Genomic DNA, 57307 nt, shown 5'->3' with positions numbered 1-57307 from the left:
CTATCCGCGCATTCGCGTCGATATTTACAGCCAGAAAGAGCGGGTGGATATCGTGGCCGACGGCTTCGATGCCGGCATTCGGCTGGCAGAGGACGTGCCGGGCGATATGATTGCCGTCAGGCTGACGCCGGAAATGCGCATGATTGTGGTGGCCGCGCCAGCCTACCTCGCACACGCGGGCACACCGCAGACGCCAGAGGCGCTCGATCAGCATCAAACCCTGTGTATGCGCATGGCGGACGGCAGCGTTTACCGCTGGGAGCTGAGCCAGCAGCAGCAGCGTTATCGGTTGCAGGGCGAGCCGCGTATGGCGGCCAGCGACATGAGCGCTATCCACCAGGCGGCGCTGGCGGGTCTGGGCATTGCCTGCATGACGGAACAGCAGGTTGCGGCGGATGTGCAGGCGGGCCGACTGGTGCACCTGTTGCCCGGCTGGCAGGTGCCCCTCGGTGCGCTGTGCCTCTACTATCCGGGACACCGGCTGGTGCCGCCGGCACTGCGGGCGCTCACCGAATTTGTGCGTGCGCAGCGTGATGCTTCTGCCTCATCTGAAGCCGGATGACGTCCTTGATCAGGCGTTCAGTAACTTCAGCACCTGCTGCGGCAGCTGATTAGCCTGCGCCAGCAGGGCGCTGCTGGCCTGCTGCAGAATTTGCTGACGCGACAGGCTCGAAACTTCCGTGGCGTAATCTGCATCTTCAATACGGGAGCGCGATGCCGCAATCGCGGCGGTCGCGTTACCCTGCAGCGTTTGCGCCGAGAGCAGCCGGTTAGCAACGGCGCCCAGACGGGTGCGCTGACTGTCGATTTGCCCGATGGCGCTATCCAGCGTGGCGAGCGGATCGTCCGGATGCTTCAGGCGGATCTCTGAACCGGTCTCGGCCACGCGCAGCGTCGTAAAGTTGGTGGAGGCATCGGTCACTGACGACAAAGCCGCCTGGAAGTAAATCTGCACGTCACCCACGCCCTGCAGGGTTTTCAGCATCAGGTTGCCGCTATTGTCACTGCGGACGAAGGTGGCGGTTTTATCCAGATTGCCGTTCGGCACATCCATGTAGTAATTGCCGTCGGCGTCGAGTTTCAGCACATCATTACTGCTGTTGCCATCGACATCGGTATAGCGCACATCCACATTGGCCGGATCGAGCGTGATGTAAGAGGTGCCGGTCACGCTGTTTACCGCACTGAAGCTGTTAATGCTGCTGGCGCTGGTCGCGACGATGCTCAGGGCATTACTGGTGCCATCCGAGGTCGCGCTGACGGCGGCGTTATAATACTGGTAGTTACCACCGCCGTTATCCACTTCCATTACATACTGCCCGCCGCTGGTGCGCAGCAGACGGCCATTGCTCACCGCGTTGCCGCTGGCATCGCTGAAGCTAAGGCTGGCGGTGCTGGTGTCGATCGCCGGCGTGTCGGTCACCGTGGTCGGCAGGGTGGCGAAATCGCTGTCGGATTTGGCGGCACCGCCGGTCATGCGTGCCGTTACCGCGCCGCTGCTGCCAAAGCTGAGCGTGGCTGGATACCAGCTGTTGTTCTGCTCAATATAATACTGGCCATTATCCTGCGTTAACGTGGCTGCGGGCGTGGTGCTCAGCGCGCTGCCGCTGCTGTCCTGAAAATTAACCGCCGGGATGGTGCGCGACGCAATGCTGCTGACGTTGCTGTACAGCGGCGCCGGATTGCTGCGGCTAATCGAGACGTTACCGGCAGCCGTGGCGGTGTCCCAGCGCGCACTGACGGCGGCCAGATAATAGACCGGCTTGCCGTCGGCGTCGCTGCTCTGCACGTACTGGCGGTTATCACCACTGCTGCGCACCAGCTGCGGTGAGCCGCTGGCGGGCACATAGTTCACGGTAATTGCCGGGTTGCTGAACGCCATATTGGTGGCGAGGCCGGTGAGGGTAGTGACATTGGTCACTTTGCCGCTGATGCCGCTGATCACCAAATCCTTAAGTCCCAGCGCCTCCACGCTGAAGCCGGGCGCCGACAGGTCGAGACTGATTTTCTCGTTGTCATTAGCGCCAACCTGGAATCCCAGCTTACCGGCGCTGCCATCCAGCAGCCTGATGCCGTTAAAGCTGCTGCTGGTGTTGAGCCGGTCAATCTCTTTCAGATTGAGGTTAATCTCCGCCTGAATGGCGTCTGAGTCGCTCTGCGAATTGGTACTGTTTAATCCCTGAACCGCCAGCTGGCGAATCCGCTGCAGGCGGTTATTGATCTCATCCAGCGCGCTTTCCGCGGTTTCGACCAGTGACAGGCCGTCACCGGTATTACGCTGCGCCACCGCCAGGCCGTTCTGCTGGCTGCTAAAACGGTTACCAATCGCCTGACCTGCCGCATCGTCACGCGCGCTGGTGATGCGCATACCCGACGATAAATGGCGGATCGCATCGCCCAGCGCCGCGCCACTTCTGGCAGATTGCTTGCTGGCGTTGAGGGCAGACAGATTGGTTTGCAGGCTGATCATTTCCGGGCTCACTGATAAATACACTGATAGCGTTATCGGCATTTACCGGCTTTCTTTAAAAAAATATTTGGCCTAAGTCACGTCAGCGAAGCGCTGATTGTTAAAATAAGCAGCATGAAATCGCGCTAAGTTGAGTTTGTGATGCAGTAAGGATCTGTATTTTTCTGCACGGCGCTAATTTATAGAGGCAGGGCTTGACGACTACTAAAAATAGCAGGTCAGCAGAATGAATAAAGATTATTACTGCTTAAGCGGGACGGCGAGGGCGTAACCCATCGCGATAACAACCGCTTAGGACGCTACTGGACTTATACGCCGGTTTCCCTGCTCTTATTCCTGGTCAGCAGCGCGCGCCGCCCTTATCAATCGCCGCGGTTGCGCTTTATCCATGCTAATCATTCAGCGCGAAATATTGTGGCGGGGCGGGTGAGTAAATTCCGTTTTGGTCTGGAAGGCATTGACCTTATAACTGCGCCTGGTAAGAATGCGGTAAAAGTTTTGAATCAGATCGCAATTTTGGGCCTTGTGCCATTTGCAGTCCGTCTGCGATAGCCGGACTGAATTAACGCCACTTGCACCTCGCGCCGCGCAACACACATCGCGGCGTAATAAAAGTGCAGGGCATACAGCAAATATCGTTAATGTCGTGACGCTCGTTGCGAAGGCCCGTCGAAAGATGCACCTTTTCAACCGCGGTCGGCAGTTCCCGTTCTCCTGATGCGGCAAAAAATAGCTGGAGAGGTAGCGCCGTTCAGGATAACGAATAAACCTCTATCTGATTAATGTTTTACCCGGCAGCAACGCAATAAATACGTTGCTGTGCAGGAAGCGTTGGGGCTAACTGGCTGATAAATCACTGAACTCTGCGGAGTGCAGCGCCCCCTCTTTACGCCTGAAAATGCACCAAAAAGAATGTCAGCACGCTGGGCGCTGTAAGCCAGGGGCGGTAGCCTGCGGTTTTTATCCTTTAAATCGCCAGATAAACCTGACCTGAATATATAGCGAAATTCTTATCTGCCGCCAGCAAAAAATAGACGTGTTCCGGCGGTCATATTTTGCTGAGGAAACTCTGAAAACAGCGGCGTATTAATGTTAAGCCGGATGAAAGCATGGGCCGTTAAACGTGAAGCATTAACGGTTCAGTATCGATTTTTATTTTGACACGGCGGGTTCAACCCCCAATAAATTATGTTTTGAGGTCATATGCAAACTCCCGTTAACGACGTGCTGATTAGCGTCATTGTGCCGGTGTATAACGCCGCAGCTTATCTGGAAAGATGCATCGACAGCCTGCTGCAGCAGGATGAGGTTCGCTTTGAGGCCATTTTTATTAATGACGGCTCCAGCGATGACTCGCTGGCGATCCTGCAGCGTTACGCCGGTTATCCGCAGTTCCACCTTATCAGCCAGGCCAACGCGGGCGTCTCGGCGGCGCGCAATCGGGGCATTCGCGCCTCGCGCGGCCGGCTGCTGTGTTTTTTAGACGCCGATGACTTTCTGCCGCCCCAGGCCTTCTCGACATATGTGCGGCTGATGAGTGATGAAACGGCGATGGTGGTGGGCGAATCACAACACTTCAACCCGGACGGCGCACCGCTGGATTTTCCCGCCAACCGTGAACAGGCGCACGCGCTGTCGGTATCGGCGGCGATTAACGATCTGCTCTATTACCATCCGCGCCACGGTATCTGCGACAAGGTGTTTCGCGGCGATGTCATTCGTCAGCACCGGCTGCGGTTCAACGAAGAGATCGCCAATTTCGAAGACCTGCTGTTTGTCATGAACTACCTGCATCTGCAGCAGGATCGCCAGGTAGTGATGACGCAGCGGGTGGTTTATCACTACGTCAAATCCACGCACTCCGCCACGCGTTCGGCGCTGCGGGAAAAACATTTCTCTTTTGCCCGCTCGTTCAGCGGCATGAAGGCGTTTTTATCGAGCCAGCATTATCGCTGCTATTACCACCTCTATTTAAAAGTCACGGCGTCTTACATCTACAAAGGGCTGCACAGCGACAGCCTGAGCCGCGCCTTCATTGATGAATACATCACGCTCTATCGCCGCAGTTTCCGCAGCTGGTGCTCTGCCGGACCGCTACTTAATCCGTGGAGCCTGTATTTTGCGCTGTTTTTCATTAGCCCGCGCCTGGTTTCACGGCTGCGCCGGCTGGCAGAGAAATAATCGCACCGGAGGCGTTGTGAAAGACAAATTAAAAAACTCCATGTGGATGATTGCCGAAAAGCTGATTGCGGTATTCGGCCTGATCTTTGTCACCTCCTACGTGGCGAAATACGTCGGGCCCACCACCTTCGGCATTATCTCCATCGCCATGCTGGTATTTCAGTTTATTCAGACCATCGCACTGATGGGCAGCGATGTGATTTTGCTGAAACGCATCGCGCAGAATCATCACTCCGGCCTGCGCCTGATGATGGCGACCTTCCTGCTGGTGCTGGTGCTGTATTGCGTGCTGTCGATTGTCGGCATGGCGATTATGGAAGAGGAGTGGAGCGCCGACGCGCTGGTCTTTATCTGCGCGGCAGCCATTGCCTGCCTGTTCTCATCCATTGACCTGGTCAATATTTACAACGAAGCGAGGCTCAACGCGCGTCTCAATGTGATTGCCAACGTCATTGGCCTGGCGATCAGCCTGACGGTGCGCTTTCTGATCTCCTATTACCAGCTCGAACCGGCCTGGCTGGCGATCCCGATTGTGCTCGCCACCTTTATTCCTTTCACCATCAAGTTAACGCTGTTTCTGCTGTATGAGCGGCGTGCACCGCTTCCGGCGCTGCGCCACGTGAAAAAGTATTCGCGTTACATGCTGGTGTCCGGCATGTCGCTGATCTTCTCTGCGATTGCCGTTGCGCTCTATACCCGCGTGAATCAAATCAGCGTCTCTTATTTTCTCGGCGTGAAAGAGGCGGGCATTTTTTCCGTGGCGCTGACGTTGTCGACCGCCTGGGTATTTTTACCCAGTGCGCTGCTGGCGTCGTTTTATCCGGCGTTTTTTGCTGAGCGTAATGACCAGCAGGCGATCGTCAAAGCGCAGAAACTGCATCTGCTGGTAATTGGCGTTTCCGCTGCGGTAATTGTGGCGATCTGGCTGCTGTCGGGCTGGTTTATTCGTGACTTCTACGGTGAGCAATATCTTGATGCGGTCGCGCCGACGTTATTACTCAGCCTCGGTGCGATGTGCGCGGTGCTGAGCAGCGTCATGGATCGCTTCATCATTAAATATAACGGCTATCGCTATCTGGTGAAGAAAACCTTCGCGGTATTAGTGATTTGCGTGCTGTCGTCGCTGCTGCTGGTGCCGCATTTCGGCTTAACCGGTGCCGCCATGAGCGTGGTATTAACCGAGTTTTTATCGTTCTCCCTGCTGAATTACTTTTTCCCGGCACAGCCGGTCATGCGTATTCATCTGATCTTTTTCAACCCCAGGAAACTATGGCAGCTCTTTAGCACTATCAAAACCTCAGACAGTAAAGAGAGTTTATCATGAATGAAAAAACGCTATTTAGTATTATCATTCCCGTCTATGACGCGCAAAACACTATCCGGCGTACGCTGCAAAGCGTATTAAATCAAACCTTCAGTAGCTATGAAATAATTGTTGTCAACGATGGCAGTCGCGATAACAGTGCCAGAATTTTGCAGGAATTTGCTCACTATCCGCAGGTTACGGTGCTTAATCAAATTAACGCAGGCGTCAGTGCGGCACGCAATAGCGGGCTGCAGCAGGCCTGCGGGGAATATGTCCTGTTTCTCGATGCGGATGACTGGGTTGACGATAACTTCCTGATGAGTTTCAAACTCAATCTCAATGCCTGGCCGGCCGAAGCGGTGGACTTAATGGTCGGCAATCTCAACGACAACCGTATCGGCAAAGTCTCGCAGGCGGGATTCTTCAGCCAGCAGGATATTCCTTACGTGCTGGGCGAGCTGGAGATGAGCGACAACATTGGCTATCTGCATAATAAATGTTATCGCCGCCAGATTATTGACGATCTTCATCTGCGCTTCATGGAAGGCGTCTCGATGAGTGAGGACCTGCTGTTTAACCTGAAGTTTTTCAGCTGCGTCAGTAATTTTCTGATCACCCCAGGCGCGGCTTATCACTATGAGGATGTGGCGGGATCGCTGTCGAAACGTAAAGTGCAGTACAGCGAACTGAAAGTGCGTAAACAGTCGCTTACCGATTTGTACGATTCGATTGTGGAAAAGTACGCGTCGGGTAATCTCGACCATTTTTTAAAAGCGATCTCGAAACGCGTGCTGGCACTGGATATGCAGATTGTCACCGCTATGTATCACGCCTCGTTTTCACCTGCCGATATTGCGCAGGAAATTAATCAAATCAAGCGCGGAAAATATTCTAAAGGTATTTTTACGCTGCTGAATAAAAATGAAAAACTGAAGTACATGATTATGAATTTGAATACTATCACAGCGTACTATTTCCTTTATGCCCTCTACAGAATGCGGGCGTTCTGATTTTCAATTCTCCCGGCGTTATCCTCTGGCGACGTGCTGCATTGCCCGAGGCTAGCTGCCGGGGGAGTTTCCTCCTCAACACTCTGCTGCAGGCAACACCCCCGCACTTCATTCTCCCGCTCACGTCCACTTCGCGCTGTGTCTTGCACTCCTGACGCTTCTCAGGTCAAATAGCGCCCCAGGCAATCGATTGCGTGCGTGTTTCGTGCGTTATTGTTGCTTTTATCGCCATCTCGCGCATTTTTACCGCCTTTGTGATGCATGTCTTGCGTTGCGGCAATCCACGCCGGGCAAAAACGGGTAGCATAGGCGCGTTTTGTGAAGCGACCGCACGCTGCAGGCCGCCGCGAATTTTTAGCCGTCGTTCCGGCTGCATTTGAGACAATTTTGGAGAGACAGATGGATAACTCACAAACCGGTACCCTCGGTACGGTGGAGGCGGCAGCAACCGGCTGGCGCAAGAGTGATACGGTGTGGATGCTGGGCCTGTACGGCACCGCAATTGGCGCAGGGGTGCTGTTTCTGCCGATTAACGCCGGCGCGGGTGGGCTGATTCCGTTACTCATCATGGCGATTCTCGCCTTCCCGATGACCTTCTTTGCGCACCGTGCGCTGACGCGCTTTGTGCTCTCCGGTAAAAATCCCGGTGCGGATATCACGGACGTAGTCGAAGAGCATTTCGGTGTCGGCGCCGGTAAGATCATCACGCTGCTCTACTTCTTTGCCATCTACCCGATCCTGCTGATGTACAGCGTGGCGATCACCAATACCGTGGACAGCTTTATTGTGCACCAGCTCGGGCTGGTATCGCCGCCTCGTGCGTTGCTGTCGCTGATTTTGATCGCTGGCATGATGACGGTGGTGCGCTTCGGCGAGCAGATGATTGTCAAAGCGATGAGCGTGCTGGTGTTTCCGTTTGTGGCAGTGCTGATGTTGCTGGCTGCGTATCTGGTGCCGCACTGGCACGGCGCGGCGCTGGAGACCTTATCGTTTGCGCAAAGCGGCAGCGACAGCAGTATCTGGATGACGCTGTGGCTGGCGATTCCGGTGATGGTGTTCTCCTTTAACCATTCGCCGATTATCTCGTCTTTTGCCGTGGCGAAACGCGCCGAGTACGGCGCCGGCGCGGAGAAGAAGTGTTCACGCATTCTCGCCAGCGCCCATCTGATGATGGTAGTGACCGTAATGTTCTTTGTGTTCAGCTGCGTGCTGAGCCTGTCGCCCGCCGATTTACAGGCAGCAAAGGCGCAGAACATCACCATTCTGTCCTATCTGGCGAACCACTTTAACGTGCCGATGATTGCCTGGATGGGGCCGATTGTCGCCATCGTGGCGATCACCAAATCGTTCCTCGGCCACTATCTGGGCGCGCGTGAAGGCTTCAACGGCATGGTGGCGAAGTCGCTGCGCAGCCGCGGCAAAACCATCACGCCGCAGAAAATGAATCGCCTGACCACGCTGTTTATGCTGCTGACCACCTGGCTGGTTGCCACTTTGAACCCGAGCATTCTCGGCATGATTGAGACGCTGGGCGGGCCGGTGATCGCGATGATTCTGTTCCTGATGCCGATGTACGCTATTCATAAAGTCCCGGCGATGCGCCAGTACAGCGGCAAAATCAGTAATCTGTTTGTGGTGCTGGTGGGGATTCTGGCGATTTCATCCATCGCTTATTCGCTGATGAATTAACAGCAGGACGCGGTGCGCCGGACCCGATGCGCACCGCCATGACGACGCCAGCGACACTAAACGGCCCCGTCTGACGCATGCAGAACGGGGCTGTCTGTTTTAAACCGCAGCGGTTTTAAACACGCTCATCGACTGCGCCAGACGATCGGCCTGCTCCTGCAGCGCCTGAGACGCAGCGGACGCTTCCTGTACCAGCGCGGCGTTCTGCTGCGTCACCGCTTCCATCTGCGTAATGGCCTGATTGATTTCACTGATGCCGCTGCTCTGTTCGCTGCTGGCGATGGTGATTTCGCTCATGATCTCCGCCACGCTGCTTACGCTATTGACCACCTCACCAATGGTTGAACCGGCGTGCGTCACCAGACGGCTGCCTTCATCCACCTTCGCCACTGAGTCTTCAATCAGCACTTTGATCTCTTTCGCCGCGGAGGCAGAACGCTGCGCCAGGTTACGCACTTCAGTGGCGACGACGGCAAATCCGCGACCCTGTTCACCGGCGCGCGCCGCTTCGACCGCCGCGTTGAGCGACAGGATGTTGGTCTGGAAGGCGATAGAGTCAATCACGCTGATGATATCGACAATCTTCTTCGAGGAGAGGGCAATCGCCTCCATCTTCACAATCACCTGCTCCATCACTTCACCGCCTTCTTTGGCGACGCCGGAGGTTTTCGCCACCAGCGAGTTGGCTTCGCGCGCATTGTCGGCGTTGTGCTTCACGGTAGCGGTCATCTGCTCCATCGCGGACGCCGTCTCTTCCAGCGAGCTGGCCTGCTGTTCAGTGCGCGAAGAGAGATCGATGTTGCCGCTGGAGATCTGGCTGGACGCCACGGCGATGGTGTCGGATCCGGCGCGTACGTCGGAAACAATGGTCAGCAGGTTATCGTTCATCGCCTGCAGAGCCTGCATCAGCGCGCCCGTTTCATCTTTGCTGCGTATTTCAATGCGCGAGCTGAGATCGCCGGCAGCCACTTTGCTGGCGATGGTCACCGCTTCATTCAGTGGATGCACAATCGAACGGGTCAGCAGCCAGCCCATCACCACGGCTGCGAGAATGGCGAGCGCGGAGAACACCAGCGTAACTTCAATCGCCGTGGTGCCATCGTCGATAATGCCGGCGCCTTCCTGCTGGAGCTGCGAGGACTGGGAATCCGCAAACGCCACCGCCAGGTCGAGGTAGGCATTCTGCACGGCGGTAATTTTTTTCAGCACGTAGTAGCTGGCGTCATCGGCTTTACCGGCCCGCACCAGATCCAGCACTTCATTTTTCTGCTGTTCAAACTGCTGACTGGCAGCCAGCAGGCTGGCAATTTTCTTCTTGCCCACGGCGGTAATCTGAATCGCTTCGATCTTCTTCATCGCCGCGTTGGTACGGGCGGTGGCGTCTGCCAGCTGCTGAAAGCGCTGCACGTTGAACTGCGGTCGGGTGGTATCGATGACGATGCCGCGCAGGTATTTGATCTGATCGTTGACGCCATCGCGCACGTCAAAGCCGAGCCGCACTTTTACATAGCGATCTTCCACAATCGAGGTAATGCCGCTCTTGATGTTGTTGATCTTCATGATTGAGGTAATACCAATCACCACCAGTAGTGCCACCACTAAACCAAAGGCGATGCCCAGGCGGACGCCGACCTTCATATTCTTTAAGCTCAACATTGGATCTCCCCGCAATGCCAGAATGCTGTTGTGTTAAAACGGAAACGCAGACGATGGGCCTGCAATATGTCGATGATGTGTAAAGGAAAGATTTTTTGCCATTGCGACGAGACGGGTCTGGCGCCACCAGCGCAGGCGCTAAAGTTATCGGTTGCTAATGTTTTAACTTTAATTTTTTAGGGATTTGTCACAAAACGGTTAAGAGGGCTTAAGGTTGATTAATCACTGGTCGTAATTAGCTGGCGTCACGGCCTATGCCGGTGCGCAAAATTGCGCACCCGACAAAAACGCGCAGAGACTGCAGGCTCACCTTTCATGGTGACCTGAGACGCGCAATTGAAAGGCATCGCGCAATAAATTGCGCCGCTACTCCCCGTGCGGTTATCAGCGGCATCACATGGAAGGAATATCTGCATTATCCTGTCGCACAAACCGTAGCGGCGCGATTCATCGCGCATTTCATTTCCCGCACCGTGGCGGAATGCGCAATAAATTGCGCCGCTACCACCCGTGCGGTTATCAGCGGCATCGCATGGAAGGAATATCAGTTACCCGTGCGCTTATCAGCGGCATTACATGGAAAGGATATCTGCACGATACGTTGCGCCATCATGATTCATTGCGAATGCGATATCTGCATTATCCCGTCGCACAAACCGTAGCGGCGCGATTCATCGCGCATGTCATTTCCCGCACCATGGCGGAATGCGCAATAAATTGCGCCGCTACTACCCGTGCGGTTATCAGCGGCATCACATGGAAGGAATATCAGTCAACCGTGCGGTTATCAGCGGCATCACATGGCAGGAATATCAGTCAACCGTGCGGTTATCAGCGGCATCACATGAAAGGAATATCTGCACGATACGTTGGGCCATCATGATTCATTGCGAATGCGATATCCGCATTATCCCGTCGCACAAACCGTAGCTGCGCGATTCATCGCGCATGTCAATTCCCGCACCGTGGCGGAATGCGCAATAAACTGCCCCTGCAAAAAACACGCAGAGGCCCTGTAGGGTCACCATTCATGGTGACCTCAGACGATTAATAGATCAGTAAGACAGGATAAATACGCCGTTACGCTAATGCAGCGAATGACAGGCGAGCGGGCACAAAAAAGGCGCGAACATCGCGCCTGAAGGGATAATCGGGGTAAGCGCTTAGCGCTTCTTCTCCAGCACGCGATAAATCACGCTGGAAAGCTCGTTGATTTCAAACTTAGCGACGTAACCGTCAGCGCCCACTTTGCGCACGTGATCTTCGTTGGCGCTGCCGGACAGCGAAGAGTGAATCACCACCGGAATCTGCCGCAGCGCGTCGTCGCGCTTGATGTTGCGCGTCAGGGTAAAGCCGTCCATCTCCGGCATTTCGAGGTCGGTCAGCACCAGCGCGATTTTGTCGTGAATCGACTCGCCGTTAGCCTGTGCTTCTTTCTGCATCTCGCTGATTTTTATCCACGCTTCAAGCCCGGTATTGTGCATGATGGCCGGAATGCCCATGCTTTTCAGCCCCTGTTCCAGCAGCTGACGCGCCACTTTGGAGTCTTCAGCAACAATCGCTACCTGGCCGGGTTTAAGGTTGAAATTCTTCGCCGTCTCTTCGCTCGGCTCAACACCACGCACCGACGGAATGATGTCATACAGAATCTGCTCGACGTCGAGCACCAATGCCAGATTGTTGCTCTGACCGTCGGTGTCCAGACAGGCGATGCTGGTGATGTTACGGCTGCCGATGCCCGCTTCCGCCGTGTGCACCTGATTCCAGTCGAGACGCACAATGTTCTCCACCGATTCCACAGCAAATGCCTGGGTGCTGCGCGCGTATTCGGTCACCAGCAGCAGGTTGAGGCCGGTTTCCGGTTTGCAGCCAGTTACTGCCGGCAGGTCGATCACCGGAATAAACTGGCCGCGAATACTGGCCATGCCGAGCAGCGGTGAATTCATGCCGGCGGCGCGGGTAATCGTCGGCATCGGCACAATTTCACGCAGTTTAAATACGTTGATGCCGTACAGCTCAGACTTGCCTTTCAGCCGATCGGAACCCAGCCGGAACAGCAGCAGTTCGAACTTGTTAGAAAGCGCAAGGTTAGCGCGTTCATCGATCTCTTTCTGAAAATTATCCATTGTGGCCTCGGGGCAGAATCTGGGCGGAGTAAAGGGCAGGGCAATAGCGCCATGATTAACTTATCGGCAGCGGGGGAAAAAAATGAAGGGAAGGGCGATGAAAATTTAGCGTAAGGGCGATAGCCCTCACGCTCACGACAGTTACTTCAGCAGAATCGCGCGCACGCTTTTGCCTTTGATCTTGCCCTCTTTCAACTTGATCAGCGCTTTTTTCGCCTGCGCGGCGTCGATGGCGACATACGCATGGGTCGGGGTGAGATCGATTTTACCGATCTGATCGCCGCTGAAACCGGCTTCACCGGTCAGGGCACCCAGAATATCGCCGGGACGCATCTTGGCTTTGCGCCCACCGTCAATGCACAGCGTCATCATCGCCGCCGGCAGCGGCTGTGCGCCTTTGCCTTTCAGCGTGCTGGCCGGCTGCCAGTTGAGCTTCTGCTGCAGGTAATCTTCCAGCGCATGGGCGCGCACCATTTCGTCGGCCGCCACAAAGCTGACCGCCAGCCCCTGTTCGCCGGCGCGGCCGGTACGGCCAATGCGGTGAATGTGCACTTCCGGATCCCACGCCAGCTGGAAGTTAACCACCAGCGCCAGCGATTTAATGTCGAGGCCGCGCGCGGCGACGTCGGTGGCGATCAGCACGCGGATGCTGCCGTTGGCAAAGCGAATCAGCACGCGTTCGCGATCGCGCTGTTCCAGATCGCCGTGCAGCGCCAGCGCGCTGATCTGGCGATCGTTGAGCGCGGCCGCAATCTCATCGCATTCCCGTTTGGTGTTACAGAACACCACGCAGGAAGCCGGTTGCTGCTGGCTGAGCAGGGCGCTGAGCAGGTTGATACGCTCGCTGGCGCTGGCTTCAATAAACTGCTGCTCAATCGCCGGCAGTTCCGACTGCGCTTCGGTCGCTACTGCCAGCGCATCGCGCTGAAAGCGCTGACTCAGGCTGGCAATGGTATCGGGCCAGGTGGCCGAGAACAGCAGCGTCTGACGCGAATCCGGCGTAAAGCCAATGATGGCTTCCATGTCGTCGCGGAAACCCATCTCCAGCATGCGATCGGCTTCGTCCAGTACCAGGCTCTGCAACTGACTTAAATCGAGATTGTCACGCTTGAGGTGATCGAGGATGCGCCCCGGCGTGCCGACCACAATATGTGGCGCGTGCACCAGCGAGTCGCGCTGCGCGCTCATTGGCTGGCCGCCGCACAGCGTCAGGATCTTGATATTGCGGGTGAAGCGCGCCAGCTGACGCAGCACGTTGCTGACCTGGTCGGCCAGTTCACGCGTCGGGCACAGCACCAGCGCCTGGGTATGAAAACGCCCGCTGTCGATGCGGTTCAGCACGCCAATACCGAAGGCGGCGGTTTTGCCGCTGCCGGTTTGCGCCTGCGCCCGCACATCGCGTCCGCTAAGGATGGCCGGCAGGGAAGCGGCCTGAATCGGCGTCATGGCGTCGAAGCCCATCTCGCGCAGGTTGTCGAACTGGCTGGCAGGCAGTTGCGTCAGGGTAGAAAAAGCAGTCACAGGAGCATCTCAGGTAGTAGCAGGAATAGCGGCGGCCAGTCTGGCAGAAAGGCGGGCTATCGGCAACGGCAATTGCGGCAATAATCACGCGATGAAATTAGTCAGCCGTTGCGCTTTGTCAGGTCAATGATGAGGTGCAACTATCGCAAAGTTTTAATGAATGTTCCGAATTTCACACCAGGCAGCACGAACGGTAAAAACGCTTTTTCGAGGGAAAAAATGATATTAGCGGCAGGTAAGCGGCAATATCGCCGCATGTTACGGCTATTTTCAGTAAGATTTCGCTTATATGTTACCTGTTACGCGGAAAATCTGAGTAAAAATCCTAACCGCTTTGCTTTATATTTAGCGCGCCATTTGGCAATTAATAATTACTTCAGAGGTCACCTCATTGAGTCACTATGTCCAGGGACAAAACGAAGACGTTCTGAAAATCGTCGGCCGCGCCGTGCTAACGCTGCATCTGCATGGAGAGACGTTATCCTCCGATAAAGTCAGCTCCATGATTGCCTGTTATGCGGAAGAAGAGCCTGTTAATGACGATGAGCACCAGCGCCTGTATGCGCTGGCGATTCAGATGTTGTCTTAAATCCAGCATTATCATCGGGCTTGCCGCGCCGGTGTCACCTTCCAAAGCCTCCTGCGGGAGGCTTTTTTGTGGCCGGGCCTGGCCTGCTGGTGCTGGCTGCGATGCGCCTTCAGGCGCTGAATACCGGCGTGCCGCGCTGGAACGTAGCGCGCACCGGCGCAATGCGCGCCACGGCTTCCGCCGAGCAGCAGGCGTCGACCAGCATCATACTGGCTTCATCCTGCAGCTGCGGCCACTGGCGCTCACCGCTATTGGCGAGCGGCAGAATGCCGCCGGTGGCGATATGCAGCGCGCGGCTCAGGCCAAACTCATCCGATCCGCGATACAGCTGGGCATACAGATTGGCTTTCTCCAGCATGCTGCCGGTACCGAACGGCGACCAGTGATCGATCACGCTGTCGGTGCCGGTCATCACCGTCACGCCCGCTGCCTGCAACTGCGGCAATGGCATCGTCAGCTTGCCAATCGGAATCGTTGACGCCACGCTCATCTGCTGTTCGGCCATGCCGGCGATAATCTCATCCAGCGCCTTACCTTCCAGCGTGGCGAGCGCGAAACCGTGGCTCAGTGTCACTTTGCCTTTCAGCTGCGGATTACGGGCGATGGTGGCGATCATGTACTGAATGGCTGCCACGCCGGCGGCGCTGGTCTCATGCAGATGAATGTCCACGCCGCGATCGTAGTCGAGCGCGATGCGGAACATCGCATCAAGCGAAGCCTGCATGGCACCATCCACGTTGGTGGGATCCAGCCCACCGACATACTGCACGCCGAGCTGCATCGCCTCACGCATCAGACCATCGACCTGCGAATGCAGCAAACCATGCTGCGGAAAGGCGACGATCTCACAGCGAAACGCCGGATGGTTGGCCAGCGCCATTTGCAGATGTTCGAGACTTTTCAGGCCACTGACTGGATCGATGTTGCAGTGGCTGCGCGCTTCGGTGCTGCCTTTGCTTTGCAGCAGGCCAATCAGCGCTTCGGCGCGCGCCTGCGAGGTTGGCAGCAGCTGGGGAATCAGCACCTGCTCGCGCGCAATCATATCCATGATGGTCTTGCCCTGCCGCGGACGCGGTGCCTGCCACGGTCCGCCGTAGAAAGTTTTATCCAGATGGATATGCATGTCCCGCGTGCGCGGTAACAGCAGCGCACCGCCGGCATCCCACTGCGGCAGGGCAGGCTGGCGCGCCTGGCCAGCGGCGCTAATGGCGCTGAACTTGCCTTCTTTAATGGTGATGTCGTACAGCGCGGTGCGGGTGGCGACTATCTCCGCGCCGTCGCGCTCAAATCCCTCTTCGAGGCGCACATTCAGCAGCTGATAGTGCGCCACGGCAGGCGGCGGTGTGGACGAGACCGGCGGTGTGTCGGGGCGGGCGGCGCTGCTCATGCCAGCCATCATCAGGCTGCCTGCGGCAGTAAGGCGCACGCCGTGGCTGAGGAAATCACGTCGGCTGGAAGCGGTCAGAGGCATCGGAAACTCCAGGCAAAAGGAAAAAACCTAATCTGGCAAAACCGACGCCGCCGCGCTGCGATATTTCCCACTGCCTGGCAGTGGAAAAATCACTGCCACTGTAGCTGGCAGAATTGCACCAGCGCAGCGGCCAGTGCCTGCTGCAGCGCATCCTGCGGCTTACGGCAGAACAGCGCCAGCTCGAAATGGCTGATTACTGGTAAACCCTCAGCGCTGCCCAGCACGCGGTGACCGGGCAGGCGGCAGCTGGCGGGCAGCAGCGTCAGGCCGAGACCGGCGGCGCTGGCGCTGGCGAGGGCCACCAGGCTGGCGCTGCTGTAGCTGATGCGCCAGCTACGGCCGAGCGCATCCAGCGTCTGACACATCTCTTCGCGATACAGCCCCTGCTGCGGAAATACCACCAGCGGCAGCGGCGTCTGGTCAAAGCAGGGATGTTCGGCACTGTCCAGCCACAGCAGCGGCTCGGGCCGGGCGGCCAGCGGGCGATCGCCGCCCGGCTGCTTGATCAGCATCAGATCCAGCTCTTCACGCTGCCATGCGCGATGCAAATCGACGTACATGCCGCTCATCACGTCAAGACGCAGCTGCGGATGCTGTCGGCTGAATCCGGCCAGCAGGCTGGCGGTCGGGGCGGCAAAATCCTCCGGCACACCAATGCGCACAATGCCGTCGCGCCACTTATCGCTCAGCACATCGTGCGCTTCGCCGTTAAGGGCGATGATGCGCCGCGCGTAGCCGAGCAATTTTTCTCCCTCTTCGGTCAGCGCCACCTGATGTGAGGTGCGCTGTAACAGCGCTTTACCCACCATCTCTTCCAGTCGCCGTACCTGCTGACTGACCGTCGACTGCGACAGGTGCACACGCTCGGCGGCGCGGGTAAAGCTGGCGGTCTCGCACACCGCCACAAAGCTCAATAGCTGCTGCGGCGTAAACATTGGCTGACGATTCATTTATCCACTGCCCATCATGGTGTTATTTCATTTCCAAATAGTACTGTCTGCTGCGATGCTGACAACCTTTTCACTGCAGGATGGGTTATGAACCGACATGCCAATACGTTAACGCTGGCTGCGCTGGTGCTGGCCGGGCTGAACATGCGCCCGCTGCTGACCTCGGTCAGTCCACTGCTGGGCCAGCTGCGCCACAGCCTGCATTTGTCAGGGCTGGCCGCCTCGCTGCTGCCGGCGGTGCCGATGGTGATGATGGGCGCGGTAGCGCTGTTCAGCGCCAGGCTGATGCAGCGCGTGGCCTTAAAGCCCTTGCTGCTGGCCGGGCTGACGCTATTGCTGCTGGCGCTGGCAGCGCGCGGCGTGATCGACAGTGGCAGCGGGCTGGTGCTCAGCGCGCTGTTCGCCGGCATCGGCGTCGGCGTGGTGCAGATGGCGATGCCGGGACTGATTCGACAGCGTTTTAGCCGGCGCAGCGCGGCGGTCACCGGGCTGTGGGCGGGCGCGCTGATGGGCGGCGGCGGACTGGGCGCGGCGCTGTCGCCGTGGCTCAGCGCGCAGCTTGGCGTACCGCTGGCGCTCAGCGGCTGGGCGCTGCCGGTGCTGCTGGCTATCCTGCTGTGGCTACTGGTGCGCGTGCCTGCCGCGCCGGATGCCGCACAGGTAACGCTGCCGCCGCTGTGGCGTAAGCCGCGCGCCTGGTCGCTGGCGCTGAGCTTTGGCCTGGTCAACGGCGGCTATGCCACCTGCGTTGCCTGGCTGCCGGATGCGTATCACCGGCTGGGCTGGTCGGCGCAGGCCGGCGGCTCGCTGCTGGGCGTGATGATTCTGAGCCAGGTTGCCGGCGCGCTGCTGATGCCGCTGCTGGCGCGCGGTGCCGATCGCCGTCCGCAGCTGATTGTCAGTCTGCTGTGTCAGCTGGCCGGGATGAGCGGGTTTCTTTTTGCGCCACTGCTGGCGCCGTGGCTGTGGGCCGCTATCGCCGGCTTCGGTCTCGGTGCCGCGTTCCCGCTGGCGATGGTGCTGGCGCTCGATCATCTGCCGCAGCCGCAGGCAGGCGCGCGGCTGGTGGCCTTCATGCAGGGCGCAGGATTCATCATCGCCGGCTGCATGCCGTTTATTGCTGGTCAGTTGCAGGTGCTCACCCACAGCTTTGCCAGCGTCTGGCTGATGCAGGGCATCGTGACGCTGGGGTTGATCGGACTCAATCTGCGTTTTCATCCGCGCAGCTATGCGCGCGCCTTTGGTGCGGCAGCGCGCTGATTGGTCCTACCAATGTTATATAAATGTAGCCACATGGTCACATAACACGAAAAATCACGCCTGCCGCGTTGCTTTGGGTTAACAATGCATTAACTATCTGGAGCCAGAAAGCCCGTCAGCCGCAATGTGGTCCTACCAATTGTGGTGCGGAACCGGGCAACAATCTGCGGCGCACGCCTGCTTTTGCCGATGCGCCGCATCCCTCTGGTGACCTCTGGAGAAACGGCATGCAGGTGTGGCAACAAAACTACGATCCGCTCAACAATTTGTGGCTATCCAGCCTGGTGGCGGTGATCCCGATTGTTTTTTTCTTCTTCGCGCTGATTAAGCTCAAGCTGAAGGGCTATCAGGCCGGTACGATCACCGTGGTGCTGGCGCTGCTGGTGGCGCTGCTGCTGTACGGCATGCCGGTGCCCCAGGCGCTGGCGTCGGTGGCGTATGGTTTTTTATACGGCCTGTGGCCGATTGCCTGGATCATCGTGGCGGCGGTGTTTGTCTACAAGATCTCGGTGAAAACCGGCCAGTTCGATATCATTCGCGCCTCGATTCTCTCCATCACGCCAGACCAGCGTTTGCAGATGCTGATCGTCGGCTTCTCGTTTGGCGCGTTTTTAGAGGGCGCGGCAGGCTTTGGGGCACCGGTGGCGATCACCGCCGCACTGCTGGTCGGGCTGGGCTTTAATCCGCTCTATGCCGCCGGCCTGTGCCTGATCGTCAATACCGCGCCGGTGGCATTCGGCGCGATGGGGATTCCGATCATCGTCGCCGGTCAGGTCACCGGGCTGGACAGCTTCCAGATTGGCCAGATGGCGGGACGCCAGCTGCCGTTTCTCACCCTCATCGTGCTGTTCTGGATCATGGCGATCATGGATGGCTGGCGCGGCATCAAAGAGACCTGGCCGGCGGTGATGGTGGCCGGCGGCTCGTTTGCCATCGCCCAGTACCTCAGCTCTAACTTCCTTGGCCCGGAGCTGCCGGACATCATTTCGTCGCTGGCTTCGCTGATCTGCCTGACGCTGTTTCTGCGCCGCTGGCAGCCGGTGCGCATCTTCCGCTTTAAAGAGCCCGCGCCAGAGGCTGCGCCCTCAGGGACGCAACGCTACACGCTGGGGCAGATTGTGCGTGCCTGGATGCCGTTCCTGTTCCTTACCGCGACCGTAACGCTGTGGAGTATTCCGCCGTTTAAAGCGCTGTTCGCTAAAGGCGGCGCGCTGTATGACTGGGTGTTTAGCGTGCCAGTGCCGCTGCTGCACGAGCTGGTGGCACGCATGCCGCCGGTAGTGAGCGCAGCAACGCCGTATGCGGCGCTGTTCAAATTTGACGTGGTCTCCGCCACCGGCACTGCGATTCTGCTGGCGGCGGTGATTTCGGTGATTTTCCTGCGTATGAAGCCGGCGGCGGCGCTGCGCACCTTTGGCGAAACCCTGAAGGAACTGGCGCTGCCGATCTATTCCATCGGCATGGTGCTGGCCTTTGCGTTCATCTCAAACTACTCCGGGCTGTCGGCCACGCTGGCCCTGGCGCTGGCGCACACCGGCCAGGCCTTCACCTTCTTCTCGCCGTTCCTCGGCTGGCTGGGCGTCTTTCTGACCGGCTCCGATACCTCTTCCAACGCGCTGTTCGCCGCGCTGCAGGCGACCACCGCACAGCAGATTGGAGTGTCGGATGTGCTGCTGGTGGCCGCCAATACCACCGGTGGCGTCACCGGTAAAATGATTTCGCCGCAGTCGATCGCCATCGCCTGCGCCGCCGTGGGGCTGGTGGGGCGCGAGTCCGATCTGTTCCGGTTTACCGTTAAACACAGCCTGATTTTTACCTGTATGGTCGGCGTGATCACCACGCTGCAGGCGTATGTCTTTACCTGGATGATTCCATGACTGAACCCACACCGCGGCTGGCGGATACGCTGCGCGCGCGTCTTGGCGCCTGGATTGAAGAGCATCAGCTGAAACCCGGCATGCGTTTACCTTCGGAGCGTGCGCTGGCCGCCCGCTTCGGCGTGTCGCGCTCGTCGGTGCGTGAGGCCATCCAGCAGCTGATCAGCAGTGGCGTGCTGATCAGTAAACGCGGCGGCGGTACCTGGCTGTGCGAGCCGCAGGAGCCGTGGTCAGAACAGCGCATCGTCGAGCCGATTCGTCAGTTGCTGGCCGCCGATCCTGACTACCGCTGGGATATTCTTGAGGCGCGCCACGCGATTGAGGCCAGCACCGCCTGGCACGCCGCGCAGCGCGCCACCGAGGCGGATAAAGAGCGGCTGCGCTATGCCTTTGACGCGCTGATACAAATGAACGACTGCGACGATCCCGAACTGGCCGCGCAGGCGGATCTGCGCTTCCACCTCGCCATTGCCGAAGCCTCGCATAATCTGGTGCTGCTGCAGACCATGCGCGGATTTTTCGATCTGTTGCAATCCTCCGTGCTGCACAGCCGCCAGCGTATGTACACCCAGCCGGTGATTTTCAACCAGCTCAACGCCCAGCATCAGGCGATGTTCGATGCGGTGATGGCGGGCGACGCCGACGCGGCGCGCCAGGCGGCGATGGATCACCTCGGCTTTGTTCACACCACCATGAAAACGCTGCATGAAGACGAAGCGCGCCAGGCCCGCATCACGCGGCTACCGGGCGCCACGCAGGTTACCCGTAAGGAAGACAACTGATGATTATTTCTGCTGCCAGTGACTATCGCGCCGCGGCGCAACGTATCCTGCCGCCATTCCTGTTTCACTATCTGGACGGCGGGGCCTACGCAGAACATACCCTGAAGCGCAACGTGGCCGATCTCTCTGACGTGGCGCTGCGTCAGCGCGTGCTGAAAAACATGGCTGAGCTGAGCCTGGAAACGCGGCTGTTCAATGAAACGCTGTCGATGCCGGTGGCGCTGGCGCCGGTCGGCCTGTGCGGCATGTACGCGCGACGCGGTGAAGTGCAGGCGGCGCGCGCAGCAGCGAATCGCGGTATTCCATTTACCCTGTCGACGGTGTCGCTGTGCCCGATAGAAGAGGTGGCACCGGCGATTAACCGTCCGATGTGGTTTCAGCTGTATGTGCTGCGCGATCGCGGCTTTATGCGCAACGCGCTGGAGCGGGCCAAAGCGGCAGGCTGCTCGACGCTGGTGTTCACCGTCGATATGCCGACGCCGGGCGCGCGCTACCGCGATGCGCACTCCGGCATGAGCGGCCCGCATGCCTCGCTGCGCCGTTACTGGCAGGCGGTCACCCATCCGCAGTGGGCATGGGACGTCGGGCTGCACGGGCGTCCGCACGATCTCGGCAATATCTCAACGTACCTCGGTAATCCTACCGGACTGGAAGATTATATCGGCTGGCTGGCCAACAATTTCGACCCGTCGATCTCGTGGCAGGATCTGGAGTGGATTCGCGAATTCTGGGAAGGGCCGATGGTGATCAAAGGCATTCTCGACCCGGAAGATGCGCGCGATGCGGTGCGATTTGGCGCCGATGGCATCGTAGTCTCCAACCACGGCGGACGTCAGCTGGATGGCGTGCTGTCGTCGGCGCGCGCGCTGCCGGCCATCGCCGACGCGGTAAAGGGCGACATCACCATTCTGGCCGACAGCGGTATTCGTAACGGGCTGGATGTGGTGCGCATGATCGCGCTGGGGGCTGACAGCGTGCTGCTGGGACGCGCGTTCATCTATGCGCTGGCGACGCACGGCCAGCGCGGCGTGGAGAATCTGCTGAGTCTGGTTGAGAAAGAGATGAGGGTGGCGATGATGCTGACCGGCGCGAAAACCATTGCGGACATCACCCAGGATTCGCTGGTGCAGGCGAATGCGCTGCTGAGCGAAGCCGGACTCAGCCCGGCGCGCCCGCACGCGGTGCGCTAAGCCAGGCAAAGCGCCGGCTCTTGTCTATACTGAATAGCTGTCTGACTAACAGGAGGAATGACATGACCATTCATAAGAAAGGATCGGCCCATTGGGAAGGCGACATCAAAGGCAAAGGTACGGTTAGCACTGAAAGCGGCGTGCTCAGCAACCAGCCATACGGTTTTAATACCCGTTTTGAAGGCGAGAAGGGCACCAATCCGGAAGAGCTGATTGGCGCGGCACACGCCGCCTGCTTCTCCATGGCGCTGTCGCTGATGCTGGGCCAGGCCGGTCATCCACCGAAAAGCATCGACACCACCGCCGATGTTTCACTGGACAAAAAGGGCGACGGCTTCGCCATCACCAAAATTGCCCTCAACAGCACCATTGCGCTGCCGGGCATCGATGATGCCAAATTTGATGAAATCATTCAGAAAGCCAAAGCCGGCTGCCCGGTGTCTCAGGTGCTGAATGCCGAAATCACCCTCGACTATACGCTGAATAATTAATCGCCCTCACGGGTGACCAGCGGTAGACTATGCGATGCGCCTGCGGGCGCATCGTTGCTTTCTGCTGTCTGGAGGAAACGTGGCAAAAAAACTGGCTGCGACAAAACACTGGAAGATGATTGTGGTGTTGCTGTGCATCTGCGGCGCGCTGATGCTGATTCGCTGGGCGGCGATGATATGGGGCTAAAGGATTGGGTATGCCGCCACAAGCTCGGGGTGCTGGTGATGATTATTCTGGTGCTGGAACTGGTGCACTACCTGCTGACAGCCTCGTGGCTGCCGTGGCAGTTCTGACGCCTCAGGCATATTCGCCGTCATGCTCATGCTGGCGCAGATTGCGCACGCTGCTGCGCGCAATGCGGTAGGCCTTGCGCGGATCGCCCGCGACAAATTCAAAGGTGGGCGAATAGTAAAACGGCAGCCAGCCGCCGAAGCCGCTCTCCCACTCCCAGCGCACCGGACAGGGCCAGAGAATGCCGTCATACAAAATGTAATAAACCCAGCGTCCGTTGGGACGACGGGGGCGAGTTTTTTTCATGGGATTCACAACTGTAATAGTGTAAAGCAGCTTATATTTTGAACGCTGCGGGCCCAGGTTGCAATGCCGTCTGGCTGTTTTTTATGCAATTGATGACGCACTGGCACCGAATTAACGGTGCACTTCCCCACAAAGCAGCACCACGTTCGGCCGGACTTTATGGATGCGATCGGCCATCTGTTCGCAGGCCACTTTCGTGGGGTAAATCCGCTCCGACACCGGCAGGGCATCACAGGCATCGTGGCCGCAGGCGCTCACTAACAAGACAAAACCAATCAACATAACCGCCTCCTTCTGCACCATTCCCGTGGTACGGAATGCGTGGCTGTGTGTTCCTTTTTTTGATCCAGTATAGCTAAACGCCTCAGGCGTCAATGAACAGCCTGAGCGGCTTTTTTGTCCGAACAGAATGATGATAACCAGCGCCGCGCCCATTAGCAGCACAATCTGGGCTAAACTGTGCGGCACTGACAACAATAAGGAGTGATATCTGATGTCTCATGAAATTGCCCATCCGGCCAGCAGCCCAAAACAGGCCGCCCTGCAACTGGTCATCGAACTGGTGCGCGCCGGTAAACTGAGCCCGCTGCACGGCGATGCCTCCAATATGATCTCCATCTACGAACAGTTCAAGGCACACTTCGAAGCCGACAAGCAAAAAGATTCCGCCATCTCCTGACGTTCTGCCCCGGTGGCGCGCTGTGTCTGGCCGCGCCACCGTTCCCCGACTTTCACATAATCTCTTCCGTTTATTATTGCATCCCGATTAAATTTGCAGCGCGCTTTTTGATATTTCTCACAGATCCGTAACGCAAATCTGAAACCGGTTGCAGAAAATCTTTAGCGCGGGTATTCGTTAATTAAACCCCACACTGAGGATTGAATGATGCCAAAGATTCTACTCTGCTGCGCCGCCGGGATGTCCACCAGCATGGTGGTGCAGAAAATGGAGAAGGCCGCCAAAGAGAAGGGCGTCGAGGTTGAGATAAAAGCCGTTGGCATTGAAGAGTTTAACGATCAGATCGCGAACTTTGACTGTTGCCTGCTCGGGCCGCAGATTAAATACAAACTGGCGGACTTCCAGCCGCTGGCGCAGCAGCTAAATAAGCCTATCACTGTGATTAATAGCATGGATTACGGCATGATGAATGGCGCGAAAATATTAGATGATTCGCTAAAGCTGATTCACGCCTGACGATTGTTCCGAAAATAAAATAATTGTTTACGCCTGTGCGCCAATGCACAGGCTTATTCTGTTGTTGCCTGATGCAAGGAGCTCGCCGATGAGCAGCATAAGCGAATCGTTATTTGGTGTGATTGAAAACCGCATCAGCCCGCTGGCCGGACGCCTCTCCAGCCAGCGCCATGTGATCGCCATCCGCGATGGATTTATCGCCTCGATGCCGTTTCTGATTGTGGGCTCATTTATGCTGCTGTTTGCCCATCCGCCGTTCTCAGCTGACAGCTCATGGGCGTTTGCCCAGTGGTGGCTCGGTATGGTGCGCGCGCATGAAGCGCAAATCATGATGCCGTATAACATGACCATGGGCATCATGGCGCTGTATATCGCCAGCGCCATCGCCTATAACCTGGCGAACAGCTACAAAATGAACGGCTTTATGGCGGCCAGCCTGGCGCTGATGGCGTTTCTGGTGGTGGCCGCCCCCCAGAGCAACGGCACGCTGCCGGTTGGCTCACTCGGCGGCGAGGGCATTTTCACCGCGATTCTGGTGGCGCTGTTCGCCACTGAGCTGATGCACTTCCTGCAAAAGCACAACATCGGCTTTAAGCTGCCGGAGCAGGTGCCGCCCAAAATTCGTCAGTCGTTCGATCTGCTGATCCCGATCATCGCCATCTTCATCACGCTGTTTCCGCTCAGCCTGTGGGTGCAGGCGCAGTTTGGCCTGCTGCTGCCGCAGGCGATCATGGCGCTGTTCGCACCGATTATCTCCGCCTCGGATTCGTTACCGGCGGTGCTGGTGGCGGTGCTGCTGTGCCACATGCTGTGGTTCGCTGGCATTCACGGTGCGGTGATTGTCGGCGGCATTCTGCAGGCGTTCTGGCTGACTAACCTTGGCCTCAACCAGCAGGCGCTCAACGCCGGTGAGCCGATCACGCACGTGTTTATCGAGCCGTTCTGGCAGTTTTTCATCGTTATTGGCGGCTCCGGTTCCACCATGGGACTGGTGCTGCTCTACCTGCGCAGCCGCTCGGCGCATCTGCGCTCGATTGGCAAGCTGAGCATTGTGCCCAGCATGTTCAACATCAACGAGCCGGTCATCTTCGGTTCGCCGGTGGTGATGAATCCGATTCTGTTCATTCCGTTTATCTGCGCGCCGTTAGTCAACGCCACGCTCGCCTGGACAGCCACCAAAACCCACCTGATTAACCACGTGGTGTCGCTGGCCCCCTGGACCACGCCGGCACCGATCGGGGCGGCCTGGTCGACCGGCTGGGACTGGCGCGTCATCGTGCTGATTGCCGTGCTGGTAACCATCGCCACGCTGATTTACTACCCGTTTTTCAAAATTTATGAGCGGCAATTGCTGCAGCAGGAGCTTGAGCAGGCCGCCGCAGCGCAACCGGTTAAGGAGGCATGATGGAAATTGATGAGAGCACGGTCATGGAACTGATTATTCAGGCGGGAGAAGCGCGCTCCTGCTCGATGGAGGCGCTGCGCGCTGCGCGGCGCAAAGAGTGGCCACGCGCCGATGCGTTGCTGAGCGAAGCCAGCGAGGCGGCCAGAGCCGCGCACCGTATCCAGACCGAATTGATCGGTGCCGACGAAGGCTGCGGCAAAATTCCGGTCAATCTGATCATGGTGCATGCGCAGGATCATCTGATGAACGCCATGCTGTGCCGTGAACTGGCGGAAGAGATCATCCAGCTGCGGCGCGAGCTGGCTGCGGACTAACAAGGAGGCAGTATGCAACATCCTAACCCCGGTGCGTTTCCGCACGGCTTTCTGTGGGGCGCTTCAACCTCGGCGTATCAGGTTGAGGGCGCCTGGAACGAAGACGGCAAAGGGCCGTCGGTGATCGATAAAGGCCATTTTCCTGAGGGGATGACGGATTTCACCGTCACCAGCGATCACTATCATCGCTTCCGGGAAGATATCGCGCTGCTGGCGGAGCTTGGCCTGAAAACCTATCGCTTCTCCATCGCCTGGAGCCGCATCTATCCGCAGGGTGACGGCGAGCTGAATCCGGCGGGCGTTGCGTTTTATCAGCAGCTGATTGATGAAATTTGCCGCCACGGCATTGAGCCGCTGGTCACGCTCTATCACTTTGACCTGCCATGGGCGCTGCAGCAGGATGGCGGCTGGTCAAACCGGCGCACCGTGGCCGCTTTTGAGCGCTTCGCCATCACCTGTTTCGAGCACTATGGCGACCGGGTGAAATACTGGCTGACCATCAATGAACAGAACATGATGATCCTCAAAGGTGAGGTGATTGGCACGCTGCCGGCCGGCACGGTGGATGCGCAGAAGACGCTGTATCAGCAGAACCACCATATGATGCTGGCGCAGGCCAAAGCGATGATTGCCTGTCACCAGCGCTTGCCGCAGGCCAAAATTGGCCCGGCACCGAACATCTCCTGTATCTATGCCGCCAGCGCCAGACCGGAAGATGTGCTGGCCGCCGATAACTTTTCAGCGATCCGCAACTGGCTCTACCTCGACCTGGCGGTACACGGCCATTACAACAACGTGGTGTGGGCGTTTCTGCAGCAGCGCGGCTGGCTGCCGCACATTGAGGCGGAGGATATGGCGACCATCGCCGCCGGTCAGCCGGACTTTATCGCCTTCAACTATTATGCATCGGCCACCATCAGTGCTGACATGCCTGAGGTCGCGCGTGGTGAGCTGAACAGCAAGCAGCAGGCCGACCAGCAGATGGCCGGCATCGACAAATCGGTGTACGTCGGCTGCAACAATCCGCATCTGCAGCAGAATCAGTTTGGCTGGTATATCGATCCGGTCGGTTTCCGCATTACCGCGCGGGAGATCTACGCGCGCTATCGCCTGCCGCTGATTGTCACAGAAAACGGTCTCGGTGCGTTCGACACGCTGGAGGCGGGCAACAAAGTGTATGACGACTATCGCATTGCCTATCTGCGCGAGCATATCACTCAGCTGCGGCTGGCAATTGCCGATGGTGTGGAGATATTTGGCTACTGTCCGTGGTCGGCCATCGATCTGGTCAGCACCCATCAGGGCATCAGCAAACGTTACGGCTTTATCTACGTTAACCGCGATGAACACGATCTGCGCGATCTGGCGCGCTATCGCAAGAAGAGCTTTTTCTGGTATCAGCAGTTGATCCGCAATAACGGCGCACAGCCTGATGCGGAGGTGGAATACTAACGCGCGGCGCGGCTGCATCCCTGCTGGGTCGCCGCCGCGCCAGCAGCGTGATTAGCGGTGTTGTCCCGCCATCAGCACATATTTTACCTGCACATACTCTTCAATACCGTAATGGCCGCCCTCGCGGCCGTAGCCGGAGTGCTTGATACCGCCAAACGGCACTGACGCCGTACCGACCGAGCCGGAATTGAGGATCACCATGCCGGCTTCCAGTTTTTTCGACAGGCGGAAAGCGCGGCCAACGTCCCGCGTCCACGCATAGGCCACCAGACCGTATTCGGTGTCGTTAGCGCAGCGAATCACCTGCTCTTCATCACTGAAACGGTACAGGGCAAACACCGGTCCGAAAATCTCGGTGTTGTGCACGGCAAAAGAGGCGTCCAGATCGCACAGGATGGTCGGCTCATAGAACAACCCGCCCTTCGCGTGTGGCTTGCCGCCAAGGCGCAGCGTCGCCCCCTGCGCTACCGCATCATCCACCAGCGCGGTGACTTTATCGAGCGCCATGCGGTTAATCAGCGGGCCAACCACAAATTCCTGCTGCATACCCTGATCGACACGGATCTCACTGACTGTTTTCACCAGTTGCTGCACAAAGGCATCGTAAATCGCGTCATGCACAAAGATGCGGTTAGGCGAAATACACACCTGGCCGGAGTTGCGCAGTTTGGCGCTGACCAGCCCGGCCACGCTCTCTTCCAGCGGGCTGTCGGCGAACACGATAAACGGCGCGTTGCCGCCCAGCTCCATAGTCATCTTTTTCAGCGTGGCCCCGCACTGCTGCGCCAGCAGTTTGCCGACGCGGGTAGATCCCGTGAAGGAGATTTTGTGGATGCGCGTATCGCTGGTAAAAGCTTCGCCGATGGCTTGCGGATCGCCGGTCACCATCTCAAACACGCCAGCGGGAATACCGGCCTGACGGGCATACTCCAGCAGTTTATACGCAGTAAGCGGCGTCTCTTCTGCCGGTTTGATGATCATGGTGCAGCCCGCGGCCAGCGCGGTAGCAATTTTGCGGGTGATCATCATAAACGGGAAGTTCCACGGCGTGATGGCCGCGGTCGGGCCGACCGGCTCTTTTACCACCAGCACGGAGGCGTTAGCATCGTGCGACGGCAGGGTATCCCCGTTGACGCGTTTGGCCTCTTCCGCATACCACTCAATGAAGCCGAGACCGTACTCGATTTCGCCCAGCGCTTCGCTCAGGCATTTGCCGTTCTCCCTGACCATCAGTTCAGCAAACAGGTGCTTATCGGCGCGTACCAGATCGTACCAGCCACGCAGCAGGTCGCTGCGCTGTTTCGCGCTTTTTGCCGCCCATGCCGGAAACGCGGCACAGGTGCGATCGATAGCGGCCGCGACCTCGTCGTGGCGCATGAACGGTGCTTCGCCGACGAGGCTGCCGTCGGCAGGATTGGTGACTTTAATCATTCCAGTGTGCTCCAGTGTCAGAATCAATGTGACAACCTGGCAGTCAGCGTTATCGGGCTGGCTGCCGCTGTGCAGAAATGATGCGCGTCTGGCCTTTTCGCCACAATCGATTAAAATTGCTCCATCATTGAGAAAAACTGAACGGTTAACTGATGCGTGATTTGCCACCCCTGAATGCCTTGCTGGCGTTTGAATATGTCGCCCGTAGCGGCAGTGTGCGGGCAGCGGCTGATGGCCTGTCGGTGACGCCAGGCGCGGTGAGTCGTCAGATTCGTCTGCTGGAAGAGTACTTTGGCACGGCGCTGTTTCAGCGTCAGGGGCGCGGGCTGGTACTGACGCTGCCCGGCAATGCCTATTTTCTGCAAATCAGCCAGCACCTCGACGGTATTCGCCAGGCGAGCGCCACGCTGCAGCGCAATGCCGGCCGCACGGTCATCCGGCTGCACTCCTTCACCACGTTCGCCACCCGCTGGCTGATTCCGCGGCTGGCACAGTTTCAGCTGGCGCATCCGGCGATTGACGTGCGCCTGACGACCGCGTCGGAATGGGACGATACGGTGGATTGCGACGCGGCGATTCGGCTTGGTGACGGTACGTGGCCGCAGCAGCACGCCACGCCGCTGGTGAAAAACGTGCTGGTGCCGGTGTGCCGTCCGACGGCTGACCGGCGCGCCAGCATGCATCTGGCCGGGCTGGCGCAGCATACCCTGCTGCTGGTGCGCGGACGTCCTGATGACTGGCAGCGCTGGTGCGAAGCATTTGGCGTGGAAATGGACGCGCTGCCGCACCGGCGGCAGATGGAAAGTTCGGCGCTGGCCTATCAGGCCGCCATTGAAGGGCAGGGGATTGCGCTGGCGCAGCGCGTGCTGGTGGAAGCGGAGCTGAAGGCGGGCACGCTGATCGCCATGGAGGATTACCAGCTGGACTGTGGACGGCACACCTATTACCTGGTGCGCCCGCAGGAGAGCGTTAAGGCTGCTACGCTACAGCAGCTGGAGCAGTGGCTGGTCACGCAGGATGACGGCGATCAGGCGTTATGAGCGGCGGAATGGTCCATCTGCCACGGAGGCGCGCTCAATCAGCCGTCCGCTGAACGGCGGCAGGGGCGCAATCGCTTCGCCCTCGAGCATCGCCACCAGCTGCGCCAGCGTGTGCTGAATCATCTCCGCCACCGGCACGTGAACCGTCGTGAGCGGCGGCAGGAAAAATTCGGCCATGCGAATATCATCAAAGCCCATCAGCGATACATCCTGCGGCAGCCGTTTGCCCGCCGCATTCAGCGCCAGCGCGGCACCAATCGCCATATCATCATTGCTGGCCATCAGCGCACTGAAGGGTACGCCGGCACTCAGCAGCTGGCGTGCCGCCGCCTGACCGCTCTCCGGCGTCCACGCGCCCGGCAGTACGCGCGCCGCTTCATACGGCAGCTGATGGTCGGCCAGCGCCTGCTGATAGCCAGCCAGACGCGCGGCGGCGGTGGGCGATCCCGCCAGTCCGGTGATAAACGCGATGTCATGGTGACCGCGCGCAATCAGGTAGTTCACCGCATCGCGGGTATTCTGCTGGTGCGAAGCCCAGACGCAGTTCGCCGCGTGCTGCGTCAGACGGCGGTTAACCACCATGATCGGGATATCGTGCTGGTCGATGATCGCTTCCAGCGCGGCGGTGTCGAGAAAACGCGGGTAGATAATGATGGCGTCGCAGCGCAGATCGAGCAGAAACTCAATTGCCGCGCGCTCATCGTCAGCGCTGGTTTTGCCATCGGCGAGGATCAGCTGGCGGCCATAGTTATTGGTCAGCGTGGCCGTCTGGTACAGCAACTCGCTGAAATAGGGGCCGTTAAACAGCGAATGGGTGACGATCAGGCCGATATTCTGCGATTTTTGCGTCGCCAGACTGCGCGCCAGCAGATTCGGGCGGTAGCCGGTTTCTTCAATCGCCTGAAACACTTTCTGCTGCGTGGATTTGCTGACATAGCGGTTGCCCGCCAGCACGCGCGACACGGTGGCCTTAGAAACGCCCGCTTTGCGGGCCACATCCAGCATAGTAATCATCAGCGCTTCGACCATCATTCCTGCAGGCTAAAAAGCGATAGTACCTGAAAATGCAGGGAAATTAATGGCATCGTTAGCAAACAGTGAGGGGGATCAGGCGTAGAACCAGGCGGGCAGGATGGCGATCAGGTTATTCAGGGTATGCAGAAAAATCGGCAGCGCCAGGCTGTTGCTGCGCAGACGCGCGTAGCACAGCAGCAGCGAGAACAGCGTCAGCGCAACGATGGTTTCCCAGTGCACGTACTGCGTGTGCAACGCGGCGAACAGAAGCGATGTGAGCAACATGCAGGCAAAACGGCTTTTGGGCGCCCACAGCAAAAACGCCTGCAGCAGGAAGCCGCGGAACAGCACCTCTTCAAACACCGGCGCCAGCAGCACGGCGGTGAGCAGCAGAATCAGCATTGAGCTGCGTCCCTGCTGGCTCTGTTCAATCAGCCAGCCTTCCGGCTGCAGGAACTGCGTCTGCGCCACCATCAGCACAAACAGCGCGCCGATAAACAGCAGTGCCTGGCCGGGACGTAGAAAGCCCAGAGGAATGTCGCTGCGGCGCTGGCAGTAGAAACGGTACAGGGGATAGATCACGGCAAATTCAAACAGGCACAGCACCGGCACCAGCAAGCCGTTATTGCGCAGCGTCCCGTAATTGGGAAACAGCGTAATCAGCATGGTCACGAGGTAATAAACCACAAAGCTACCGACGTAAAACAGGGTCAACGTAACTTTGTCGGATTGGGTGTCCATAGGCGACTCAGCGGGCAGAGGAAGACGCATAGTAGCAACGGCGATCGGTGCTGTCGAGGTGCGTTTGCGGAGATTTTCGCCGGTTCAGATACGCCACAATCGCGGCGCTGACCGGCCGCCTCATCGCAGGCGATGCGCGGCATGACGGCTTGCGCTTTCATCTGGCGAGCAGTCGGAGAGGGAACCGAATCACTTATCTGGCGCGGAGGATGCCGCTGGCACCGTCTGGTGCACAACGGCAGAGAGAAAATTAACGAGGCTTAACGCACCCGGACGGCCACGAAGGTCATCACGATGGCGAAGCCGATAAAAATAGCCAGTTCCATCATTATCTCCTCAGAAAAGTCTTAGATAATTGTAGCGTCTGCCCGGGTGATTTTTAGACACAGCGTGCGATTAATCCGAAAATGTGAGCAGGAAATCGCGCCTTTTGTCACGCAATGCGACCAGTCTGCTGGAAAAATTTTCGCATCGGCGGCACGCTTTGTTACTCTCAGGAACCCGCTTGTTCATTATCCAGGAGGAGAAAATTGTGAACCATTATGGAAAAGCGCTGCTGCTGACGGCGATGCTCGCCTTAACGGCCTGTCAGTCAGCCAGTAAAACTGACAGCAGTCACGCCGTCAGCCACGATCCGGAAACCGACCAGTGCGGTGCCTCGCAGTATCAGAACTACCTCGGTCAGCCGCTGAGCGCGCTTGATACCCAGCGCTTTGCCGTACCGGTGCGCGCGATTCCGTGGAACGGTGCCGCCACCATGGACTTCAATCTGCGCCGCCTGAATTTCCTCGGCGATCAGAACGGGAAAATTTCCCGGGTTTACTGCGGGTAACACCAAACGGACACGGCATTGTCATCGGGCTGTCACGGCGGCGGGCGAGGATAGCTGCGCATTACGGAGATTTCCTCGTCACTCTCGAATATGCAATGCTCGTCTTGTTTCTTCCCGCTACGGCGGGAATTTTTTTCGCTATAACCTGCCTGCTGCGCCATATTGCCCCCGCCATAGCGCGCGATGAATCGCGGTTCTGCGGCGTCAGGCGTACAGGCAGCAATAACAGACTGACCTTACAGGAGTGACGATGAAATACCTGACCCGAACGCTGTGTTTGACGCTGCTGCTCAGCCCGCTGGCGCAGGCCTCAAGCGAGGCGGCATGGCAGCAGCACGATAAAAACCTGCAGCAGGCGTGTGTGCAGGCCAGCGGTCTGAAAGCGGTGAAAGTGGTGGGCAAGCCGATCATGTACGACGACAGCGTTGGCTACGATGCGCTGTTGCTCGAAGGACGCTATCCGCAAAAGCACATGAAAAATCAGCTGGGGCGGGAACTGTGCCTGTATCAGCGTCAGAGCGGTAAAGCAGTGGTCAGCGAAGCCGACCAGCTGCGGGTGGTGAAATAATCTCCGGGGCCGCTATTTTTGCGGCCCTGCTTCTAACAGCTGCGCCAGCAGGTTGCGGTAACTCTGCAGGCGCTGTTCATCGCCTTCCACTTCCAGCCGGGTAATCACGCGGGCAATTACCGCTTTATTGGTGGCGGGCTGGCCATCATCCATCAGCTCGCGCATGATGGCGGCCAGCAAATCGCTCTCGTGCGGCGCGTGCCAGGCGGGGCTGTTGAAATAGTCGGTAATCGCCCGACTGGCGCTGTCATGGTGCGTTCTCATAGCCGACCTCCGCAGAGACAACGAAGCCTGCCACCCACGACGGGCAGCATCTGAAAACCTGAATTAAGCATGCGGACTGTCCAGGACGGGCAGCGCCTCGCCAGTGATGACTGGTGATTTTTTAAACATAGATGCGGTGTGGAATATTGTCAGTAACGAATCGTCATATTTTTTCACGTTTGCCGTCTTTCGCGATGCGCTTATCGGGCCTTATGCCAGGTAACCGCACATAAAGACACTACAAAAGTGAGGCATCGCCCTATTTGCTGTGAGCAGAATCACGCCCGGCAGCGAAAAACTGCGTTTTCATCCTCATGCCATGTTTTGCCGTCCGGTAATGTTACGAGGTTGTTAGACTGAACCCTCGTTTCATTTTTTCTGACATCTGCGCTCATGCTACGCTCCATCGAATCCTGGAAGATCAATCTGATATCCGTCTGGTTTGGCTGCTTTTTTACCGGCCTGGCCATTAGTCAGATCATTCCTTTCCTGCCGCTTTACGTGGAAGAGCTGGGTATCCGTGGCGGCAACGCACTCAGTATCTGGTCAGGCCTGACCTTCAGTGTCACCTTTATTGTTTCTGCCGCCGTGGCGCCGCTGTGGGGCAGCCTTGCCGATCGCAAAGGACGCAAGCTGATGCTGCTGCGCGCTTCGTTTGGCATGGGCGCGGTGATTCTGCTGCAGGCGTTTGTCACTCAGGCGTGGCAGCTGTTGCTGCTGCGCGCGCTGATGGGACTGACGTCCGGTTATATTCCCAACGCCATGGCGCTGGTGGCCGCGCAGGTGCCGCGTGAGCGCAGCGGCTGGGCGCTGAGCTGCGTGTCGACCGGACAAATTGGCGGCGTGATCCTCGGGCCGATGATTGGCGGTCTGCTGGCTGACTGGCTGGGCCTGCGCATGGTGTTTATCGTTACCGCGGTACTGCTGATGGTCAGCTTTCTGGTGACGCTGTTTCTGATTAAGGAGACCGGCTACACGCCGGTGAGCAAGCAGGACAAACTGAGCGGGCGTGAGGTGATGCGCAGCCTCGATAATCCACGCCTGATGTTCTGCCTGTTCGTCACCACCATGGTGATTCAGATGTGTAACGGCTCGGTGAATCCTATCCTGACGCTGTTCGTGCGTGAGCTGGCGCCGGATGCGCAGAATATCGCGTTTCTCAGTGGTGTGATTGCCGCGCTGCCCGGCGTGTCGGCACTCATCGCCGCACCGCGTCTCGGCAAACTCGGCGATCGCATCGGTACCCAGCGTATTTTGCTGGCGACCATGATCGCCTCGCTGCTGCTGCTGATTGCCATGTCGTTTGTCACCAGCGCCACGCAGCTGGGCGTCCTGCGCTTTCTGCTCGGCTTTGCCGATGGCGCGATGATGCCGGCGGTGCAAACCCTGCTGGTGCGTCATTCACGCGATAACGTCACCGGCCGTATTTTTGGTTATAACCAGTCGTTCATGTACCTCGGTAACGTCGCCGGACCGCTGCTGGGCGCAGCGGTCTCAGCCGCCACCGGTTACCGCTGGGTATTCTTCGCTACTGCGGTCGTCGTCCTGCTCAATGTGCTGTTGCTGCGGCGCTTCTATCGCCGGCCAAAAACCGAGCTGAAACCCCTTAGCCCGGCGGCCGCCGCTAAACCGGCTGACGCAGCGTCAGCGCATAGTGCCAGCGCCGCTGAGAAAGCAAAAACTCCGGGCTGACGCTCGGGCTCCACGAATCGTCGCCGCCGACGCCCATATGGAAGCCGTCGAGATGCAGCCAGCAGCCGGGTTCGTCCTGCAGCAAATGGCGGTGCGAGGTGGCGCGCAGCTGCTCAAGGCTGTGGCGGCTGAGCGAGAAGGCAAAGTCGCCGCTGATCTGCCAGCTGCCGCTATCCAGCTGGCGCGTGCCGCAGCGCAAGCCATTCTCACCCGGAAAGACGTAGCCGGTGCTGAGCGCCGCCAGCGGCAGCTGCCAGCGTGAAAACTGCGCCGCCAGCTGGCGATCCGGATAGTTTTCATGAGGCCCCAGTCCCAGCCAGCTCACCTGGTGCGGGACCTGAGCCAGCTGGCAGCGCAGGCCGATGCGCGCGGGCGGCGGCAGACCAGCGGCCTGTTGTACATCGACGCTGATAGTCAGTTCGCCATCGCCGCTAATGCCATAACGCTTATGGCTGGTAAACAGGTGCTGACCCTCACCCAGTACGCGATGCCAGGTTTCAATCTGCACGCCGTGCTGCAGGTTGTCGACCTGCATCGCCAGCAGCTCTGTTTGCAGCCGATCATAGCCCGCGCGTTTCCAGCGCTCGACCCAGGCGTTGGGGTCGATATTGGCAGCTTCGCTGGTGCCGATATCATTATCGATCGGTGCGCGAATAAAGCACTCCTCCAGCGGTGTCAGCATGGTTTCACGATCGTTCACCCACCACTGCAGCAGCGCGCCGCTGCGGCGACAGAAGTGCCAGCGCTGCGTGGGCAGCACCACCGCCACCAGATTGTGATTGGTTTCCAGCTGGGGCGCGCAGGCGCTGAGCGGCGGCAACGTAACCGGTAGTGCGGCCGGCAGCGCCCACTGATCCCAGGCCACGCGATGATCCGCCTCAGACCAGGGCGTGGCGGCGATCTGATGCACCGCGAGGTTGAGCCACGCTTCACCCTGCAGCGCTTCAGGCGCGGGCACGGTAAAGGTGTGGCTGCCTTCGGCATCGAGATCCAGCACCCATTCACCGCGCGCGAGGGTTACACCGTCCTGCTCAATCCACCAGCGCAGCCGTTCGTTGTCGCTGCGGCGGAATAAATATTCGCTGGTGACGGTCACGCGATACGCATCGCCGGGATCGCGCGTAAACCGGAAAAACTGCTGGGCGCGCTGTGCTTCAAACAGCGCCGGATGCGGCGTGCGATCGGCAAACACCAGCCCGTTCATGCAGAACTGGCGATCGTTGGGCGTGTCACCGAAATCGCCGCCGTACGCCTGCCACGGCTGGCCGTGTTCGTCATAACGCGTCAGGCTTTGATCGACCCAGTCCCAGACGAAGCCACCCTGCAGCCGCGGAAACTGGCGAAATGCCTGCCAGTATTTGGCAAAGCCACCAAAGCTGTTTCCCATCGCATGGGCGTATTCACACAGGATCAGCGGACGCGCTTCATCCGGCAGGCTGATCCATTTTTTCAGTGACCACTTCGGCACCGCCGGGAAGGGCTGGTCCTGATCGACGCGCGCATACATCGGGCACAGAATATCGGTGGCCGCCGTGTTGGCACCGCCGCCTTCATACTGTACCGGGCGCGTGCTATCGCTGCTTTTCACCCAGCGGTACAGCGCATCGTGCGTGCTGCCGTGGCCGGACTCGTTGCCCAGCGACCAGATGATGATGCAGGCATGATTACGATCGCGCTGCACCATGCGCGTTACGCGTTCGCTATAGGCGGCAAACCAGCGCGGGTCGTCGGAGAGGCGGTTCATCGGCTGCATGCCGTGCGTTTCGATATTGGCTTCGTCAACCACGTACAGGCCGTACTCATCGCACAGCCGATACCACAGCGGATGGTTAGGATAGTGAGCGCAGCGCACCGCGTTAAAGTTGTGGCGCTTCATCAGTTCAATGTCCTGACGCATGCTGGCTTCATCCACCACCTGACCGCGTTCGGGATGGTGCTCATGACGATTTACGCCGCGTATCAGCAGCGGCTTATTGTTGAGGCACAGCTGGCCGTGCTCAATGCTGACGCGACGGAAACCCACATCATAAGCTTCGGCTTCGATCACCTCGCCGGCATCATCAAGCAGCGTGACTACCGCGCGGTAGAGATGAGGCGTTTCGGCGCTCCACAACAGCGGTTGCAGTACCGGCAACACCATCAGGGTGCGTTCCGGATAGTGGCCACGTTCATCAATGGTGGCGCTGCCCGGCGGCTGTTCGTGCTGCGCAATACAGTCGCCGTTGCGCCATAGCGTGACGCGTACCCGACACTGACTGAGCGGGCGCGCGCCGGCATGGATTTTGACACTCACCCGTAAATCGCCGCGCAGATATTCCGGGCTGAGTGCGGTTTCAATCTGCACATCGCTCAGGCGGGTGTCCGGTTTGTGCAGCAGCGTCACGTCGCGGAAAATGCCGCTCATGCGCCACATATCCTGATCTTCCAGATAGCTGCCGTCGCTCCAGCGCAGCACCATGACCGCCAGACGGTTGTTTCCCGGCTGCAGCGCGTGGCTGAGATCAAATTCGGCGGGTAAGCGGCTATCCTGCGAATAGCCCATCCACTGTCCGTTGCACCACAAATAAAAGGCCGAGCTGACACCATCGAAGATGATGCGCGTCTGCCCTTGGCTTAACCAGCCGTCATCAACTTTAAATGTGAGCGAGTAACATCCGGTGGGGTTCTCGCGTGGCACCAAAGGGGGATTGACCGGAATGGGATACTGCACGTTGGTATAAATGGGCGCATCGTAGCCGTGCAACTGCCAGTTGGCAGGCACCGGCAGCGTTGCGGCGTCCGGTAAGTCCTGTAGCAGCCAGCTGTGCGGCACCGCTTCCGGCGCGGTAAAATAGCTGAAGGCCCACTGACCATTCAGCCGCTGCTGCGCAGGTGAGGGATGGCCATCGCGCGCGCTGACTTCATCGCGCCAGCTGGCAAACGGTGGATGCGCGTCCAGGCGATGCAGGCTGGTAATAACCGGGTTTTCCCAGTCACGGCGCGCCAGCACTTCACTCAGAGAAACAGCCGCTAAGGTCATAGTGAGATCTCATTAATTGTATTGCGCTCACATTGCGTGAAATGGCGTTAGCTGTAAAGACGCAGCGCGCAATTTTGTTACTGCGCGCACAGCGAGCAGCACTGACTTTTGCGGCACAGCGTTGGCTGTAACTTAAGCTGATGGATTGAGCGGTCTGTGAGGCTTTTTTAGCGGTTTCTTGCCACTAAAACGTTAAGCGTGGTGAGCAGGCATGAATAGCGCCGGGTTGCGGAGCATTCTGTATTGTCGTGTTAACCGCCGCTTCATACACTCAGCGCAATTTCAGCAACCTGAGGTCAATATGATCCGTATCGTTAAGCTCGCTGCTGTTGTAGCGCTGGTGTCCGCGTTAAGCGGTTGTCTTTTTCCGCCGCCGGGCGGCGGCGGAGGTTGGGGTGGTCCTGGCGGTGGCGGTCCCGGCCATGGGTATCAGGGTCCGCGTTAATTTAGCGCCAGTGCATAATTAATGCAGCGATGCGAAACGTTTTATCTGCGGCGTATTTTGTCAGTGAAACGTTTCGCCGTTATATATTGAATTTCAGCCACTTTTTTTACGCTTCGGCTAACCATTATTTTTCCTCTGGCCGGCAAAAATTCTTGTTGTTTTAATCCTGCCAATGCTAATTTTTGTTTTCCCATTCTGACTGAGTCCATCGCATGAAAAACCTGATTGCGGAACTCCTGCTCAAGCTGGCAGAAAAAGAAGAAGAGTCTAAAGAATTAGTGGTCCAGGTTGAGGCGCTGGAAATCGTGCTCACCGCCATGCTGCGCAGACTGGATGCCGCCCAGGTTAGCGACATCGCGGCGGGTATTGATCGCGCGATGCCGCCCGCCGCTTCCGTGCAGGAAAATCCGGACGCGCTGATGCTGCGCAATTACGTCGAAAAGTTGCTCAACCACCCGCGCGAATAATCCCGCCGTACGCGCATAGATTTTTTTCCGCTTTGCTTATTCCGTGCCATGCTTAACAGGCAATAATCACACGGAGAAACCGGCAATGAAATCGTGTCTTGTGGCAATAATGGCAGCAGGCCTGCTGCTGGCTGGCGGTGCGGGCGCGGCGGAGAAAACCGCGCAGCAGGAAAAAATGACGCTGTGTAATCAGCATGCAGGCGCGCAAAATCTGAAAGGCGATGCGCGTAAAAGCTTTATGAGCGAATGCCTGAAGAAAGACAGCAAAATGGGCAATATGACGCCGCAGCAGATGAAAACGAAAAGCTGTAATAACGAAGCAGGAGAGAAAAAACTCAGCGGCGATGCGCGTAAAACCTTTATGAGCAGCTGTCTGAAGAAGAGTGCTTAAACCTCTGGCGGCCTGCGGGCCGCTTTTTTGTGTCCGCACTCGCAGGGTTAATGCGCGACGTATTTTTTCTGTCATAAACGGCACGCGTTGCCAAAACTTTACAAAATCCTTACATAAAATTCCATTTCTCCCCATCCAGTCTCTCTGGCGCTTAACCGTGGCCAGAGCGGCTTTACGTGCAACATAAGGAACCTGTTGTATGGTCGCTGCGATCATTATTGGTGTATTTATTATTAGTGTGCTTTACGCCCACTCACGCGGCGTGGAAAAGCAAAAGTTTTCCCGTCAGTTATTTGATCACTCCACTTTTATGGCGCCGATCAATATGTTTATGACCGGGCTGTCGCGACTGCCGGCTAAACAGCCCTATTTTCCGGTTGAGGATTTTCCTGAGCTGCGTCAGCTGACCGATAACTGGCAGGTGATTCGCGATGAAGCCATTCGCCTGCAGGATCACATTAAAGCGGCGCAGACGCATAACGATGCCGGATTTAATACCTTCTTCAAGCGTGGCTGGAAGCGTTTCTATTTAAAATGGTATAGCGATGCACATCCGTCAGCGCGCGAACTCTGTCCGGTAACCACCGAACTGGTGAGCAACATTCCCGGCGTTAAAGCGGCCATGTTTGCTGAACTGCCGCCGGGCAGCCATCTGGGCAAACACCGCGATCCTTATGCCGGTTCGGTGCGCTATCACCTCGGGCTGCAAACGCCGAACGACGATCGCTGCTTTATTGAAGTGGATCGTCAGCGCCACAGCTGGCGCGACGGTCAGGCGGTGATCTTCGACGAAACTTACGTGCACTGGGCGCAGAATGAAAGCGAGCAGACGCGTATCATCCTGTTTTGCGATATCGAGCGGCCAATGAAATGGCGCTGGGCGCAGGCGGTCAATCACTGGGTGGGCTCGACGTTAATGTCAGCAGCGGCGTCGCCCAACGACGAAAACGATCGTACCGGCTTCCTCAACCGCATCTTCAAATACGTTTATGCGCTGCGCGATGCCGGTCAGAACCTGAAGAAACGTAATCGCCGGTTGTATTACTGGGTCAAACATGGACTGATTGTGGCGATTTTCGCGCTGATCATCGTGCCCAGCGTGTTCTTCTGATCCTTTCGTGCCGCTTAAAACGGCGGTTTAACAGTCAGTTAACCGCCGTTTCGCTTTGTTTCTCCTGCTAAATCCTCACGCTTTGCCACACTTACTCTTTGTAAGGAATTGTCGTATCAGACGAATAACCCCGAAGGAGGCGAACCGTGAGCTATCAATCTGTCGTGGAACTCAAGGCGCTGGCGCAGCGTAAACCCACTAAAGTGACCGTCGGCGAAACGGATATGGTGCTGATTCGCGACGGCGACCGCGTGCAGGCGCTGCAGGCAAAATGTCCGCACGCGGGCGCACCGCTGGAGCAGGGCGCAGTGTGCGGCGACAAACTGGTGTGTCCGTGGCATAAGGCGGTGTTTGAGCTGCGCGATGGCAAAATGTGCGAGCCGCTGGCGCTGGCCAATCTCAAACGCTATCCGGTGCGCATTGAACAGGGGCAGGTGCTGATCAATCCGCAGGCGATGTCGCCGGCCAGCGCGCCGGTGGCCCAGGGTGAAGCGCCGGTGTGCGTGATTCTCGGCTCTGGCGCGGCGGGCAGTGCTGCGATCTGGACGCTGCGCGATGAAGGCTTTAGCGGCCGTATTGTGCGTATCGAGCGTGAAAGCGACGCACCTTACGATCGCACCACGCTGAGTAAATTTGTCCCTTCCGGCAAGATGGCCATCGATGAGGTACCAAAGCTGCTGAAACAGGATGTGCTGGGCCCGGTGGTGTGGCTGCAGGGGGAGGTGGTGCAGCTGAAGGCGCAGGAGCAGACGCTGGTGCTGAAAGACGGGCAGCAGGTGAAGTTTGACCAGTTGCTGATCGCGACCGGCGGCGTGCCGCAGCCGCTTGATATCCCGGGCAAGGATCTGGATGGCGTGCACCTGCTGCGTTCACTGCGCCAGGCCGACACGCTGATTTCGCAGGTGGATGAGGCGCAGCAGCTGGTGATTATCGGCAACAGTTTTATCGGTATGGAAGTGGCCGGTGCGCTGCGTAACCGCGACATAGATGTCACGGTGGTGGCGCGTCATCCGCTGCCGTTTGCCAGCCAGTTCGGCGAAGAGATTGGCCGTCATTTTTATGAGCTGCACCGCAGCAACGGCGTGAAATTTGTCGAGGGTGAACCGGAAGCGCTGACCGGCGAAGGCGCAGTGAGTGGCGTGCGGCTCAAAGGTGGCAAAACCGTGCCAGCCAGCCAGGTGCTGTTTGCCACCGGCATTGTGCCAGCCACCCATTTTATTCACGACCTGCCCTTACAGAAGGATGGCAGCCTGCTGGCCGACAGTCAGTTGCGGGTCAGTGAAAACATCTGGGTCGCGGGGGATATTGCCAGCTATCTCACGCCGCGTGGCGTGCAGCGCATTGAGCACTATCGCGTGGCGCATCAGCAGGGGCGCATTGCCGCGCTGAATATGCTGGGCAAACGCATCATGTACGATCGCGTGCCGTTCTTCTGGACTGCGCATTACGGCACCCGCTATGAGTATCTGGGGCATGCAGAGGAGTGGGACGATTATCGCCTGCTGGGATCGCTGCAGGACAAACGCTTTATCGCTTTTTACTGCCAGCAGGGCATGATTGCGGCAGTGTGTTCAGCCGGCATGTACACGCTCACCGCCGCGCTGGTGCATGAGATGCAGCAGCCAATGACGCTGGAACAAGGCCTGGCGCTGTTTGAAGCGTATCAGGGTTAAGGTTCAAGTCCGCACCCAACAGTTCCCTCTCCCGCTGCGGAAGAGACAAACGAGCACCTAACCGTTCCTTCTCCCGCCTGCGGGAGAGGCAAACGAGCACCCAACAGTTCCCTCTCCCGCCTGCGGGAGAGGGTTAGGGTGAGGGGAAACCCGCACCATCACTGCTTACTCAGCGCCTCGGACTTCGCCATGCACTGCTGCATCGCACCCATCACCGCAGCGCGGAAGCCTTTCTCTTCCAGCACCTTCACCGCTTCAATGGTGGTGCCGCCCGGTGAGCACACCATATCTTTCAGTTCGCCAGGGTGTTTGCCGGTCTCCAGCACCATCTGGGCGGAACCTTTTACCGCCTGCGCCGCAAACTGATAAGCCTGCGCCCGCGGCATGCCGCCCAGCACGGCGGCATCAGCCATCGCTTCGATAAACATAAACACGTAAGCCGGTGCCGAGCCGCTGACACCCACCACGGCATGAATCAGATACTCGTTCACCACCGCCGCTTTGCCGAAGCTCTCAAAAATGGTCACCACCTCGTCCACTTCCTGCGGTTCTACCAGCACGTTCGGCGTAATAGAGGTCATGCCTTCGTTGACCAGCGACGGCGTATTCGGCATTACGCGGATGATTTTACGATCGTGACCGAGTACCGCCGCCAGCGAATCCAGCGTCACACCTGCGGCAATCGACACCACCAGCGCATCTTTCTTCAGCTGGCCGGCCAGATCCTTGAGCACTTTGAGAATCACGTTGGGTTTCACCGCGCCAAACAGAATGTCCACTTCACGTGCCAGACTCTCGACGCTTTCTGCCGCCGTCACGCCATACTGCTGCGCCATCGCCTGGTTGGTGTCGGGTTTTCGATCGTGCACCCAGATATTGGCCGGGGCGATCTGCCCGCTGTTCACCAGGCCGCTGATGATGGCTTTCGCCATATTGCCGCAGCCGACAAACCCGATTTTCTTCTCCAGCATCGCTTTATCCTTTACGTGGTTCGGTTTTCTCAGTGGGTTAGCTTACGTCAGCGGCAGTGAATAACAAGTCGCGCACAAATAACATTTGCCATTCGCGGTCAGCGCGGCAAGATCGCAGGCATTGCCCGTTTAATAAGGATTAAACATGTCGATTTGGGTGGATGCCGATGCGTGTCCCAATGTCATTAAAGAGGTGCTGTATCGCGCCGCTGAGCGCACCAAAGTCACCGTGACCTTCGTTGCTAACCAGCCGCTGCGCGTACCGCCGTCGCCGTTTCTGAAAACGCTGCAGGTAGCTGCCGGCTTTGATGTGGCCGATAACGAGATTGTGAAACGCGTGCAGCCGGGCGAGCTGGTAATTACCGGCGATATTCCGCTGGCAGCAGAAGTACTGGAGAAAGGGGCGGCAGCGCTAAATCCGCGCGGGGAGCGTTACAGCAGCGATACCATTCGCCAGCGTCTGACCATGCGCGATTTTATGGAAACGATGCGCGCCAGCGGCATTCAGAGCGGCGGCCCGTCGGCATTAAGCCCACGTGACCGCCAGCAGTTTGCCAACGAACTGGATAAATGGTTACGTCAGCGTTAATCAGACGAAGCTGTCGTCATCGTCAAAATCACCGCCGCTGCCGAAATCGTTGAAATCATTGTTATCGGCAAAGCTGTTGTTGTCCCAGCCTGAATTGTCATTCAGGAAGGCATTGTTGCTGTCATTGCCGTTGAAGGTGTCCAGATTATCATCCACCTGCGGCAGCGCCGGTTCGTTGATGATATTGACGATCTCTTCCGGCTGCGAATGGTGGAACAGGCTGGTAAGCATGTCCGCCATCACCACACCGCCGGCTACGCCGACAGCCGTTTGCAGTGCGCCACCCAGGAAGCCGGTACCGCGCGCCGGTGCAGCATACGGCTGCTGAGGCGGTGCGGCATATTGTGGCTGTTGCGGTGCGCTGTTCCATGCCGGCTGTTGCGGCTGCGCCGGGCGTGAACCGCCGCCAAACAGGCTCGACAGGAAGCCGCCGCTGCTTTGCTGCGGGGCCTGCTGCTGCGCCTGCGCCAGACGGCTCTCCAGCTCCGATACCTGCGCGTTGAGCTTTTTCATCGCCGCTTCCTGAATCAGGATCGCCTGCGCCATGTAGTAGGGCGCACCGGGCTGGCTCTGTAAATGCTGATTGATTAACTGTTCGGCACCGGCATCACGCGGGCCGCTCTGGCTTTCTGCCTGTTTCAGACGGCTGAACAGGCTTTCAATAAGTTGTTGTTCCTGGCTCTGCATGGTGAACCTCCGGTTAGGCATAGCGTGTTGTTCTTCAGGCGACCAACAGGACGTCCGTTGCCTGAACTATAAAGCGTATATGCGGGCTGCGTGACAGAAAGTAAATCAGCGGCCTGGTAAGCAAATGTTGCCCCGCGCTTACAAATCGCCTGATGCACGAAATGCGCATCGTTTTCCCGTTAAAAATCAAACTAATGGCATTAGCTATCGCTGAAATACGCGTAATTCGTGCTTCGCGGCTGGCTGATAAAATAAAATCCAGGTATCATGCGACGCATTATTGACCTGATGACGTTGCCCGCGCGGCAGACTACGGCGGAGGATGAGCCCGGATGTCATTACCCATCTATCTGATCGGCGCACGCGGTTGCGGTAAAACCACCATTGGCCAGGCGCTGTCGCAAGCGCTGGGCTATGCCTTTCGTGACACCGACCACCACCTGCAGCTCACCACACAGCGCAGCGTGGCAGAGATTGTGGCGACGGAGGGCTGGGACAGCTTTCGCGCGCGTGAAAGTGAATCGCTGCGGGCGGTTACCGCGCCTGCCAGCGTAATCGCCACCGGCGGCGGCATGGTGCTGGCTGATGTCAATCGCCACTTCATGCGCGAGCATGGCCAGGTCATCTGGCTCAACGCGCCCTCTGGCGTGCTGGCCGATCGGCTGGAGCGTCAGCCAGAAGCGGCACAGCGTCCGACCCTGACCGGCCGGCCCATTGCGGAAGAGATGGAAGATATCCTGCGTGAACGCGCGCAGCTCTATCGTCAGGCCGCGCACCATGAAGTCAACGCGATGCAGGCACCGGAGCAGGTGGTGGAACATATTCTGCAATCGCTGTCTCTCGCCCGCGCCAGCTAACTGCCTAAGAATTCTCCCTCTTTTTTACAGCGATCCTCGATTGTCTATACTCAATAGCAGGCAGAGGATCACCGCTGTCTGTGTGGAAACCTGACATAAGAGGGAAAACGATGCCAACCAGACCACCCTATCCGCGAGAAGCGCGCATTGTTGCCGTTGAAAAAGGGCAGGCGGGCAATACCGTCACCTGGTATGAATTACGGGCTGACCATCCACGTCCGGATACCTTAATTAGCGAACATAAATCGGAAGCGGAAGCGCAGGATGCCAAAGACCGCTATGAAGATGTGGAAAAAGAATAATCCCGGCGGGCAGGGATGCCCGCTTTAGCGTAATTACGTCCGGTCGCTAAATAGATTTTTTATTTTCCCTGATGCGCTAATTACGGCGATAAAAGCTGCCGTCTTTTCTGTTTAATCGCTCTCCTGCCTGATAACGTCTTTTTATTTTGCCTTTAGCCCTTATTTTCTGCTGCCTTAAATAGCCTGCGTTTTGTCCGGTGCAAAATTTGCGCTTGACCGATAAACCGTCGCGTTTTACTTTCGGGTTATCGATACAGGAACTCAGTTCCATATAGTGAAACTAGCGCCATGACCACACTCGAAAATGCCGCCGCCGTGCTTAAGCTGTTTCAGCGCTTTGGCGTGGCGCAGGGCCATCCCGGCCTGACCTTTACCGAGGTGGTGGAGGCGCTGGGGCTGCCGAAAAGTACCGTGTCGCGCCTGCTGGCGACCATGGAAAGTGAAGGCTTACTGGAGCGCGATCCCGACAGCCGCTGTTTTCAGATTGGCCGCGTGCTGTTGTCCGTTGCCGGGCACTATCTTTCGACACCGCTGATTGACAGCGCATCGGCGCCGATGGCGCGCCTGGCGGCCAGCAGCGGCTGCATGGGCTATATCTCGGTGCTGGACGGTGACGATGTGCTGGTGATGCGCATGTACCACGGTCGCTTCTTTACCCAGCTGGTGACGCCGCCTGGTACACGGGTGTCGGTTACCGGCACGTCGACCGGCCGCGTGCTGTTAGCGCAGCTGAGCGATGACGAGGTGCGCGCGCGCTTCAGCGATAACTGGCAAACCGCGTCGATCAATTCACCGCTGAATATCGATGCACTGTGCAAAGAGCTGGCGCTGATTCGTCAGCAGGGCTGGGCACTGGCACGCAATGAAACGCTGCCTGGCATTAGCTCGCTTGCCGTAGCGGTAACCAATAAACACCGCGGTGAAAGTGCCGCATTGTGTCTCTCATTTCTTTCGCAGGAAGCGGCCCCGGGTTATCCGGAAGCGCTGCTCAGCGAATTGCGCGCAACGGCTGCACTGATGGCCGAAAAATACGGCGCAGCGTCCTGAATAAAACAGGACAACCCTAATTTGATTTCAAGGCGTAATACTTCGCGCCACACCGGGGAAATAGCAGGTCTTCGGACCTGCTTATTTCAATAGTCAGGGAACGATGAATAAAACATTGAGGTTCCGCGTGTCGGGCACAATGTCATTGCGCGTTTTCTACAGGGTGAAAATACGGGGATAATATGCGTCTGGATAATCCAATAAAAAATATTGGCGTGGGACTGATGCTGGTTCTGCTGTCAGTTGCAGGGGCCATCATTGGGGTACAGCTGATCACAACTATTGGGGTAACGCCCAATACTTCTATTATCGGCGCGCTATTTGCCATGCTGCTGGCGCGCATTCCACTGCAGTGGTTTCGCCGCTACCGTTCGGTTGAAGTGCAAAACCTTGCACAGACCGCCATCTCTTCCGCTACCTTCGGCGCTGCCAACAGCCTGCTGATGCCGATTGCCGTGCCGTGGGCGCTGGGTGAGCCGCAGCTGGTGCTGCCGCTGTTTGTCGGCGTCAGCGCGGCCATGCTGCTGGATGCGTGGCTGCTGTATCGTCTGTTTGATACGCGCGTGTTCCCGGCCAGCAATGCATGGCCACCAGGCGTGGCAGCGGCAGAAGCGATCAAAGCCGGTGATAAGGGCGGTCGCCAGGCGTGGCTGCTGGTGGCTGGAATCGTGGGTGGCGTCGCGGGCTCGATGCTGAAAATCCCGATGTCCGCCTTTGGTACGGCATTCATTGGCAATATCTGGGCACTGACCATGCTCGGCATTGGCTTCCTGCTGCGTGCCTATGCGCAACCGGTCGCTGGTATCGATATTAACGCGCTGTACATTCCGCACGGCGTCATGGTCGGAGCCGGTCTGGTGGCGCTGATTCAGGTGGTGCAGATGATTCGCAGTCGCCGTCACGACAACCTCAACGTCAGCCGCAGTGACAACGAAGTCAAACGCGCGCTCGGCCTGGGGACTGTCGGCTATATCGTGATCTCGGCGCTGCTGGCGCTGGGCGGCGGGCTGTGGAGCGAAATGGGCCTGCCGATGCTGCTGCTGTTTATTATCTATGCGGCCTTTGCCGCCTTCGTGCATGAGCTGATTGTCGGCATCGCCGCCATGCACTCGGGCTGGTTCCCGGCCTTCGCGGTGGCGTTGATCACCCTGATCCTCGGCATCCTGCTCGGCTTCCCGCCGCTGGCGCTGTGCCTGCTGTGCGGCTTTACCGCGGCCACCGGTCCGGCCTTCGCCGATATGGGCTATGACCTGAAGGCCGGCTTTATTCTGCGCGGTAACGGGGACGATGTGCAGCAGGAGCTGTGGGGCCGCCGCATCCAGCTGATCGCCGCGATGATCGCTTTCGTCATCGCAATCCCGGTGGTGTGGTATGCGCATAACCTGTTCTTTGTCGATAATCTGCTGCCGCCGGTGGCGCGCGTTTACGCCAAAACCATTCAGGCCGGCGCGGAGCCGGGCATTGCCGGCAGCCTGCTGATGTGGGCGATTCCGGGAGCGATTATTCAGCTGATCGGCGGGCCTAAGCGCCAGCTCGGCGTGCTGTTAGCCACCGGTCTGTTAATCAACAACGCCGCCGCAGGCTGGGCGGTGCTGGTCGGGATTGCGTTGCGTGTCCTGATCCTGCGCGTGTGGGGCGAGCGTGGACGTTCACCGATGGAGGTGATGGCCGCTGGATTCATTGCGGGCGACGCGCTGTACAGCTTCTTCCACTCACTTTTTGCCAGTAGCAGTAAGAAATAATCCAGGGATTTAGCGATGAGTTTACAGCAGACACTGCAGGTTTTTGAGTTACTCGACAGCGCCTACGTAGATGGCCAGCAGGTGGTCGATCTGTTTGCCGCCTATCCGGGCGTGCAAGCCAGCTTTAAGCGCGTCAGTGGGCCAAAAGGGCGCACCGATTTTGTGCGCATCGACATTCCGGGCGCTCAGGGCAAAAGCCGGGGCGGCAGCGCGCCGACGCTGGGGATCATTGGCCGTCTCGGCGGCATCGGTGCGCGCCCGACGCGCATCGGCATGGTGTCCGACGCCGACGGTGCGGTCGCTGCAGTGAGCAGCGCGCTGAAGCTGGCACAGATGCAGACCAAAGGCGACGTGCTGGCCGGCGACGTGATCGTAACCACGCATATTTGTCCGGATGCGCCGACCCGGCCGCACGAGCCGGTGGATTTCATGGATTCGCCGTGCGACGACATCACCATGAATGACAACGAAGTGGTTGCGGGCGTCGACGCGATTCTCTCTATCGATACCACTAAAGGAAACCGCATCCTCAACCATAAGGGCTATGCGCTATCACCCACGGTGAAAGAGGGCTACATCCTGCGCGTGTCGGAAGATCTGCTGCGCATTATGGAGATGACCAGCGGTCAGCCTGCGGTGACGTTCCCGATCACCACGCAGGACATCACCCCTTACGGCAACGGCGTGTATCACCTCAACAGCATCCTGCAACCGTCCACCGCCACTGATGTGCCAGTGGTGGGCGTCGCGATTTGTGCGCAATCCGTGGTGCCTGGCTGCGGCACCGGTGCCAGCCATGAAGTGGACATCGCGGCGACCGTGCGCTTTGCGGTGGAAGTGGCCAAAGAGTTTGGCCGTGAGACCTGCCAGTTTTATGACCCGCAGGAGTACGCGCTGCTGCTATCTTTGTATGGTAGCCTCAGCCACCTGCGCAGCCGGAAAGCCTGATGATGAAACCGTCGCTTGTAACCTTAACCATTGGCCAGTCACCGCGTAGCGATATTTTGCCGCTGCTGCAGGAGCATTTGCCCGCCGACGCCGTCGCGCATGCCGGTCTGCTGGATGGCCTGACGCTGGCCGAAGTGGAGCAGTTATACGCGCCTGCGCCGGGTGATAAAGTGCTGGTTTCGCGCATGAGCAGCGGCGAACAGGTACGGCTGGCGGCGGCCACCGTCGAACAGGGACTACAGCGTAAAATTACCGCGCTGGAGCAGCAGGGTTACGACACCATTCTGCTGCTGTGTACCGGTGAGTTCGGCACGCTAAAAACCACGTCGGCGCTGCTGCTGGAGCCGGATCGCATCATTCCGCCGCTGGTCAGCGCCATCGTACAGGCGCACAAAATCGGCATCGTGGTGCCGGTTGAGGAGCAGATCGCTGAGCAGGCCAGCAAATGGCGTAACCTGCAAAGCTCGCCCTGTTTTGCCGTCGCCAGCCCGTACCTGGCGCAGCAGAGCGAACTGATTGAAGCCGGACTGACTCTGCAGGAGCAGGGCGCTGATGTGGTGGTGCTCGACTGTATCGGTTATCACCAGAAACACCGCGATTTCCTGCAGAACATGCTGGGCATTCCGGTGCTGCTGTCGAATGTGCTGGTGGCGAAACTGGCGGCTGAACTGATCGTCTGATCGAGGCCGATCACAACTTGCGACGGGCGGCGCTAATTCGCGTGACAGATCAGCGAGTTCCCTTGTAATCTGCCGGTAACCCTAATGTGCTGTGAGGAAGTAACATGCTCAACGTAAGTGAGTATTTCGACGGAAAAGTGAAATCCATTGGTTTCGACAGCGTGACCATTGGCCGGGCCAGCGTTGGCGTGATGGCGGAAGGCGAATACACCTTTGGTACCGGTCAGCCGGAAGAGATGACGGTAGTGAGCGGCGCGCTGAAAGTGCTGCTGCCGGGCGAAGCCGAGTGGAAATGGTACGAAGCCGGATCGGTATTTAACGTGCCGGGCCACAGCGAATTCCACCTGCAGGTGGCGGAGCCAACGTCTTACCTGTGCCGCTATCTTTAAGCGTTAAAGCAGCATCCATTATCAACCGGTAATGCCTGTGCGGCGTTACCGGTTTTTTTTATGCGCCAGCATGAGGTGTGTGGCCTGCGGTCAGCATAAATGCTGACCCTACAGGTATGAATCAGCATATTTGCAGGGGCGCCATTCATGGCGACCGTTAAACACACCCGTACTATCCTTCCAGCCGGCGATGCCCGCTTAACGCTGCGCTTCGCCGCCTAACGCTTCCACCAGATTGCTGATCAATGCCGCCAGCTCGCTGGTCATCAGAATGAAATCGGCATCAAAACGCTGGGCGAAATCATCGCGATCGATATCGTCATTCTGCTCGCGCAGCGTGTCGCTGAACTTCAGACGCTTCACCGACGCATCATCGGCGATCACCAGCTGAATACGCTCCTGCCAGTCGAGCGCCAGTTTGGTGACCACTTTACCGGCTTCGATGTGGGTGGCGATCTCGTCGGAAACCAGATCCTGCTTTTTACAGCGGATCACGCCGCCATCTTCCAGTATCGCCTTCAGCTCAGCCTCATCCATCAGGGTGAACCCCGCCGGCAATTCACCGGAGCGCACCCATTCGGTCAGCGTCAGCTCGATCGGATTTTCCAGCGTCAGCGGCACCACCGGTAGCGAGCCGAGGCTCTTACGCAGTAACGCCAGCGTATCTTCCGCTTTCTTCGCGCTGGCGCAGTCGACGATGATCAGATTATTGACGGTGTCGATCCACATAAAGGTCTGACTGAAACGGCTGAAGGCACGCGGCAGCAGGCTGTGCAGCACTTCATCTTTCAGCGAATCCTTTTCGGTCTTTTTCAGCTTGCGGCTCTGTTCCGCTTCCAGCTTCTCAATTTTGGCTTCCAGCGCCTGCTTCACCACCGGCGACGGCAGAATTTTCTGCTCGGTGCGGGCACAGATCACTATCTGACCGTTAATCACATGCGTCAGCGCTTCGCTGCGGTTGCCCATCGGCGAGACCCAGCCGGTTTTGGCCATGTCCTGGCTGCCGCACGGCGTGAAGGTGAAGGCGTCGAGCTGTTTTTCCAGATCGTCTGCGGACAGCGGGATGTCCCGATTCAGACGATAAACCATCATATTTTTAAACCACAACATCAGGATTCCTTACCGTGGGTGCGATCGGGCGCACAAGTCTAAAACAGTCAGCGCGCATGATAGCGAAACATCGGAGTGGTTTCATTGCCTTTCCCGATTCAGCCTTCTACTGTATCTGTCACCTGAACGAATAATGAGGAATAAATCGTGCGTATCGGTATTGATTTAGGCGGCACCAAAATTGAAGTGATTGCGCTGTCTGACCAGGGCGAGGAGCTGTTTCGCCACCGCGTGAATACCCCGCGTGACGACTATGCGGCCACGGTGCAGGCGATTGTCGATTTAGTCCTGCTGGCGGAAGCGCAGACCGGGCAGCAGGGGACGGTCGGCATCGGCATTCCCGGCACGATTTCTCCTTATACCCAGCGGGTAAAAAATGCTAACTCGACGTGGCTCAACGGCCAGCCGCTGGACAAAGATTTGGCGCGTGCGCTGAATCGTGACGTGCGCATCGCCAACGACGCGAATTGCCTGGCGGTTTCCGAAGCGGTTGATGGCGCAGGCGCAGGCCAGCCGCTGGTGTTTGCGGTGATCATTGGCACCGGTTCCGGCGCAGGCGTGGCCATCAACGGAGAATCACGCATTGGCGGTAACGGTAACGCAGGCGAGTGGGGGCATAATCCGCTGCCGTGGATGGATGAAGACGAACTGCGCTATCGCGCGGAAGTGCCGTGCTACTGCGGGCTGCAGGGCTGTATTGAGACGTTTGTCTCCGGCACAGGCTTCGCCATTGATTATCAGCGTCTCAGCGGACAGGCGCTGAAGGGCGCGGAGATCATCCGGCTGATCGAGCAGCAGGATCCGGTGGCCGAGCTGGCGATGAGCCGTTATGAAACGCGGCTGGCCAAATCGCTGGCGCAGGTGGTTAACCTGCTCGATCCGGATGTGATCGTGCTCGGCGGCGGCATGAGCAACAACGATCGGCTGTACCAGACGGTGCCGACGCTGATGAAGCAGTGGGTGTTTGGCCGCGAGTGCGAAACGCCGGTGCTGAAAGCGGTGCACGGTGACTCCAGTGGCGTGCGCGGTGCCGCCTGGCTGTGGCCGGTGAAAGGGTAGCGTAACGACGCTTTATGCGTGCTTAACCCCTCTTCCAGCGGAAGAGGGGGCCGAAGCGGGTCAGTGTTGGCTTAACTGACCGGCGTGACACACGATATCGTGCGCATGCAGCACGGCTGGCCGGTTTTCATTCAGTCGGATGGCGGCATAAATATCGATATGCAGATTTTGCGCTTCATCGTCAGCCAGTGCGCGATAACACAACCCTTCCTGATGAAAGGTACATTTCGACTGTGGCATCAGGGCAAAGCCTTTTCCTCTGGCAATGTGTGTCAGCATAACCAGTGAATCATCGGGCTCTTTAACTCTTTTAAGCGGGGTGTGGAGCTGTGAAAACAAGCGTTCACATTTATCGTAGAACGACGGATTGGCGCTTCTGGCAAACCAGAACAGCGGTAAATCACCGATCGCTTCCAGCGAGACTTTTTCTTTCAGGCTGGCCGGATGTCTGGCCGGCATTGCTACCAGCAAAGGCTCACGACCGATCCACTGGTACTGAACGGTATCTTCGTGGCCGGTTGCCCTTTCGCCCGTCAGTACCAGGTCCAGGCGGTTTTTTGCCAGACACTGCAGCAACTGCGCAGACGTCAGATCGGGCGTTTCCACATCGTCGGCGGCGTCCAGTTTCAGCAGTTGCTGGTTAATGGGCGCAATCAGTGCAAAATTCAGCGTGCGAGTGAGGCCGATACGCAGGCGCTTTTCTGAAGAAAGCGAGCCAGGCTTGAGTTCATTCAGCGCCTGAAGGATCTTCTCCGCTTTGATTACCAGCGCCCGGCCAGCGTCCGTCAGACTGACGTCATGGGTGCTGCGGCTAAACAACGGCTGCTCCAGCACGGCTTCAAGGCGCTTAATCTGTCGGGTTAGCGGAGGCTGAGTCATGCTGAGCCGTTCGGCGGCCCGGCGAAAGTTCAGCTCGTGCGCAACCGCAAGAAAGCATTGCAGCTGTTTCACACTGGGGAGATGGTTGCTGATAAGGTGCTCTGCCGTTGCCATAGAGTCCATCCGGATAATCAAAAACGTTATTCTACGCAGCAAAATGTCAGCAGGACAGGAGGTTAATCGGTCTGGCCGGCACTACGTCAGACATCCTGACCGGGCGTTACCCGGCCAGGGCTTCAGGCATTAATGCTTATCATCCCTTCTTCAGAATAGCGCTCGCCCCTGATCTCAATATGCTGATGAATAGCGTTCAGTAAGGCGATATCTGCCTGCTCCAGCACGATATCGGCGGCCTGCGCATTTTCCGTCAGATAACGGATCTGTTTCGTCCCCGGAATGGGGATCAGCTTGTCGTACTGCGCCAGTAGCCAGGCCAGCGCAATCTGCCCTGGCGTGCAGCTGTACTTTTCAGCGAGCGGGTGCACCGCGTCAAGAAGCTGGGCGTTATGGTCGAGGCTGGATTGACTAAAGCGCGCATTATTTTTGCGGAAATCACCCTCAGCGAAGTCGCTGTTATGACGATACTTTCCGGTCAGAAACCCTCTGCCCAGCGGAGAGTAGGGAACTAAACCTATACCCAGCTCTTTCACCACCGGCAGAATCTCAGCTTCGATATCGCGCGTCCACAGTGAATATTCGGTTTGCAGGGCAGTGAGCGGGTGAATGGCATGGGCCCGGCGCAGGGTTGAAGCTGAAACCTCACACAATCCAATGTGGTTGATCTTACCCGCTTTAACGAGGCGGCTCAGGCATTCCATGCTCTCTTCAATCGGCGTAACCTGGCTCACGCGGTGAAGATAGAACAGATCGATGCGCTCAACGCCAAGCCTTTTAAGCGATTCATTACAGCAGCGGGTGATGTAGTCGGGTTGGTTGTTAATCGTCCGGGCATAAGCCTGGTCCGCAGGGCGATCGATTCCGCACTTGGTGGCAATGTTAAACTGCTCACGCGTGGTGTTATCCAGACCGGCAAGAAAGTGGCCAATCAGCCGCTCATTATGGCCCCGCCCGTACATATCCGCGGTATCGATAAACGTGATATTCAGGTCGATAAGCGTGTGTAACAGCTGCAGTGAAGCGTGGTCGTCTGTCTGCCCATAAAATTCGCTCAGTCCCATGGCACCATAGCCGATCGAACTGACAGTCAAGGTTTGCGATAAATGTCGGGTGTGCATAATGGCTCCTTGTTGTGGTTTTTTTGATTGTTGCACCCCGATTACGCGTAATGAATTGTCATTTACGTCATGCAAAAAAGGTATCACAGCAGCATGACCGGAGCGGTGCTGTGGTGGGATGGATTTATCGCGTGGGGCAGAAAGAGACGGGTACACAAAGGGCTCTGTGTACCCGCCTCCGTTGCCTGAAGGGCAGGGGCAATGCGTTGCTTACTCGCCGACCAGCATGGAATCCTGCGGTGCGCGCTCGCGCTGGGCTTTGGTGGCAAGGAAGTAAAGGTAGCCGAGCACCATGATCGCCACAAACAATCCGCCGATTACCGGGTTAAACCACAGCATCGCCACCAGACACACCAGCGACAGCACCAGTGCGATGCCCGGTACCAGCGGATAGCCCGGCGCACGGAAGCTGCGCTCCAGATCCGGTGCGCTGCGGCGCAGCTTAAACAGGCTCAGCATACTCATCAGGTACATCACGATCGCGCCGAACACTGCCATGGTGATCATCGCCGCCGTCAGCGTCATGCCCTGCAGATTGATCAGTCCGTCGCTGTAAATGGCGGCGATACCGATGACACCGCCGGCGATGATGGCGCGGTGCGGCGTCTGGAAGCGCGACAGCTTCGCCAGGCTGGGCGGCAGATAGCCCGCGCGCGCCAGGGCAAAGAACTGACGCGAGTAGCCAAGGATGATGCCGTGGAAGCTGGCGACCAGGCCAAACAGGCCGATCCACACCAGCATATGCATCCAGTTAGAGTGCTCGCCGACGATCATCTTCATCGCCTGCGGCAGCGGATCGTTAATGTCCGACAGCTTGCGCCAGTCGCCCGCGCCGCCGGCCAGCAGCATCACGCCAATCGCCAGCACCACCAGGGTAAGAATGCCGCTGATGTAGGCTTTCGGGATGGTGCGCTTCGGATCTTTGGCTTCTTCGGCCGCCATGGCCGCGCCTTCAATGGCGAGGAAAAACCAGATAGCGAACGGGATGGCGGCAAAGATGCCGGACAGCGCTGGCATGCCAAAATGATCGCTGCCAGCCCAGCCGTTGGCGGCGAAGTTAGCGACGCTGAAACCCGGCGATACCACGCCCATGAACACCAGCAGCTCCAGCACTGCCAGCACCGTCACCACCAGTTCGAACATCGCGGCCAGCTTCACGCCGAGAATATTCAGTGCCATAAACAATAAATAAGCCCCGACTGCCGCCGTTTTGGGGTTGAGATCGGGATACTGCACGTTGAGGTAGGCGCCAATCGCCATGGCGATGGCCGGCGGGGCGAACACGAACTCAATCAGCGTCGCCAGACCGGCAATCAGACCACCGGTTTCGCCAAATGCCCGACGGCTGTAAGCGAACGGCCCGCCAGCGTGCGGAATCGCCGTGGTCAGTTCGGTAAAGCTAAAAATAAAGCAGGTATAAAGTGTGGCGATCAGCGCGGTGGTGATCAGGAATCCCAGCGTCCCGGCCACGCCCCAGCCATAGCTCCAGCCGAAATACTCACCGGAAATCACCAGTCCAACCGCAATACCCCATAAATGCAGGGTGCCCAGCGTGGGTTTTAGTTTGCCTGTCATCTTCATCTCCCCGTCATGCTTGTTGTGCGGCGTTGGCACCGCGCTATTGTGGGTTTGCGCTACAGTGAAGGGATAATGCCGCTGCCCGGGACGGGAAAACTTGACGCCGGCGCAGTGAGTTTTGTCCTCTGCGGTCAACTCGCTGCGAGAAAAAGCGCTGGCTGTACGCTGCGGTCAACTTTTGCTGTTCTGCGGTCAGGCAGTCAGGACGACCTCATCCCATGCTGATAACACTGGTTTTAAGAGACTAATGCTGGAGAGTGATGAATGAGCGCCAAACAAGCCGAATCCCTGACCGATGCCGAGATCACCCTGCTGGCGCAACGTGCGCTGGCCTGCTATCCCGCCGCGCTGCACGGTGAGCTGCAATTGCTGTGCCGTTCGGAGAACGCCACCTTTTTGCTGCGTGCCGGCGGCAAACGCTACGCGCTGCGCCTGCACCGGCCGGATTACCACAGCAAAGCGGATATTCTCAGTGAACTGATGTGGCTTGATGCGCTGCGCGAGACCGGCATCATGGTGCCGCAGGCGATTCCGGCGCGCGACGGTGAAAGCGTGCTGACGCTGACGCTGGCGGACGGCAGCACGCGTCATGCGGTGCTGTTCCACTGGATTGACGGCGAGATGCCGACCACCGACGTCGATCCCAAAGCCTTTCAGCAGCTCGGTACCATCACCGCGCGCCTGCATCAGCACAGCCGCAGCTGGCAGAAACCCGAAGGTTTTCAGCGTATTATCTGGGATCATCACACCATGGTCAGCGAGCATAGCCACTGGGGGCGCTGGCAGGATGCGCCCCATCTTGATCCGGCCGATCACGGCATTATCGCAGCGGCGGTGGAGCGCGCCGGGCAGGCGCTGGCGGAATTTGGTAAAGAGCGCGATCGCTACGGCCTGATCCACGCCGATCTGCGGCTGACCAATCTGCTGCTGCACAAAGGCGAAACCCGGGTGATCGACTTCGATGACTGCGGCATGGGCTGGTATCTGCACGATCTGGCGGCCGCGATCAGCTTCGTCGAGCACCATCCGCGTGCGGCGGAGTGGGTGGATAACTGGATCCTCGGCTATGAACG

General features: G+C 58.1%; 55 protein-coding genes (2 of these 55 running past the window's edge). 35 read left to right on the top strand and 20 right to left on the bottom strand.

The window, feature by feature from the left end:
- Positions 1-562, top strand: partial view of a LysR family transcriptional regulator gene (locus tag E7738_RS09965; protein ID WP_150361746.1) — the 3' portion only. 356 nt of this gene lie to the left of the window's left edge; only the last 562 of its 918 coding nucleotides appear in the window; its start codon lies beyond the left edge, outside the window; it ends in the stop codon at positions 560-562.
- Between the two features lie 9 nt (positions 563-571).
- Here E7738_RS09965 and E7738_RS09960 read toward each other — a convergent pair whose 3' ends face one another.
- Positions 572-2470 carry a flagellin N-terminal helical domain-containing protein gene (locus E7738_RS09960; protein WP_394515582.1) on the bottom strand — a complete coding sequence of 633 codons (1899 nt, stop codon included), beginning with the start codon at positions 2468-2470 and terminating at the stop codon, positions 572-574.
- Positions 2471-3673: 1203 nt separating this feature from the next.
- Here E7738_RS09960 and E7738_RS09955 point away from each other — a divergent pair.
- From E7738_RS09955 to E7738_RS09940, 4 genes are all read left to right on the top strand, one after another.
- Positions 3674-4651 (top strand): glycosyltransferase family 2 protein, encoded by a 978-nt coding sequence (locus E7738_RS09955; protein WP_394515581.1) that lies wholly within the window; start codon positions 3674-3676, stop codon positions 4649-4651.
- 16 nt (positions 4652-4667) lie between these two features.
- Positions 4668-5975: an oligosaccharide flippase family protein gene (locus E7738_RS09950; RefSeq protein WP_058775186.1), complete on the top strand. Its 1308-nt coding sequence runs from the start codon at positions 4668-4670 to the stop codon at positions 5973-5975.
- Positions 5972-6967, top strand: a complete 996-nt coding sequence (locus E7738_RS09945) for a glycosyltransferase family 2 protein (RefSeq protein ID WP_394515580.1) — start codon at positions 5972-5974, stop codon at positions 6965-6967. The genes E7738_RS09950 and E7738_RS09945 overlap by 4 nt, the downstream gene beginning before the upstream one ends.
- A 399-nt stretch (positions 6968-7366) precedes the next feature.
- Positions 7367-8656, top strand: a complete 1290-nt coding sequence (locus tag E7738_RS09940) for an HAAAP family serine/threonine permease (RefSeq protein WP_021507261.1) — start codon at positions 7367-7369, stop codon at positions 8654-8656.
- 99 nt (positions 8657-8755) lie between these two features.
- Here the strand turns inward: E7738_RS09940 and E7738_RS09935 are convergent, their stop codons facing one another.
- From E7738_RS09935 to dbpA, 3 genes are all read right to left on the bottom strand, one after another.
- Positions 8756-10312, bottom strand: a complete 1557-nt coding sequence (locus E7738_RS09935) for a methyl-accepting chemotaxis protein (RefSeq protein WP_136547420.1) — start codon at positions 10310-10312, stop codon at positions 8756-8758.
- Positions 10313-11475: 1163 nt separating this feature from the next.
- On the bottom strand, positions 11476-12438 hold the full coding sequence (locus tag E7738_RS09930) for a chemotaxis protein (protein ID WP_021507259.1): 963 nt from the start codon (positions 12436-12438) through the stop codon (positions 11476-11478).
- A 141-nt stretch (positions 12439-12579) separates the two neighbouring features.
- Positions 12580-13959 carry an ATP-dependent RNA helicase DbpA gene (dbpA, locus tag E7738_RS09925; protein ID WP_394515579.1) on the bottom strand — a complete coding sequence of 460 codons (1380 nt, stop codon included), beginning with the start codon at positions 13957-13959 and terminating at the stop codon, positions 12580-12582.
- A 391-nt stretch (positions 13960-14350) separates the two neighbouring features.
- On the opposite strand from dbpA, the gene E7738_RS09920 reads away from it, so the two are divergent.
- Positions 14351-14548 carry a hypothetical protein gene (locus tag E7738_RS09920; RefSeq protein ID WP_010618157.1) on the top strand — a complete coding sequence of 66 codons (198 nt, stop codon included), beginning with the start codon at positions 14351-14353 and terminating at the stop codon, positions 14546-14548.
- A 109-nt stretch (positions 14549-14657) separates the two neighbouring features.
- Here the strand turns inward: E7738_RS09920 and E7738_RS09915 are convergent, their stop codons facing one another.
- On the bottom strand, positions 14658-16019 hold the full coding sequence (locus E7738_RS09915; RefSeq protein WP_394515578.1) for an amidohydrolase family protein: 1362 nt from the start codon (positions 16017-16019) through the stop codon (positions 14658-14660).
- Positions 16020-16108: 89 nt separating this feature from the next.
- On the bottom strand, positions 16109-16969 hold the full coding sequence (locus E7738_RS09910) for a LysR family transcriptional regulator (RefSeq protein ID WP_031279666.1): 861 nt from the start codon (positions 16967-16969) through the stop codon (positions 16109-16111).
- Positions 16970-17056: 87 nt separating this feature from the next.
- Between E7738_RS09910 and E7738_RS09905 the strand changes: the two genes are divergently transcribed.
- From E7738_RS09905 to yniD, 6 genes are all read left to right on the top strand, one after another.
- A complete protein-coding gene (locus E7738_RS09905; protein WP_021507255.1) occupies positions 17057-18229 on the top strand; it encodes a cyanate transporter in 1173 nt (390 codons plus the stop codon).
- Positions 18230-18456: 227 nt separating this feature from the next.
- Complete coding sequence (gene lldP, locus E7738_RS09900) at positions 18457-20106, top strand: L-lactate permease (protein ID WP_021507254.1); 1650 nt, start codon at positions 18457-18459, stop codon at positions 20104-20106.
- Complete coding sequence (gene lldR, locus E7738_RS09895) at positions 20103-20888, top strand: transcriptional regulator LldR (protein ID WP_021507253.1); 786 nt, start codon at positions 20103-20105, stop codon at positions 20886-20888. Before lldP ends, lldR begins: the two co-directional genes overlap by 4 nt.
- Positions 20888-22078 carry an FMN-dependent L-lactate dehydrogenase LldD gene (lldD, locus tag E7738_RS09890; protein ID WP_394515577.1) on the top strand — a complete coding sequence of 397 codons (1191 nt, stop codon included), beginning with the start codon at positions 20888-20890 and terminating at the stop codon, positions 22076-22078. Before lldR ends, lldD begins: the two co-directional genes overlap by 1 nt.
- Positions 22079-22140: 62 nt before the next feature.
- Complete coding sequence (locus tag E7738_RS09885) at positions 22141-22569, top strand: OsmC family protein (RefSeq protein WP_021313986.1); 429 nt, start codon at positions 22141-22143, stop codon at positions 22567-22569.
- Positions 22570-22648: 79 nt separating this feature from the next.
- Complete coding sequence (gene yniD / locus E7738_RS09880) at positions 22649-22756, top strand: small membrane protein YniD (RefSeq protein ID WP_021507251.1); 108 nt, start codon at positions 22649-22651, stop codon at positions 22754-22756.
- Positions 22757-22867: 111 nt separating this feature from the next.
- On the opposite strand, the gene E7738_RS09875 is transcribed toward yniD, so the two are convergent.
- Both E7738_RS09875 and E7738_RS09870 read right to left on the bottom strand, forming a co-directional pair.
- The gene (locus E7738_RS09875) at positions 22868-23107 is read right to left on the bottom strand and encodes a hypothetical protein (RefSeq protein ID WP_021507249.1); all 240 of its coding nucleotides are present in this window, start codon (positions 23105-23107) and stop codon (positions 22868-22870) included.
- Between the two features lie 111 nt (positions 23108-23218).
- Positions 23219-23542, bottom strand: a complete 324-nt coding sequence (locus tag E7738_RS09870; protein ID WP_127833729.1) for a hypothetical protein — start codon at positions 23540-23542, stop codon at positions 23219-23221.
- A 58-nt stretch (positions 23543-23600) separates the two neighbouring features.
- Between E7738_RS09870 and E7738_RS09865 the strand changes: the two genes are divergently transcribed.
- The 5 genes from E7738_RS09865 to E7738_RS09845 all read left to right on the top strand — a co-directional run bounded on the left by E7738_RS09865 (position 23601) and on the right by E7738_RS09845 (position 27473).
- Complete coding sequence (locus tag E7738_RS09865; RefSeq protein ID WP_021507248.1) at positions 23601-23786, top strand: hypothetical protein; 186 nt, start codon at positions 23601-23603, stop codon at positions 23784-23786.
- 207 nt (positions 23787-23993) lie between these two features.
- Positions 23994-24302, top strand: coding sequence for a PTS sugar transporter subunit IIB (locus E7738_RS09860; RefSeq protein ID WP_031279665.1), 309 nt, complete (start codon positions 23994-23996; stop codon positions 24300-24302).
- 88 nt (positions 24303-24390) lie between these two features.
- Positions 24391-25707, top strand: coding sequence for a PTS sugar transporter subunit IIC (locus E7738_RS09855; protein WP_021507246.1), 1317 nt, complete (start codon positions 24391-24393; stop codon positions 25705-25707).
- Positions 25707-26021, top strand: a complete 315-nt coding sequence (locus E7738_RS09850) for a PTS lactose/cellobiose transporter subunit IIA (protein WP_010618140.1) — start codon at positions 25707-25709, stop codon at positions 26019-26021. Before E7738_RS09855 ends, E7738_RS09850 begins: the two co-directional genes overlap by 1 nt.
- Before the next feature lie 12 nt (positions 26022-26033).
- Entirely contained in the window at positions 26034-27473 is a 1440-nt protein-coding gene (locus tag E7738_RS09845) for a glycoside hydrolase family 1 protein (RefSeq protein ID WP_394516320.1), read from the top strand.
- A 51-nt stretch (positions 27474-27524) separates the two neighbouring features.
- On the opposite strand, the gene E7738_RS09840 is transcribed toward E7738_RS09845, so the two are convergent.
- On the bottom strand, positions 27525-28904 hold the full coding sequence (locus E7738_RS09840) for an NAD-dependent succinate-semialdehyde dehydrogenase (protein ID WP_021507244.1): 1380 nt from the start codon (positions 28902-28904) through the stop codon (positions 27525-27527).
- A 152-nt stretch (positions 28905-29056) separates the two neighbouring features.
- On the opposite strand from E7738_RS09840, the gene E7738_RS09835 reads away from it, so the two are divergent.
- Positions 29057-29944 (top strand): LysR substrate-binding domain-containing protein, encoded by an 888-nt coding sequence (locus E7738_RS09835; RefSeq protein WP_127833733.1) that lies wholly within the window; start codon positions 29057-29059, stop codon positions 29942-29944.
- Here E7738_RS09835 and E7738_RS09830 read toward each other — a convergent pair.
- Positions 29939-30958, bottom strand: coding sequence for a LacI family DNA-binding transcriptional regulator (locus E7738_RS09830; RefSeq protein ID WP_262258096.1), 1020 nt, complete (start codon positions 30956-30958; stop codon positions 29939-29941). The two genes, E7738_RS09835 and E7738_RS09830, sit on opposite strands and share 6 nt — an antisense overlap.
- A gap of 93 nt (positions 30959-31051) precedes the next feature.
- Positions 31052-31699 carry a CPBP family intramembrane glutamic endopeptidase gene (locus tag E7738_RS09825; protein WP_021507241.1) on the bottom strand — a complete coding sequence of 216 codons (648 nt, stop codon included), beginning with the start codon at positions 31697-31699 and terminating at the stop codon, positions 31052-31054.
- 532 nt (positions 31700-32231) lie between these two features.
- Between E7738_RS09825 and E7738_RS09820 the strand changes: the two genes are divergently transcribed.
- Positions 32232-32531, top strand: coding sequence for an I78 family peptidase inhibitor (locus E7738_RS09820; protein WP_058758053.1), 300 nt, complete (start codon positions 32232-32234; stop codon positions 32529-32531).
- A 250-nt stretch (positions 32532-32781) separates the two neighbouring features.
- Entirely contained in the window at positions 32782-33099 is a 318-nt protein-coding gene (locus E7738_RS09815; RefSeq protein ID WP_021507239.1) for a hypothetical protein, read from the top strand.
- Positions 33100-33111: 12 nt separating this feature from the next.
- Here the strand turns inward: E7738_RS09815 and E7738_RS09810 are convergent, their stop codons facing one another.
- Positions 33112-33363 (bottom strand): biofilm development regulator YmgB/AriR family protein, encoded by a 252-nt coding sequence (locus tag E7738_RS09810; protein WP_021313231.1) that lies wholly within the window; start codon positions 33361-33363, stop codon positions 33112-33114.
- A 393-nt stretch (positions 33364-33756) separates the two neighbouring features.
- On the opposite strand from E7738_RS09810, the gene E7738_RS09805 reads away from it, so the two are divergent.
- Entirely contained in the window at positions 33757-35055 is a 1299-nt protein-coding gene (locus tag E7738_RS09805; RefSeq protein ID WP_394516319.1) for a multidrug efflux MFS transporter, read from the top strand.
- Here E7738_RS09805 and E7738_RS09800 read toward each other — a convergent pair.
- Positions 34988-38074 (bottom strand): beta-galactosidase, encoded by a 3087-nt coding sequence (locus E7738_RS09800; protein WP_394516318.1) that lies wholly within the window; start codon positions 38072-38074, stop codon positions 34988-34990. The genes E7738_RS09805 and E7738_RS09800 overlap by 68 nt on opposite strands.
- A gap of 486 nt (positions 38075-38560) precedes the next feature.
- Complete coding sequence (locus tag E7738_RS09795; protein WP_155519908.1) at positions 38561-38713, bottom strand: hypothetical protein; 153 nt, start codon at positions 38711-38713, stop codon at positions 38561-38563.
- A gap of 18 nt (positions 38714-38731) precedes the next feature.
- Here E7738_RS09795 and iraP point away from each other — a divergent pair, with 18 nt between their 5' ends.
- The 4 genes from iraP (at position 38732) to E7738_RS09775 (ending at position 42161) form a co-directional block, all read left to right on the top strand.
- Positions 38732-38986 carry an anti-adapter protein IraP gene (gene iraP, locus E7738_RS09790; protein WP_021507236.1) on the top strand — a complete coding sequence of 85 codons (255 nt, stop codon included), beginning with the start codon at positions 38732-38734 and terminating at the stop codon, positions 38984-38986.
- A gap of 85 nt (positions 38987-39071) precedes the next feature.
- Positions 39072-39377, top strand: a complete 306-nt coding sequence (locus E7738_RS09785) for a PsiF family protein (RefSeq protein ID WP_394516317.1) — start codon at positions 39072-39074, stop codon at positions 39375-39377.
- Between the two features lie 199 nt (positions 39378-39576).
- Complete coding sequence (gene lpxO / locus E7738_RS09780) at positions 39577-40488, top strand: lipid A hydroxylase LpxO (protein WP_021507234.1); 912 nt, start codon at positions 39577-39579, stop codon at positions 40486-40488.
- A gap of 146 nt (positions 40489-40634) precedes the next feature.
- Positions 40635-42161, top strand: coding sequence for an FAD-dependent oxidoreductase (locus E7738_RS09775; RefSeq protein WP_058757987.1), 1527 nt, complete (start codon positions 40635-40637; stop codon positions 42159-42161).
- A 158-nt stretch (positions 42162-42319) separates the two neighbouring features.
- Here E7738_RS09775 and proC read toward each other — a convergent pair whose 3' ends face one another.
- Positions 42320-43132 carry a pyrroline-5-carboxylate reductase gene (gene proC, locus E7738_RS09770; RefSeq protein ID WP_021507232.1) on the bottom strand — a complete coding sequence of 271 codons (813 nt, stop codon included), beginning with the start codon at positions 43130-43132 and terminating at the stop codon, positions 42320-42322.
- A gap of 145 nt (positions 43133-43277) precedes the next feature.
- Between proC and E7738_RS09765 the strand changes: the two genes are divergently transcribed.
- A complete protein-coding gene (locus E7738_RS09765) occupies positions 43278-43721 on the top strand; it encodes a YaiI/YqxD family protein (protein ID WP_010616571.1) in 444 nt (147 codons plus the stop codon).
- Here E7738_RS09765 and E7738_RS09760 read toward each other — a convergent pair whose 3' ends face one another.
- Positions 43722-44408, bottom strand: a complete 687-nt coding sequence (locus E7738_RS09760) for a DUF2076 domain-containing protein (RefSeq protein ID WP_021507231.1) — start codon at positions 44406-44408, stop codon at positions 43722-43724.
- A gap of 332 nt (positions 44409-44740) precedes the next feature.
- On the opposite strand from E7738_RS09760, the gene aroL reads away from it, so the two are divergent.
- The 7 genes from aroL to ppnP all read left to right on the top strand — a co-directional run bounded on the left by aroL (position 44741) and on the right by ppnP (position 50373).
- Complete coding sequence (aroL, locus tag E7738_RS09755; protein WP_021507230.1) at positions 44741-45265, top strand: shikimate kinase AroL; 525 nt, start codon at positions 44741-44743, stop codon at positions 45263-45265.
- 110 nt (positions 45266-45375) lie between these two features.
- A complete protein-coding gene (locus E7738_RS09750) occupies positions 45376-45567 on the top strand; it encodes a YaiA family protein (protein WP_021507229.1) in 192 nt (63 codons plus the stop codon).
- Between the two features lie 288 nt (positions 45568-45855).
- A complete protein-coding gene (locus E7738_RS09745) occupies positions 45856-46614 on the top strand; it encodes an IclR family transcriptional regulator (RefSeq protein ID WP_058757986.1) in 759 nt (252 codons plus the stop codon).
- A 182-nt stretch (positions 46615-46796) separates the two neighbouring features.
- Entirely contained in the window at positions 46797-48356 is a 1560-nt protein-coding gene (locus E7738_RS09740) for an OPT/YSL family transporter (protein WP_394516316.1), read from the top strand.
- A gap of 15 nt (positions 48357-48371) precedes the next feature.
- Positions 48372-49304, top strand: a complete 933-nt coding sequence (locus E7738_RS09735; protein WP_021507226.1) for a DUF1177 domain-containing protein — start codon at positions 48372-48374, stop codon at positions 49302-49304.
- A gap of 2 nt (positions 49305-49306) precedes the next feature.
- Positions 49307-49984: an AroM family protein gene (locus tag E7738_RS09730; protein ID WP_394516340.1), complete on the top strand. Its 678-nt coding sequence runs from the start codon at positions 49307-49309 to the stop codon at positions 49982-49984.
- A 104-nt stretch (positions 49985-50088) separates the two neighbouring features.
- Complete coding sequence (gene ppnP / locus E7738_RS09725) at positions 50089-50373, top strand: pyrimidine/purine nucleoside phosphorylase (protein ID WP_010616577.1); 285 nt, start codon at positions 50089-50091, stop codon at positions 50371-50373.
- A 198-nt stretch (positions 50374-50571) separates the two neighbouring features.
- Here the strand turns inward: ppnP and rdgC are convergent, their stop codons facing one another.
- Positions 50572-51483, bottom strand: coding sequence for a recombination-associated protein RdgC (rdgC, locus tag E7738_RS09720; RefSeq protein WP_021507129.1), 912 nt, complete (start codon positions 51481-51483; stop codon positions 50572-50574).
- A gap of 147 nt (positions 51484-51630) precedes the next feature.
- On the opposite strand from rdgC, the gene mak reads away from it, so the two are divergent.
- Entirely contained in the window at positions 51631-52542 is a 912-nt protein-coding gene (mak, locus tag E7738_RS09715; RefSeq protein ID WP_021507130.1) for a fructokinase, read from the top strand.
- Positions 52543-52602: 60 nt separating this feature from the next.
- Here the strand turns inward: mak and E7738_RS09710 are convergent, their stop codons facing one another.
- The 3 genes from E7738_RS09710 to eat form a co-directional block, all read right to left on the bottom strand.
- On the bottom strand, positions 52603-53535 hold the full coding sequence (locus tag E7738_RS09710) for a LysR family transcriptional regulator (RefSeq protein ID WP_394516315.1): 933 nt from the start codon (positions 53533-53535) through the stop codon (positions 52603-52605).
- 122 nt (positions 53536-53657) lie between these two features.
- On the bottom strand, positions 53658-54656 hold the full coding sequence (locus tag E7738_RS09705; protein ID WP_394516339.1) for an aldo/keto reductase: 999 nt from the start codon (positions 54654-54656) through the stop codon (positions 53658-53660).
- Positions 54657-54866: 210 nt separating this feature from the next.
- The gene (gene eat, locus E7738_RS09700; RefSeq protein WP_058758051.1) at positions 54867-56231 is read right to left on the bottom strand and encodes an ethanolamine permease; all 1365 of its coding nucleotides are present in this window, start codon (positions 56229-56231) and stop codon (positions 54867-54869) included.
- Positions 56232-56498: 267 nt separating this feature from the next.
- Here eat and E7738_RS09695 point away from each other — a divergent pair, with 267 nt between their 5' ends.
- On the top strand, positions 56499-57307 hold the 5' portion of the coding sequence (locus E7738_RS09695) for a phosphotransferase enzyme family protein (protein ID WP_058757981.1). Its footprint extends 196 nt past the window's final position; 809 of the gene's 1005 nt are visible here — the first part of the coding sequence; its start codon is at positions 56499-56501; its stop codon lies off the right edge, out of view.

The sequence above is a fragment of the Pantoea sp. SGAir0430 genome (genome assembly GCF_043549295.1).
This window is presented reverse-complemented; position numbering and strand designations above follow the sequence as displayed.

Coding starts and splice junctions, on each gene's coding strand:
- E7738_RS09960 (WP_394515582.1), bottom strand. CDS start 2,470: ATGATCAGCCTGCAAACCAATCTGTCTGCCCTCAACGCCAGCAAGCAA.
- E7738_RS09955 (WP_394515581.1), top strand. CDS start 3,674: ATGCAAACTCCCGTTAACGACGTGCTGATTAGCGTCATTGTGCCGGTG.
- E7738_RS09945 (WP_394515580.1), top strand. CDS start 5,972: ATGAATGAAAAAACGCTATTTAGTATTATCATTCCCGTCTATGACGCG.
- E7738_RS09940 (WP_021507261.1), top strand. CDS start 7,367: ATGGATAACTCACAAACCGGTACCCTCGGTACGGTGGAGGCGGCAGCA.
- E7738_RS09935 (WP_136547420.1), bottom strand. CDS start 10,312: ATGTTGAGCTTAAAGAATATGAAGGTCGGCGTCCGCCTGGGCATCGCC.
- E7738_RS09930 (WP_021507259.1), bottom strand. CDS start 12,438: ATGGATAATTTTCAGAAAGAGATCGATGAACGCGCTAACCTTGCGCTT.
- E7738_RS09915 (WP_394515578.1), bottom strand. CDS start 16,019: ATGCCTCTGACCGCTTCCAGCCGACGTGATTTCCTCAGCCACGGCGTG.
- E7738_RS09910 (WP_031279666.1), bottom strand. CDS start 16,969: ATGAATCGTCAGCCAATGTTTACGCCGCAGCAGCTATTGAGCTTTGTG.
- E7738_RS09905 (WP_021507255.1), top strand. CDS start 17,057: ATGAACCGACATGCCAATACGTTAACGCTGGCTGCGCTGGTGCTGGCC.
- lldP (WP_021507254.1), top strand. CDS start 18,457: ATGCAGGTGTGGCAACAAAACTACGATCCGCTCAACAATTTGTGGCTA.
- lldR (WP_021507253.1), top strand. CDS start 20,103: ATGACTGAACCCACACCGCGGCTGGCGGATACGCTGCGCGCGCGTCTT.
- lldD (WP_394515577.1), top strand. CDS start 20,888: ATGATTATTTCTGCTGCCAGTGACTATCGCGCCGCGGCGCAACGTATC.
- E7738_RS09885 (WP_021313986.1), top strand. CDS start 22,141: ATGACCATTCATAAGAAAGGATCGGCCCATTGGGAAGGCGACATCAAA.
- E7738_RS09875 (WP_021507249.1), bottom strand. CDS start 23,107: ATGAAAAAAACTCGCCCCCGTCGTCCCAACGGACGCTGGGTTTATTAC.
- E7738_RS09870 (WP_127833729.1), bottom strand. CDS start 23,542: ATGGGCGCGGCGCTGGTTATCATCATTCTGTTCGGACAAAAAAGCCGC.
- E7738_RS09865 (WP_021507248.1), top strand. CDS start 23,601: ATGTCTCATGAAATTGCCCATCCGGCCAGCAGCCCAAAACAGGCCGCC.
- E7738_RS09860 (WP_031279665.1), top strand. CDS start 23,994: ATGCCAAAGATTCTACTCTGCTGCGCCGCCGGGATGTCCACCAGCATG.
- E7738_RS09855 (WP_021507246.1), top strand. CDS start 24,391: ATGAGCAGCATAAGCGAATCGTTATTTGGTGTGATTGAAAACCGCATC.
- E7738_RS09850 (WP_010618140.1), top strand. CDS start 25,707: ATGGAAATTGATGAGAGCACGGTCATGGAACTGATTATTCAGGCGGGA.
- E7738_RS09845 (WP_394516320.1), top strand. CDS start 26,034: ATGCAACATCCTAACCCCGGTGCGTTTCCGCACGGCTTTCTGTGGGGC.
- E7738_RS09840 (WP_021507244.1), bottom strand. CDS start 28,904: ATGATTAAAGTCACCAATCCTGCCGACGGCAGCCTCGTCGGCGAAGCA.
- E7738_RS09835 (WP_127833733.1), top strand. CDS start 29,057: ATGCGTGATTTGCCACCCCTGAATGCCTTGCTGGCGTTTGAATATGTC.
- E7738_RS09830 (WP_262258096.1), bottom strand. CDS start 30,958: ATGATTACTATGCTGGATGTGGCCCGCAAAGCGGGCGTTTCTAAGGCC.
- E7738_RS09825 (WP_021507241.1), bottom strand. CDS start 31,699: ATGGACACCCAATCCGACAAAGTTACGTTGACCCTGTTTTACGTCGGT.
- E7738_RS09815 (WP_021507239.1), top strand. CDS start 32,782: ATGAAATACCTGACCCGAACGCTGTGTTTGACGCTGCTGCTCAGCCCG.
- E7738_RS09810 (WP_021313231.1), bottom strand. CDS start 33,363: ATGAGAACGCACCATGACAGCGCCAGTCGGGCGATTACCGACTATTTC.
- E7738_RS09805 (WP_394516319.1), top strand. CDS start 33,757: ATGCTACGCTCCATCGAATCCTGGAAGATCAATCTGATATCCGTCTGG.
- E7738_RS09800 (WP_394516318.1), bottom strand. CDS start 38,074: ATGACCTTAGCGGCTGTTTCTCTGAGTGAAGTGCTGGCGCGCCGTGAC.
- E7738_RS09795 (WP_155519908.1), bottom strand. CDS start 38,713: ATGGGAAAACAAAAATTAGCATTGGCAGGATTAAAACAACAAGAATTT.
- iraP (WP_021507236.1), top strand. CDS start 38,732: ATGAAAAACCTGATTGCGGAACTCCTGCTCAAGCTGGCAGAAAAAGAA.
- E7738_RS09785 (WP_394516317.1), top strand. CDS start 39,072: ATGAAATCGTGTCTTGTGGCAATAATGGCAGCAGGCCTGCTGCTGGCT.
- lpxO (WP_021507234.1), top strand. CDS start 39,577: ATGGTCGCTGCGATCATTATTGGTGTATTTATTATTAGTGTGCTTTAC.
- proC (WP_021507232.1), bottom strand. CDS start 43,132: ATGCTGGAGAAGAAAATCGGGTTTGTCGGCTGCGGCAATATGGCGAAA.
- E7738_RS09765 (WP_010616571.1), top strand. CDS start 43,278: ATGTCGATTTGGGTGGATGCCGATGCGTGTCCCAATGTCATTAAAGAG.
- E7738_RS09760 (WP_021507231.1), bottom strand. CDS start 44,408: ATGCAGAGCCAGGAACAACAACTTATTGAAAGCCTGTTCAGCCGTCTG.
- aroL (WP_021507230.1), top strand. CDS start 44,741: ATGTCATTACCCATCTATCTGATCGGCGCACGCGGTTGCGGTAAAACC.
- E7738_RS09750 (WP_021507229.1), top strand. CDS start 45,376: ATGCCAACCAGACCACCCTATCCGCGAGAAGCGCGCATTGTTGCCGTT.
- E7738_RS09745 (WP_058757986.1), top strand. CDS start 45,856: ATGACCACACTCGAAAATGCCGCCGCCGTGCTTAAGCTGTTTCAGCGC.
- E7738_RS09740 (WP_394516316.1), top strand. CDS start 46,797: ATGCGTCTGGATAATCCAATAAAAAATATTGGCGTGGGACTGATGCTG.
- E7738_RS09735 (WP_021507226.1), top strand. CDS start 48,372: ATGAGTTTACAGCAGACACTGCAGGTTTTTGAGTTACTCGACAGCGCC.
- E7738_RS09730 (WP_394516340.1), top strand. CDS start 49,307: ATGAAACCGTCGCTTGTAACCTTAACCATTGGCCAGTCACCGCGTAGC.
- ppnP (WP_010616577.1), top strand. CDS start 50,089: ATGCTCAACGTAAGTGAGTATTTCGACGGAAAAGTGAAATCCATTGGT.
- rdgC (WP_021507129.1), bottom strand. CDS start 51,483: ATGTTGTGGTTTAAAAATATGATGGTTTATCGTCTGAATCGGGACATC.
- E7738_RS09710 (WP_394516315.1), bottom strand. CDS start 53,535: ATGGCAACGGCAGAGCACCTTATCAGCAACCATCTCCCCAGTGTGAAA.
- E7738_RS09705 (WP_394516339.1), bottom strand. CDS start 54,656: ATGCACACCCGACATTTATCGCAAACCTTGACTGTCAGTTCGATCGGC.
- eat (WP_058758051.1), bottom strand. CDS start 56,231: ATGACAGGCAAACTAAAACCCACGCTGGGCACCCTGCATTTATGGGGT.